At 72.4% G+C, this 54,389-nt stretch carries 55 protein-coding genes and 1 pseudogene (1 of these 56 running past the window's edge); 25 read left to right on the forward strand and 31 right to left on the reverse strand.

What is annotated here, in order from left to right; all coding sequences use genetic code 11:
* Positions 1-96 precede the first annotated feature (96 nt).
* Together MKW14_RS22385 and MKW14_RS22390 are read left to right on the forward strand one after the other, a co-directional pair.
* The gene (locus MKW14_RS22385) at positions 97-750 is read left to right on the forward strand and encodes an NADPH-dependent F420 reductase (RefSeq protein ID WP_240864868.1); all 654 of its coding nucleotides are present in this window, start codon (positions 97-99) and stop codon (positions 748-750) included.
* Positions 751-873: 123 nt separating this feature from the next.
* The gene (locus MKW14_RS22390; RefSeq protein WP_240864870.1) at positions 874-1,704 is read left to right on the forward strand and encodes an alpha/beta fold hydrolase; all 831 of its coding nucleotides are present in this window, start codon (positions 874-876) and stop codon (positions 1,702-1,704) included.
* On the opposite strand, the gene MKW14_RS22395 is transcribed toward MKW14_RS22390, so the two are convergent.
* Positions 1,601-2,587: a DMT family transporter gene (locus tag MKW14_RS22395; RefSeq protein ID WP_240864871.1), complete on the reverse strand. Its 987-nt coding sequence runs from the start codon at positions 2,585-2,587 to the stop codon at positions 1,601-1,603. The two genes, MKW14_RS22390 and MKW14_RS22395, sit on opposite strands and share 104 nt — an antisense overlap.
* A 47-nt stretch (positions 2,588-2,634) precedes the next feature.
* Here MKW14_RS22395 and pdxR point away from each other — a divergent pair, with 47 nt between their 5' ends.
* The 3 genes from pdxR (at position 2,635) to MKW14_RS22410 (ending at position 7,168) form a co-directional block, all read left to right on the forward strand.
* Positions 2,635-4,068 (forward strand): MocR-like pyridoxine biosynthesis transcription factor PdxR, encoded by a 1,434-nt coding sequence (pdxR, locus tag MKW14_RS22400; RefSeq protein WP_240864872.1) that lies wholly within the window; start codon positions 2,635-2,637, stop codon positions 4,066-4,068.
* 115 nt (positions 4,069-4,183) lie between these two features.
* Complete coding sequence (locus tag MKW14_RS22405; protein ID WP_240864873.1) at positions 4,184-5,767, forward strand: alkaline phosphatase D family protein; 1,584 nt, start codon at positions 4,184-4,186, stop codon at positions 5,765-5,767.
* A 156-nt stretch (positions 5,768-5,923) separates the two neighbouring features.
* A complete protein-coding gene (locus MKW14_RS22410; protein ID WP_240864874.1) occupies positions 5,924-7,168 on the forward strand; it encodes a GNAT family N-acetyltransferase in 1,245 nt (414 codons plus the stop codon).
* On the opposite strand, the gene MKW14_RS22415 is transcribed toward MKW14_RS22410, so the two are convergent.
* Complete coding sequence (locus MKW14_RS22415) at positions 7,146-8,387, reverse strand: trans-sulfuration enzyme family protein (RefSeq protein WP_240864875.1); 1,242 nt, start codon at positions 8,385-8,387, stop codon at positions 7,146-7,148. The two genes, MKW14_RS22410 and MKW14_RS22415, sit on opposite strands and share 23 nt — an antisense overlap.
* 60 nt (positions 8,388-8,447) lie before the next feature.
* Here MKW14_RS22415 and MKW14_RS22420 point away from each other — a divergent pair, with 60 nt between their 5' ends.
* Positions 8,448-8,939, forward strand: coding sequence for an Lrp/AsnC family transcriptional regulator (locus tag MKW14_RS22420; protein ID WP_240864876.1), 492 nt, complete (start codon positions 8,448-8,450; stop codon positions 8,937-8,939).
* 32 nt (positions 8,940-8,971) lie between these two features.
* Positions 8,972-10,663, forward strand: a complete 1,692-nt coding sequence (locus tag MKW14_RS22425; RefSeq protein WP_240864877.1) for a DUF885 domain-containing protein — start codon at positions 8,972-8,974, stop codon at positions 10,661-10,663.
* Here MKW14_RS22425 and MKW14_RS22430 read toward each other — a convergent pair whose 3' ends face one another.
* The 3 genes from MKW14_RS22430 to MKW14_RS22440 all read right to left on the reverse strand — a co-directional run bounded on the left by MKW14_RS22430 (position 10,664) and on the right by MKW14_RS22440 (position 12,880).
* Entirely contained in the window at positions 10,664-11,509 is an 846-nt protein-coding gene (locus MKW14_RS22430) for an SDR family oxidoreductase (RefSeq protein WP_240864879.1), read from the reverse strand.
* Between the two features lie 58 nt (positions 11,510-11,567).
* Positions 11,568-12,086: an immunity 21 family protein gene (locus tag MKW14_RS22435; protein WP_240864880.1), complete on the reverse strand. Its 519-nt coding sequence runs from the start codon at positions 12,084-12,086 to the stop codon at positions 11,568-11,570.
* A 266-nt stretch (positions 12,087-12,352) separates the two neighbouring features.
* A complete protein-coding gene (locus tag MKW14_RS22440) occupies positions 12,353-12,880 on the reverse strand; it encodes a rhodanese-like domain-containing protein (RefSeq protein WP_240864882.1) in 528 nt (175 codons plus the stop codon).
* Positions 12,881-12,973: 93 nt separating this feature from the next.
* On the opposite strand from MKW14_RS22440, the gene MKW14_RS22445 reads away from it, so the two are divergent.
* Positions 12,974-13,420, forward strand: coding sequence for an Lrp/AsnC family transcriptional regulator (locus MKW14_RS22445; protein ID WP_133047557.1), 447 nt, complete (start codon positions 12,974-12,976; stop codon positions 13,418-13,420).
* Here MKW14_RS22445 and MKW14_RS22450 read toward each other — a convergent pair.
* From MKW14_RS22450 to MKW14_RS22470, 5 genes are all read right to left on the reverse strand, one after another.
* Positions 13,414-16,425 (reverse strand): AAA family ATPase, encoded by a 3,012-nt coding sequence (locus tag MKW14_RS22450; RefSeq protein WP_240864884.1) that lies wholly within the window; start codon positions 16,423-16,425, stop codon positions 13,414-13,416. The two genes, MKW14_RS22445 and MKW14_RS22450, sit on opposite strands and share 7 nt — an antisense overlap.
* Complete coding sequence (locus MKW14_RS22455) at positions 16,422-17,585, reverse strand: exonuclease SbcCD subunit D (protein ID WP_240864885.1); 1,164 nt, start codon at positions 17,583-17,585, stop codon at positions 16,422-16,424. Before MKW14_RS22455 ends, MKW14_RS22450 begins: the two co-directional genes overlap by 4 nt.
* Before the next feature lie 107 nt (positions 17,586-17,692).
* Complete coding sequence (locus MKW14_RS22460; RefSeq protein WP_240864888.1) at positions 17,693-18,319, reverse strand: YigZ family protein; 627 nt, start codon at positions 18,317-18,319, stop codon at positions 17,693-17,695.
* Between the two features lie 317 nt (positions 18,320-18,636).
* Positions 18,637-19,182 (reverse strand): SixA phosphatase family protein, encoded by a 546-nt coding sequence (locus MKW14_RS22465; RefSeq protein WP_240864889.1) that lies wholly within the window; start codon positions 19,180-19,182, stop codon positions 18,637-18,639.
* A complete protein-coding gene (locus MKW14_RS22470) occupies positions 19,179-19,943 on the reverse strand; it encodes a hypothetical protein (RefSeq protein WP_240864891.1) in 765 nt (254 codons plus the stop codon). The genes MKW14_RS22465 and MKW14_RS22470 overlap by 4 nt, the downstream gene beginning before the upstream one ends.
* Positions 19,944-20,085: 142 nt before the next feature.
* On the opposite strand from MKW14_RS22470, the gene MKW14_RS22475 reads away from it, so the two are divergent.
* From MKW14_RS22475 to MKW14_RS22485, 3 genes are all read left to right on the forward strand, one after another.
* Positions 20,086-20,493 carry a CoA-binding protein gene (locus MKW14_RS22475; RefSeq protein ID WP_240864893.1) on the forward strand — a complete coding sequence of 136 codons (408 nt, stop codon included), beginning with the start codon at positions 20,086-20,088 and terminating at the stop codon, positions 20,491-20,493.
* Positions 20,494-20,706: 213 nt separating this feature from the next.
* On the forward strand, positions 20,707-22,344 hold the full coding sequence (locus tag MKW14_RS22480) for an APC family permease (protein ID WP_240864895.1): 1,638 nt from the start codon (positions 20,707-20,709) through the stop codon (positions 22,342-22,344).
* 92 nt (positions 22,345-22,436) lie between these two features.
* The gene (locus MKW14_RS22485) at positions 22,437-23,654 is read left to right on the forward strand and encodes a 4-hydroxybenzoate 3-monooxygenase (protein ID WP_240864897.1); all 1,218 of its coding nucleotides are present in this window, start codon (positions 22,437-22,439) and stop codon (positions 23,652-23,654) included.
* A gap of 6 nt (positions 23,655-23,660) precedes the next feature.
* On the opposite strand, the gene MKW14_RS22490 is transcribed toward MKW14_RS22485, so the two are convergent.
* Entirely contained in the window at positions 23,661-24,020 is a 360-nt protein-coding gene (locus MKW14_RS22490) for an ArsR/SmtB family transcription factor (protein ID WP_240864899.1), read from the reverse strand.
* Between the two features lie 62 nt (positions 24,021-24,082).
* Between MKW14_RS22490 and MKW14_RS22495 the strand changes: the two genes are divergently transcribed.
* Entirely contained in the window at positions 24,083-25,171 is a 1,089-nt protein-coding gene (locus tag MKW14_RS22495; protein ID WP_240864901.1) for a cation diffusion facilitator family transporter, read from the forward strand.
* Between the two features lie 2 nt (positions 25,172-25,173).
* On the opposite strand, the gene MKW14_RS22500 is transcribed toward MKW14_RS22495, so the two are convergent.
* Entirely contained in the window at positions 25,174-25,731 is a 558-nt protein-coding gene (locus tag MKW14_RS22500) for a YbaK/EbsC family protein (RefSeq protein WP_240864903.1), read from the reverse strand.
* Positions 25,732-25,763: 32 nt separating this feature from the next.
* Positions 25,764-26,336, reverse strand: coding sequence for a helix-turn-helix domain-containing protein (locus MKW14_RS22505; protein ID WP_240864904.1), 573 nt, complete (start codon positions 26,334-26,336; stop codon positions 25,764-25,766).
* Positions 26,337-26,475: 139 nt separating this feature from the next.
* On the opposite strand from MKW14_RS22505, the gene MKW14_RS22510 reads away from it, so the two are divergent.
* Positions 26,476-27,333 carry a DMT family transporter gene (locus tag MKW14_RS22510; RefSeq protein ID WP_240864906.1) on the forward strand — a complete coding sequence of 286 codons (858 nt, stop codon included), beginning with the start codon at positions 26,476-26,478 and terminating at the stop codon, positions 27,331-27,333.
* A 1-nt stretch (position 27,334) separates the two neighbouring features.
* Here the strand turns inward: MKW14_RS22510 and MKW14_RS22515 are convergent, their stop codons facing one another.
* The gene (locus MKW14_RS22515) at positions 27,335-28,102 is read right to left on the reverse strand and encodes an acyltransferase (protein WP_240864908.1); all 768 of its coding nucleotides are present in this window, start codon (positions 28,100-28,102) and stop codon (positions 27,335-27,337) included.
* A 107-nt stretch (positions 28,103-28,209) separates the two neighbouring features.
* Between MKW14_RS22515 and MKW14_RS22520 the strand changes: the two genes are divergently transcribed.
* A complete protein-coding gene (locus MKW14_RS22520) occupies positions 28,210-28,743 on the forward strand; it encodes a gamma carbonic anhydrase family protein (RefSeq protein WP_240864909.1) in 534 nt (177 codons plus the stop codon).
* A 45-nt stretch (positions 28,744-28,788) separates the two neighbouring features.
* Here the strand turns inward: MKW14_RS22520 and MKW14_RS22525 are convergent, their stop codons facing one another.
* The 3 genes and pseudogenes from MKW14_RS22525 to MKW14_RS22535 form a co-directional block, all read right to left on the reverse strand.
* The gene (locus MKW14_RS22525) at positions 28,789-29,439 is read right to left on the reverse strand and encodes a DedA family protein (RefSeq protein ID WP_240864910.1); all 651 of its coding nucleotides are present in this window, start codon (positions 29,437-29,439) and stop codon (positions 28,789-28,791) included.
* A 137-nt stretch (positions 29,440-29,576) separates the two neighbouring features.
* Positions 29,577-29,812 (reverse strand): annotated as a pseudogene (locus tag MKW14_RS22530) (hypothetical protein); the annotation flags it as partial.
* Positions 29,813-29,930: 118 nt separating this feature from the next.
* Entirely contained in the window at positions 29,931-31,718 is a 1,788-nt protein-coding gene (locus MKW14_RS22535; RefSeq protein WP_240864911.1) for an RICIN domain-containing protein, read from the reverse strand.
* 374 nt (positions 31,719-32,092) lie between these two features.
* Between MKW14_RS22535 and galU the strand changes: the two genes are divergently transcribed.
* Complete coding sequence (galU, locus tag MKW14_RS22540; RefSeq protein ID WP_240864912.1) at positions 32,093-33,064, forward strand: UTP--glucose-1-phosphate uridylyltransferase GalU; 972 nt, start codon at positions 32,093-32,095, stop codon at positions 33,062-33,064.
* Between the two features lie 57 nt (positions 33,065-33,121).
* Here galU and MKW14_RS22545 read toward each other — a convergent pair whose 3' ends face one another.
* Positions 33,122-33,574, reverse strand: a complete 453-nt coding sequence (locus MKW14_RS22545; RefSeq protein WP_240864913.1) for a DUF4442 domain-containing protein — start codon at positions 33,572-33,574, stop codon at positions 33,122-33,124.
* A gap of 130 nt (positions 33,575-33,704) precedes the next feature.
* Between MKW14_RS22545 and MKW14_RS22550 the strand changes: the two genes are divergently transcribed.
* Together MKW14_RS22550 and MKW14_RS22555 are read left to right on the forward strand one after the other, a co-directional pair.
* On the forward strand, positions 33,705-34,769 hold the full coding sequence (locus MKW14_RS22550) for a DUF8017 domain-containing protein (RefSeq protein WP_240864914.1): 1,065 nt from the start codon (positions 33,705-33,707) through the stop codon (positions 34,767-34,769).
* Between the two features lie 111 nt (positions 34,770-34,880).
* Positions 34,881-36,179, forward strand: coding sequence for an MFS transporter (locus MKW14_RS22555; protein WP_240864915.1), 1,299 nt, complete (start codon positions 34,881-34,883; stop codon positions 36,177-36,179).
* 221 nt (positions 36,180-36,400) lie between these two features.
* On the opposite strand, the gene MKW14_RS22560 is transcribed toward MKW14_RS22555, so the two are convergent.
* From MKW14_RS22560 to MKW14_RS22570, 3 genes are all read right to left on the reverse strand, one after another.
* The gene (locus MKW14_RS22560; RefSeq protein WP_240864917.1) at positions 36,401-37,246 is read right to left on the reverse strand and encodes a spermidine synthase; all 846 of its coding nucleotides are present in this window, start codon (positions 37,244-37,246) and stop codon (positions 36,401-36,403) included.
* A gap of 91 nt (positions 37,247-37,337) precedes the next feature.
* Positions 37,338-38,507, reverse strand: a complete 1,170-nt coding sequence (tuf, locus tag MKW14_RS22565; protein WP_240864919.1) for an elongation factor Tu — start codon at positions 38,505-38,507, stop codon at positions 37,338-37,340.
* 298 nt (positions 38,508-38,805) lie between these two features.
* The gene (locus tag MKW14_RS22570) at positions 38,806-39,528 is read right to left on the reverse strand and encodes a DNA alkylation repair protein (protein ID WP_240864920.1); all 723 of its coding nucleotides are present in this window, start codon (positions 39,526-39,528) and stop codon (positions 38,806-38,808) included.
* A gap of 49 nt (positions 39,529-39,577) precedes the next feature.
* Between MKW14_RS22570 and MKW14_RS22575 the strand changes: the two genes are divergently transcribed.
* Positions 39,578-40,399: a TVP38/TMEM64 family protein gene (locus MKW14_RS22575; RefSeq protein ID WP_240864922.1), complete on the forward strand. Its 822-nt coding sequence runs from the start codon at positions 39,578-39,580 to the stop codon at positions 40,397-40,399.
* Between the two features lie 178 nt (positions 40,400-40,577).
* Here the strand turns inward: MKW14_RS22575 and MKW14_RS22580 are convergent, their stop codons facing one another.
* Complete coding sequence (locus tag MKW14_RS22580; RefSeq protein ID WP_240864923.1) at positions 40,578-41,747, reverse strand: thiolase family protein; 1,170 nt, start codon at positions 41,745-41,747, stop codon at positions 40,578-40,580.
* A 110-nt stretch (positions 41,748-41,857) separates the two neighbouring features.
* On the opposite strand from MKW14_RS22580, the gene MKW14_RS22585 reads away from it, so the two are divergent.
* Positions 41,858-42,328 (forward strand): winged helix-turn-helix transcriptional regulator, encoded by a 471-nt coding sequence (locus MKW14_RS22585; RefSeq protein ID WP_240864924.1) that lies wholly within the window; start codon positions 41,858-41,860, stop codon positions 42,326-42,328.
* Positions 42,329-42,361: 33 nt separating this feature from the next.
* Here the strand turns inward: MKW14_RS22585 and MKW14_RS22590 are convergent, their stop codons facing one another.
* The 4 genes from MKW14_RS22590 to MKW14_RS22605 all read right to left on the reverse strand — a co-directional run bounded on the left by MKW14_RS22590 (position 42,362) and on the right by MKW14_RS22605 (position 45,509).
* Positions 42,362-42,637: a YciI family protein gene (locus tag MKW14_RS22590; RefSeq protein WP_240864925.1), complete on the reverse strand. Its 276-nt coding sequence runs from the start codon at positions 42,635-42,637 to the stop codon at positions 42,362-42,364.
* Positions 42,638-42,703: 66 nt separating this feature from the next.
* Complete coding sequence (locus MKW14_RS22595) at positions 42,704-43,423, reverse strand: cupin domain-containing protein (protein ID WP_240864926.1); 720 nt, start codon at positions 43,421-43,423, stop codon at positions 42,704-42,706.
* Complete coding sequence (locus MKW14_RS22600) at positions 43,417-44,343, reverse strand: DUF6807 domain-containing protein (RefSeq protein ID WP_240864927.1); 927 nt, start codon at positions 44,341-44,343, stop codon at positions 43,417-43,419. The genes MKW14_RS22595 and MKW14_RS22600 overlap by 7 nt, the downstream gene beginning before the upstream one ends.
* Positions 44,340-45,509 (reverse strand): Gfo/Idh/MocA family protein, encoded by a 1,170-nt coding sequence (locus tag MKW14_RS22605; RefSeq protein ID WP_240864928.1) that lies wholly within the window; start codon positions 45,507-45,509, stop codon positions 44,340-44,342. The genes MKW14_RS22600 and MKW14_RS22605 overlap by 4 nt, the downstream gene beginning before the upstream one ends.
* Positions 45,510-45,760: 251 nt before the next feature.
* On the opposite strand from MKW14_RS22605, the gene MKW14_RS22610 reads away from it, so the two are divergent.
* Positions 45,761-46,636, forward strand: coding sequence for an undecaprenyl-diphosphate phosphatase (locus tag MKW14_RS22610; RefSeq protein ID WP_240864929.1), 876 nt, complete (start codon positions 45,761-45,763; stop codon positions 46,634-46,636).
* A gap of 109 nt (positions 46,637-46,745) precedes the next feature.
* Positions 46,746-46,925: a hypothetical protein gene (locus MKW14_RS22615; protein WP_240864930.1), complete on the forward strand. Its 180-nt coding sequence runs from the start codon at positions 46,746-46,748 to the stop codon at positions 46,923-46,925.
* 57 nt (positions 46,926-46,982) lie between these two features.
* Here MKW14_RS22615 and MKW14_RS22620 read toward each other — a convergent pair whose 3' ends face one another.
* Positions 46,983-47,723, reverse strand: coding sequence for an SDR family NAD(P)-dependent oxidoreductase (locus MKW14_RS22620; protein ID WP_240864931.1), 741 nt, complete (start codon positions 47,721-47,723; stop codon positions 46,983-46,985).
* A gap of 207 nt (positions 47,724-47,930) precedes the next feature.
* On the opposite strand from MKW14_RS22620, the gene MKW14_RS22625 reads away from it, so the two are divergent.
* Positions 47,931-48,395 carry a nuclear transport factor 2 family protein gene (locus MKW14_RS22625; protein ID WP_240864932.1) on the forward strand — a complete coding sequence of 155 codons (465 nt, stop codon included), beginning with the start codon at positions 47,931-47,933 and terminating at the stop codon, positions 48,393-48,395.
* Between the two features lie 81 nt (positions 48,396-48,476).
* Positions 48,477-50,042, forward strand: coding sequence for an apolipoprotein N-acyltransferase (gene lnt, locus MKW14_RS22630; RefSeq protein ID WP_240864933.1), 1,566 nt, complete (start codon positions 48,477-48,479; stop codon positions 50,040-50,042).
* Here lnt and MKW14_RS22635 read toward each other — a convergent pair.
* Positions 49,966-50,871: a Gfo/Idh/MocA family protein gene (locus tag MKW14_RS22635; protein ID WP_240864934.1), complete on the reverse strand. Its 906-nt coding sequence runs from the start codon at positions 50,869-50,871 to the stop codon at positions 49,966-49,968. The genes lnt and MKW14_RS22635 overlap by 77 nt on opposite strands.
* A 158-nt stretch (positions 50,872-51,029) precedes the next feature.
* Between MKW14_RS22635 and MKW14_RS22640 the strand changes: the two genes are divergently transcribed.
* Both MKW14_RS22640 and MKW14_RS22645 read left to right on the forward strand, forming a co-directional pair.
* Positions 51,030-51,542, forward strand: a complete 513-nt coding sequence (locus tag MKW14_RS22640) for a DinB family protein (protein WP_240864935.1) — start codon at positions 51,030-51,032, stop codon at positions 51,540-51,542.
* Positions 51,543-51,654: 112 nt separating this feature from the next.
* Positions 51,655-52,128, forward strand: a complete 474-nt coding sequence (locus tag MKW14_RS22645) for a hypothetical protein (protein WP_240864936.1) — start codon at positions 51,655-51,657, stop codon at positions 52,126-52,128.
* Positions 52,129-52,144: 16 nt separating this feature from the next.
* Here MKW14_RS22645 and MKW14_RS22650 read toward each other — a convergent pair whose 3' ends face one another.
* From MKW14_RS22650 to MKW14_RS22660, 3 genes are all read right to left on the reverse strand, one after another.
* The gene (locus MKW14_RS22650) at positions 52,145-52,627 is read right to left on the reverse strand and encodes a hypothetical protein (protein ID WP_276621545.1); all 483 of its coding nucleotides are present in this window, start codon (positions 52,625-52,627) and stop codon (positions 52,145-52,147) included.
* Positions 52,628-52,776: 149 nt separating this feature from the next.
* Complete coding sequence (ung, locus tag MKW14_RS22655) at positions 52,777-53,460, reverse strand: uracil-DNA glycosylase (protein WP_240864938.1); 684 nt, start codon at positions 53,458-53,460, stop codon at positions 52,777-52,779.
* Between the two features lie 105 nt (positions 53,461-53,565).
* A protein-coding gene (locus tag MKW14_RS22660; protein WP_240864939.1) for an ABC transporter substrate-binding protein crosses the window boundary here: on the reverse strand, positions 53,566-54,389 show its 3' portion. Its footprint extends 760 nt past the window's final position; the window shows 824 of its 1,584 coding nt (coding positions 761-1,584); its start codon lies off the right edge, out of view; the stop codon is at positions 53,566-53,568.

Below are 54,389 nucleotides of genomic sequence, written 5' to 3' on the forward strand. Positions count from 1 at the left end.
GTCCAGGAGGATTGCGCGTGTCCCGAAGGGGATCCCGGAGCAGAATGGGCCGCGAGCCGCCGGGGCGGTCGGCGGTCCGGACGGACGGAGGTTGCCATGCGGTACGCGGTTCTGGGCACGGGCGACGTGGGCCGGACACTCGGCGGCAAGCTGGCGGAGCTCGGCCACGAGGTGACGCTGGGGTCCCGCACGAAGGACAATCCGGCCGCCCTGGAGTGGGCGCGGGGCGCCGGTGCGGGCGCGCGGGCCGGCACGTTCGCGGAGGCGGCCTCGTCGGCCGAGGTGGTCGTGGTCGCCGTGGGCGGACGGGTGGCGCCGGCCGCGCTGGAGGCGGCCGGGGCGGAGAACCTCGACGGCAAGGTCGTCGTCGACGTGACCAACCCGCTGGCGTTCGAGGACGGGCAGGTGCGCCTCGACCCCGTGGAGTCGGACAGCGTGGGCGAGCAGATCCAGCGTGCGTTCCCGCACGCGCGCGTGGTGAAGTCGCTGAACACGGTCAACTGCAAGGTGATGGTGGAGCCCTCGCTGGTGCCGGGCGAGCACCAGGTCTTCGTGTGCGGGGAGGACGCGGGCGCCAAGGAGCAGGTGACCGGCATGCTGGGCGAGTTCGGGTGGCCGGCGCACCGGGTGCTCGATCTGGGCGGCATCCGCTCGGCACGCGGCGTGGAGATGTTCCTGCCGCTGTGGCTCGACCTGTTCCGGCACACCGGGCACGCCGACTTCAATCTGGAGGTGCGCAGGGGGCATTGAGGCGGAAGCGTTCAAGTCCGGTGGACGACCCTCCGGGGGCTACCCGTCGGTAGCAATTGCTGACAAGCTGTCTACAGCGCGTCCGTCAGCGAGCACCGAGCGAGCCCCAGTCGAGGAGCACCCATGTCCGCCACCGTCTCCTTCAAGGTCCCTTCCCCACGCGGTCCGCAGCCCGTGACCGTCGCCTACACGCGCGTGGGCCGCGGTGAGCCGCTGCTCCTGCTGCACGGCATCGGCCACCACCGGCAGGCCTGGGACCCGGTGGTGGACATCCTGGCCACCGAGCGCGACGTGATCGCCGTCGACCTGCCCGGCTTCGGCGCCTCTCCGGGACTGCCGGAAGGGCTGGGCTACGACCTGCCCACCACCACGGCCGTGTTCGGCGCGTTCTGCGAGGCGCTGCAGCTGGACCGGCCGCATGTGGCGGGCAACTCGCTCGGCGGCCTGCTCGCCCTGGAACTCGGCCGCGAGCAGCTCGTACGGTCCGTCACCACGCTCTCCCCCGCCGGGTTCTGGTCGGAGGCCGAGCGGCGTTACGCCTTCGGGGTCCTGCTCGCGATGCGCCGCATAGCGCAACGTCTGCCGCTACCGTTGGTCGAGCGGCTGTCCCGGTCGGCGGCCGGCCGCACGATGCTGACCAGCACCATCTACGCCCGCCCGGGCCGCCGTTCACCGGAGGCCGTGGTCGCCGAGACCCTCGCGCTGGCCGGCGCCACCGGGTTCGACGCCACGCTGAAGTCCGGGGCCACCGTCCTGTTCCGGGACGACATCCCCACGATTCCCGTCACCGTGGCCTGGGGCACCCGGGACATGCTGCTCGTACGCCGTCAGGGCGTGCGCGCCAAGCAGATCATCCCCAGGGCGCGGCTGGTGCGGCTGCCCGGCTGCGGGCACTGCCCGATGAACGACGACCCGGCGCTGGTCGCCCGCGTCCTCCTCGACGGCAGCCGCTGACCCCGTCCGCCCCCCGGGTCAACGCCCCCGACCCGAGGGCGACTCCGGCGCCCACGAGGGCGCTGCCGACGGCCTGGGCGGGCCCGTAGGCGCCCGTTCCGACGAGCGGGGCGGTGCAGGCGGCGGCGACCGGGATCAGGCCGGAGAACAGCGTGGCGCGCTCGACGCCGATGCGCTGCATGCCCATGTACCAGCACACGAAGCCGACGACGGTGACGACCGCCGCCTGCCACACCAGCGCGGCGGCCTCGACGCCGTCGGGGCGGCGCAGCCACGCCGTACCGTCCAGCAGGAGTCCGACCACCGCCGACTCGGCCGCGGCGAGCCCGCACACGGTGGCCGACAGCAGCCGGGGTCCGAGCACCCGCAGCACGGGCACGGCCAGGACCGCGAATCCGACCTCGCCGGCGAGCGCGCAGCCCGAGAAGGCGAGCCCGGCCGCGTCCGTACGGCCCCATCCCTGGACGGTGAAGGCGCCGAGGGCGACCAGTGACGCCCCGTACAGCACCCGGCGCCGGGGCCGCCGTCCCGCCAGGAGCGGCACGAGGACGGCGACGATCACCGGTGCGCAGCCCACGAGCACGCCGGGGACCGCCGGTTCCGCGCTGCGTTCGGCGGCGATGACGGCCAGGTTGAAGCCGACCATGCCGCTGGCGGCCAGTGCCGCGAGCCGCACCCACTGGCGGGCGGTCAGCGCCCGAAGCCGACCCGCCGCGTCCGCGCCGGCCAGCGGGGCGAGGAGCAGACAGGCCGCTCCGTAGCGCAGGAACTGCCCGCCCGCGTACGGGTAGTGGCCGAGGACGCTGTTGGCGGTGAAGGAGCCGCCGACGAGCACACAGGCGAGGGCGGCGAGGAGGGCTCCGCGGGCGGTGGTGGCGTTCATGGCGGTGACGCTAGGGAGCCGGGCGGCCTGGTTTAAGGTCCACTTCCATGAGGCCATCGGGGACCAATCCGTGCGGCACGGCGGAGTCCGCCGTCTCCCCCGCCTGGGAGCTGCTGCTGCCGGCCGCCTCCGCTCCGGCACGCACGCGTGGCCGTTCCCTGCAGGCGGCGCTGCGGGAGGCCGTGCGGTCGGGACGGCTGCCGCCCGGGACACGGTTGCCGTCGAGCCGGGATCTCGCCGCCGACCTCGGGGTGTCACGGGGCCTGGTCACCGAGGCGTACGAGCAGTTGACGGCGGAGGGGTACCTGCGCAGCGGCCGGGGTGCCGGCACCTGGGTGAGCGGTGCCGTACGGGCGGCCCGGCCACGCGCGCGTGACCTCGCGCCCCGCTCGCCCGACGCTGCGGCCGACTTCGTGCCCGGCACACCGGACCTGTCGCTGTTCCCGCGCGCGGCCTGGGCGGCGGCGCAGCGGGGTGTGCTGGCCGAGCTGCCGCACCAGGATCTCGGCTACCCCGATCCGCGCGGGCTGCCCCGACTGCGTACGGCGCTGGCGGAACTGCTCGCGCGCCGGCGGGGTGTGGTGGCGGACCCGGAGCGGATCGTGGTGGTCTCCGGAGTGGCGCAGGCGACGACGCTGCTCGGATTCGCGCTCCACGCGCGGGGATTGCGCACGGTGGGCGTCGAGAACCCCGGGAGCCCCCAGCACGACGCCCTGTACGCCGCGGCCGGCGTTACTACCGTGCCCGTGCCCCTGGACGACGAAGGGCTCCGCGTCGGTGCGCTGCGCGAGTCGGGCGTACGGGCCGTGGTGACGACCCCCTCGCACCAGTTCCCCACCGGCATCGCCTACTCGGCGCGCCGCCGGGCCGAACTGCTCGACTGGGCGCGCTCGGTGGACGGACTCGTGCTGGAGGACGACTACGACGGGGACTTCCGCTACGACCGCGCCCCCGTCGGCGCCCTGCAGGGCCTCGACCCGGAGCGGGTGGCCTACACGGGGTCGGTCAGCAAGTCGCTCGCCCCGGGGCTGCGGCTCGGCTGGCTGCTCGTACCGGAGTCGCTGGCCGACGAGGTCGTCGAGCGCAAGCGCACCATGGACCTCGGCCATCCCACCCTGGACCAGGCGCTGTTCGCCCGCTTCGTGGAGCGCGGCGACTACGACCGCCAGCTGCGCCGCTGCCAGCGCGCCTACCGCGAGCGGCGGGACGCGCTCGTCGCCGCGCTGGCGGAGCACCTCCCGGGATCGGAGGTGTCGGGCATCGCCGCCGGACTGCACGTCATCGCGACGCTCCCGGCCCGGTACGGCCCCGAGGAACGCTTCCTCGCGCGCGTGGCCGAAGCCGGTGTCGCCGTTCGGCCGCTGACGGACTACACGCACGCGCGTGCCCGGCAGGACGACGGGGTCGTGCGACTCGTTCTGGGATACGCACATCTGTCCCCCGCACGGATCCGAGCGGGTGTGCGATTGATGGCCGAGTAAGCGATTTCAGCGCCCCGGCGGTCAGTTGTTCACTTGTGGTTTGCGTGTGCGCTGCGACGCCCCAGTAGGTGTGGGACCGCAACACTGGCCGGATCCCGTCCCTGGAGGCGCATTCATGTCGCACCGCCCGTTCCCCGCCCGCCGCAGCGTGCTGCGCGGCTCACTCGCCGCGTCGGCGGCCCTGACCCTGCCCACCGCCCTCGGCGCGGCGCCGGCGTTCGCCCTGTCGGGGCGGCCGAAGGCGAGCTGGGGGGTGCAGGCGGGAGACGTGAGCACCGACTCCGGGCTGGTGTGGGTGCGTTCCGACCGGCCCGCGCGGATGATCGTCGAGACGTCCGCGACCGAGTCGTTCCGCAACCCGCGCAGATGGCACGGTCCGCTGCTGGGCGAGAGCTCGGACTTCACCGGCACGACCCGGCTGCACGGGCTCCCCGCGGGCGAGCAGATCCACTACCGGGTACTGCTCGCCGACCCGGACGACCCGCGCCGCACCGGCGAACCGGTCACCGGCACCTTCCGGACGGCGCCCGTCAGGCGCCGCAAGGGCGTCAGGTTCGTGTGGTCCGGCGACCTCGCGGGCCAGGGCTGGGGCATCAACGAGTCCATCGGCGGCTACCGCATCTTCGACGCCATGGCCAAGGTCGACCCGGACTTCTTCCTGTGCAGCGGCGACAACATCTACGCCGACGGCCCGATCGCGGCCACCGCCACCCTGCCCGACGGCAGCGTCTACCGGAGCGTCACCACCGAGGAGAAGTCGCACGTCGCGACCACCCTCGCCGACTACCGGGGCAACTTCCGCTACAACCTGCTGGACGCGGCCCTGCGCCGGTTCAACGCCCAGGTGCCCAACATCATCCAGTGGGACGACCACGAGGTCCGCAACAACTGGTACCCGGGCGAGGTCATCGGCACCGGCACCCCCTATCCGGCCGGCACCAGGCTGGACGACCTGGCCGTGCGCTCGCGGCAGGCGTTCTCCGAGTACTTCCCCATCTCCACGATCAGCGGCCGCCCCGACGGCCGGATCTACCGCAAGGTCAGCCACGGTCCGCTGCTGGACGTGTTCGTGCTCGACATGCGCACCTACCGCAACGCCAACTCGCCCGACAACCAGACCACCGACCCGGTCGGCATCCTCGGCCGTGAGCAGTTGGAGTGGCTCAAGCGCGAGCTGGCGAAGTCCCGCGCCGTGTGGAAGGTCATCGCCAACGACATGCCGCTCGGCCTCGTCGTACCCGACCCGGTCGAGGGCAAGCCGAACCTCGAGGCGGTCGCACAGGGCGACCCGGGCGCGCCGCTCGGCCGCGAGCTGCAGATCGCCGAGCTGCTGCGGTACATCAAGCACCGGCGGATCACCGGCACGGTGTGGCTGACGGCGGACGTCCACCACACCTCGGCCCAGCACTACGCCCCCTCGCGGGCCGCGTTCAAGGACTTCGAGCCGTTCTGGGAGTTCGTCTCGGGCCCGCTGAACGCCGGCGCCTTCCCGGCCAACGCGCTGGACGGCACCTTCGGCCCCGACCGGGTGTTCGTCAAGGCGCCGGCCGCCTCGAACGTGTCACCCGCCGAGGGCTACCAGTTCTTCGGCGAGGTCGACATCGACGGTGACAGCGGGGAGTTGACGGTGCGTCTGCGCGAGTACGACGGCACGGTGTTGTTCACGCGGACGCTGCAGCCGGGCCGGGTCGGACAGTAACTCCCGTACGCTTGTTCCAGGGCCGCGTACCGGCGTCATCCCTCGGCGCGCGGCCCTGAGCAGGAAAAGACTCCACCAAAAGGTACATAAGTACGCTTTACCCATCAGTCACAGTGCGTTCGTGATCACGCAACACGTTTCCTTCACAGTGGCTGTATGAGTCGAGAAATATCTGATGTGCCGCGTGCGCAGCGCAGGAACCTCGCCGGCCTCGCCACGGTGTTCCACAGTTGGTGGTCACGCCGCCACGGTCACGCACCCCCGGCACCCGATACCGACGCCCGGTCGCTGCCTGCCGAGCAGCAGGCCGGGCCCCGCGCCGGCGTGCTGTGGCGGATGCGGACGACCGTGAAGGACGAACCCGGATCGCTGGCCGCGCTGTGCACGGCGCTGGCCGCACGGCAGGTGGACATCCTGAGCCTGCAGACGCATCCGCTGGCCGAGGGCACGGTGGACGAGTTCCTGCTGCGGGCTCCGGGCGAGCTGGAGGCGTCCGAGCTCACCCGGGTGGTCTCGGCGGCCGGCGGCACGGACACATGGATCGAGCGGGCCGACGCCCATGACCTGGTGGACGCTCCGACCCGGGTGCTGGGCCTCGCCGCCCGGACCGCACTCGACGCGGCCGAACTCCCGCTGACGTTGCGGCAGTTGGTAGGACGGTGCACCATCCGGCAGACGCCCGCCGCGCCGGCCGGCGGCGGCCGGGCAGCGGAGGACGTGCCGGTGGAGGGCGTGCTGGAGGACACCGTGATGCGGCTGCGGGCGCCGGAGGGTGGAGTGATCACCGTGGAGCGGCCGTATCTGCCGTTCACCCCGACCGAGTTCGCGCGGGCGCGGGCGCTGGTGGAACTGGACGCCCGGCTCGGTCCCCGCCTGCCGCACGGCCACGACGTGCTGACGCTGCCCGAAGGCAACGACATCACCGTACGGCGGGCGGACACGCGGGATCTGGAGGCCGCGAAGGAGATGCACGAGCGGTGCTCGGCGCGGACGCTCGGGCTGCGGTACCACGGGCCGGTCGGGGACGCGGACCGCTATCTGAACCACCTGCTGAACCCGCGGTTCGGCCGGACGCTGGCCGTGCAGACCGCGTCCGGGCGCATCGTCGGGCTCGGGCACCTGTTGTGGGACGGCGACGAGACCGAGGTCGCGTTGCTGGTGGAGGACAAGTGGCAGCGGCGGGGGGTCGGAGCGGAGTTGCTGCGCAGGCTGGTGGGGATGGCGGTGTCCACCGGGTGCGAGAGTGTCTATGCCGTGACGCAGGCGTCCAATACGGGGATGGTCGCTGCCATGCGGGGGTTGGGGGTTCCTCTCGACTATCAGGTCGAGGAGGGGACGCTGGTGATCACGGCTCGGCTGGATGTGGATGCGCGGGTGATCACTGGGGCCGAAGCGCCGTAGGGGGCGCGGTGTGAGTGGCCTGTGCGGGTGCGTTGTGGCTGGTCCCGCCCCGCGGCGGAGCCGCACATTGACACAGCCCCGCGCCCCTGGAGGGGCGCTGGCCCAGCGCCTGATTCAGATCCGCCCAGAGATCTTCCACATCCTCCAGGCCCACCGATATGCGCAGTAGGTGGTCGGTTACGCCTGCGTGCCTTCTGTCCTGCCCGTCCACTATGCGGTGGCTGATGGAGGCGGGGTGTTGGATCAGGGTGTCCACGCTGCCGAGGCTTACCGCGGGGGTGATCAGGCGGACCGCGGCTATGACCTCGTGGGGGGCGGTCGTGGTTTCGAAGGCGATCATGGCGCCGCCGATGCGGGGGTAGTGGACGCGGGTGACGCGGGGGTCGGCGGTGAGGCGGCGGGTCAGTTCGGCGGCGGTGGCGGAGGCCGCGTGGACGCGGACCGTCAGGGTGGCGAGGCCGCGGAGGAGGAGGTAGCCCGCGAGGGGGTGGAGGATACCGCCGGTGGCGAATCGGATCTGGCGGAGGCGGCCGGCGAACTCCTCGTCGCAGGCCACCACGCCCGCCATCACGTCGCCGTGGCCGCCGAGGTACTTGGTGGCGCTGTGCAGGACCAGGCGCGCGCCCTGTCCGGCGGGGCGCTGCAGGACCGGGGTGGCGAAGGTGTTGTCGGCCAGGAGGGGGACCGAGCCGCAGGCGTGGGCCACGGCCCGCAGGTCGACCTCGGCGAGGGTCGGGTTGGCCGGTGACTCGACCATGACCAGGCCGGTGTCGGGGCGCAGGGCGTCCGTGATGCCGGCCGGGTCGGTCCAGGTGACCTCGGTACCGAGCAGACCGGCGGTCAGCAGATGGTCACTGCAGCCGTACAGGGGGCGTACGGCGACCACGTGCCGCAGGCCCATGGACGCCCGTACGAGCAGGACGGCGCTGAGCGCGGCCATGCCGCTGGCGAAGGCGACCGCGGACTCGGTGCCCTCGAGACGGGCCAGGGCGGTCTCGAAGCGGGCCACGGTGGGGTTGCCGAGGCGGCCGTAGACGGGCGGGCCCTCCGGCTCGGCGCCGGTGGTGGCGAAGGCGTCGATGCGCGCGGCCTCACCACGGCTGTCGTACGACGGGTAGGTGGTCGACAGGTCGATGGGCGGGGTGTGCAGGCCCTGCCGGGCGAGGTCGTCGCGGCCGGCGTGGACGGCCTCGGTGGCCAGTGCTCTCGTGGAGTCCATGCGGGGAAGAATGAACATCAGGCGGGTGGTGGGGGGTGAGTCCCGTGCTACGTTCGGGCGATGGGTGAATCCGTCGTACTGGATCCGGTGGACCTGCATCTGCTGCGGTTGTTGCAGAACGACGCCCGGACGACGTACCGCGATCTCGCCGCGCAGGTCGGGGTGGCGCCGTCGACGTGTCTGGACCGGGTGACGCGGCTGCGGCGGGCGGGTGTGATCCTCGGACATCAGCTGCGGCTCGATCCGGCCAAGCTGGGGCGGGGGCTGGAGGCCCTGCTGTCGGTGCAGGTCAGGCCGCACCGGCGGGAGTTGGTGGGGCCGTTCGTGGAGCGGATCAGGGCGCTGCCGGAGTCCCGTACCGTCTTCCATCTGACCGGGCCGGACGACTATCTGGTGCATGTCGCCGTCGCCGACATGGCGGATCTGCAGCGGCTGGTGCTGGACGAGTTCACATCACGGCGTGAAGTGGCGCGCGTGGAGACGCGGTTGATCTTCCAGCAGTGGGACTGCGGGCCCCTGCTCCCGCCTTCGCCGTCGGCTCAATCGGGGTGACGTGCGGCGGGCCGTCGTACGAGGATGGGCCCATGTCTGAGATCAAGAGCCCGCTGCCCCGTGAGGTCGCCGACGCCTACGTCGACGACCTCGTCGCCCTCGATCCGATCACCGGCACCTTCCTCGGCGTGAAGGAGAGTTCGAGCAGGCTGCCCGACCTGTCACCCGCGGGCGAGGAGGCCCAGGCGGAGCTGTCGCGCACGACCCTGCTCCGGCTGGCCGAGGCGGAGCGGCTGCCCGGCGCGGACAGTGACATCGAGCGCCGGTGCGCGCGGCTGCTGCGCGAGCGGCTGACCGCCGGGCTCGCCGTGCACGAGGCCGAGGAGGGCCTGCGCGCCGTCAGCAACCTCAGCTCCCCCGCGCACGCGGTCCGGCAGGTGTTCACCGTGACGCCGGCGCAGTCGGAGGAGGACTGGGCGGCGATCGCCGAGCGGCTGCGCGCGGTGCCTGCCGCGCTGGCGGGCTACCGGGAGTCCCTGGCCCTCGGGCTGGAGAAGAAGCTGTACGGCGGACCCCGGGCCACCGCCACCTTCGTCCAGCAGCTAGGCCAGTGGGCCGACGCGGACGGCGCGGGGCACGGCTGGTTCGAGCAGTACGCGGCCGCGGGGCCCGGGGCGCTCCGGTCCGAGCTGGACGCGGCGGCCCGCTCGGCCGGCGAGGCCGTCGTCGCCCTCCGCGACTGGGTACGGGACGTGTACGCCCCGGCCGTCGAGGGCGCGCCGGACGTCGTGGGCCGCGAGCGGTACGGCCGCTGGGTCCGCTACTTCAACGGCACCGACCTCGACCTCGACGAGGCGTACGCGTACGGCTGGTCCGAGTACCACCGGCTGCTGGGCGAGATGCGGACCGAGGCCGAGAAGATCCTGCCCGGCGCCGAGACCCCGTGGGTGGCCCTCGCCCACCTCGACCGGCACGGCACGCACATCGAGGGCGTCGACGAGGTCCAGCGCTGGCTGCAGTCCCTGATGGACGAGGCGATCGAGAAGCTGGACGGCACCCACTTCGACCTGGCCGAGCGGGTACGGCGCGTCGAGTCCCGGATCGCCCCGCCCGGCAGCGCGGCGGCGCCGTACTACACGCCCCCGTCGGACGACTTCACGCGGCCCGGGTGCACCTGGCTGCCCACCATGGGCCAGACCCGCTTCCCCGTCTACGACCTGGTGTCCACCTGGTACCACGAGGGCGTGCCCGGTCACCATCTGCAGCTGGCGCAGTGGAAGCACGTCGCCGCGGACCTCTCCCGCTACCAGGCCGGCGTGGGCATGGTCAGCGCCAACGCCGAGGGCTGGGCGCTGTACGCGGAGCGGCTGATGGACGAGCTGGGCTTCCTGACCGACCCGGAGCGCCGGCTCGGGTACCTGGACGCGCAGATGATGCGGGCCGCGCGCGTGATCATCGACATCGGCATGCACCTGGAGCTGACGATCCCGGGCGACTCCCCCTTCCATCCCGGGGAGCGCTGGACGCCCGCGCTGGCGCAGGAGTTCTTCGCCTCTCACAGCAGCCGTCCCGCGGACTTCGTGGAGAGCGAGCTGACCCGCTACCTGTCCATGCCGGGCCAGGCCATCGGCTACAAGCTGGGCGAACGGGCCTGGCTGCTGGGCCGGGAGAAGGCGCGCGAGCGCAAGGGCGACGCCTTCGACCTCAAGACCTGGCACATGGCAGCCCTCTCGCAGGGCTCGCTGGGCCTCGACGACCTGGTGGACGAGCTGGCCGGTCTGTGATCAACGCCGCCACCCCCCTTCCGAGTTGACGACCTCGCCGGTGATCCAGTCCGCCTCGTCCGTGGCCAGCCACGCGATGAGGCGGGCCGGGTCGTCGGGCATGCCCCAGCGGCCGGCGGGGAAGCGGGCGGCGACGGCCTCGTGGACCTCACCTGACGCGTAACCGGTGTCCACGGGGCCGGGGTTGACCGTGTTCACGGTGATCGCGTGCTCGGCGAGCGTCGTCGACAGGGAGCGGGTGATGGAGGCGAGGGCGCCCTTCTGGAGGGCGTAGGCGATCTCGCCCGGCATACCGCCTGCCAGGTCCTGCCCGGAAGTCATCATCACGACGCGTCCGCCGGGTGTGCGCGGCGGGAGTCGGGTGCGCAGACGGGCGTACGCCTGGACGAGGAGCAGCACGGAGCGGGTGTCGACGGCCCAGTGCGCGTCCAGCATCGCGGCGTCGATCGTGTCGAGGGTGCCGTCGCTGCCGCTGAGGGCGTGGTTGGCGACGAGAATGTCGAGCCGGCCGCCGAGCGCGGACGCGGCCGTCGCGATCAACTCGGCGGGCGCGGACGGGTCGCTGAGGTCGCCGGGGCCGGCGAGGACGCGCGCCCCGGGATCGCCGAGCGCCGCGCGCACGGAGGCGATGACGTCCTCGGGGCGGTCGGCGCCCCAGGGCATGGCGGCGTCGTGCGGTACGTGGTGGTGCAGGTAGACGCTCGCGCCGAACGCCGCCAGCCGCCGGGCGACGGCGTGTCCGATGCCGTCACGTCTGCTGGCGCCGGTCACCAGGGCGGTACGTCCGCGCAGCGGCAGGGGGTCACGGCGCAGGTCTTCGGGGGCGGGGTGCGGAAGTGGGGGCATGGGCCACCATGATCCGGACGTCACCCGCGGACCGCACGTGGTTTTCCGGCGCCGGCTGTCAGCCCTGCTCGATCCGCCGCAGCTGTACGAGGCCCAGCCAGGTCTCCGGTCCCGGCTGGACGTTGGCCGCGCGGACCGCGTAACGCCCCGGTACGAGTGCGACCTTCAGGCTCTCCGTCCGCTCGGTCCCGCTGCCCGGCCAGGCGGAGTCGAACAGGACGACGGTGCCCGGCACGTCCCAGCTGAGTTCGTGCTTCCAGTCCGCCGTGGCGAGGGCGGCCGGGACGCCGGCGAGCAGTTCGTCCTCGGAGTTGGCGGCGCACCAGCGCACGAAGGCCGCGTGCTCGGGCAGATAGGCGGTCGAGGCCGGTTCGTCACCGAGGACCAGGGCCGCCGAGTCACCGACCGGGAGCAGTCCCACCACGCCGTCGACCTCGCAGGCGCGGTCGTAGTCGGAGGCGGCCTCCTCACCATCGGCACCCGCCCAGAACGGCAGCACCGTCTCCGGCACGGCGATGAGCGGACCGCCGCCCGACTCGACCCACTCCAGCGTTCCGGGATCCGCGTATCGCACCATGGCGCAGAACCGTACACGGACGGGGCGTGAGCGGAGATCATGTGTGCTCGCCATCCGCAAAGCCTCCGCAACGACCACGCTCGGCGGCCACGCTCGGGGGCACGCGGACCGGTGTCGCTCCGGGGTCACTCGCCATGGCCACGCCGAGGCACTCGCGACGGCCACGCTCTGGGTCACTCGCCGCTGGCGGGTGTGCCGGTCACGGCGGTGACGCGCTGCTGGGGCACTCGCGGCGTGCGTCACGGTGTCTCGGGAGCGTCGGGGGATCAGCAGCCGCAGTCGGTCGGGGGCGGTGCCGTGGAGAGTGGTATGTGACATAGCACCGGGTCCTCGCCGCCCCGCACCGGCGCCGTCAGCGGGTCCGGTGCCCGGCGCTCCGGGCCGCCCCCGGTCTCGTACGCGAAGCCCTCCCGCGCCCAGTACTCGAAGCCGCCGAGCATCTCCTTGACCTGGTAGCCGAGTTCGGCGAGGGCGAGCGCGGCGCGGGTGGCGCCGTTGCAGCCGGGGCCCCAGCAGTACGTGACGACCGGCACGGACCGGTCGAGCAGCCGCTCGGCCCGTTCGGGGATGAGCGCGGTGGGCAGGTGGAGCGCGCCGGGGATGTGGCCCTGGGACCAGGACTCGGTCGAGCGGGAGTCCACGAGGACGAAACCGGGGTCGCCGTCGGCGGCGAGCGCGGCGGCCACGTCGGAGACGTCGGCGTGGAAGGCGAGGCTCGCGCGGAAGTGTGCGGCGGCCTGCGCCGGGGCCGCGGGGGCGACGCGGAGGACGGGGTTCACGGTGTCGGTGGTCATGCCTGAAATCTACGAGCGGACGTCCGCCCTCTGAAGTGCGGTTCCCCGGCGCATAGCTTGATCTGCCGAGGATTCCCCTGCTATCCATCCGGGATGACCGCGTATTCCCCGGACGCCACCGACTGGCGCATCCTTGACGTTCTGCAGCGGGAGGGACGGGCCAGCTACGCCGAGTTGGCGCGGGCCGTCTCCATGTCGCCGAGCGCCGTCACCGAGCGGGTGCGGCGGCTGGAGGAGGCGGGCGTCATCCAGGGGTACGCGGCCGTGGTGGACCCGGAGCGGCTGGGGCTGCCGATCCTGGCGTTCGTGCGGCTGAGGTACCCGAACGGCAACTACAAGCCGTTCCACGATCTGGTCGCCGTGACGCCCGAGATCCTCGAGGCGCACCACGTCACCGGCGACGACTGCTTCGTCATCAAGGTCGCCGCCCGCTCGATGCGCCATCTGGAAGAGGTGTCGGGGAAGATCGGCACCCTCGGCTCGGTGACGACGAGCGTCGTGTACTCCTCGCCGCTGCCGCGCCGCGCGCTCGGTCAGTGACCGCGCTGCCGCAGCGTCGACCCCGATCTGCCCTTCACCACCTCCAACTGGGCGTGCACGCGCCGCCGCAGGTCGGCGACATGGCTGACGATGCCGACGCTGCGGTCCCGTTCGCGCAGTGAGTCGAGCACGTCCAGGACCTCGTCCAGGGTCTGGTCGTCCAGGCTGCCGAAGCCCTCGTCGATGAAGAGGGTGTCCAGGCGGACCCCGCCGGCCTCGTCCGTGACGACGTCCGCGAGGCCGAGGGCGAGGGCGAGCGAGGCGAAGAACGTCTCCCCGCCGGACAGCGTGGAGGTGTCCCGCTCCCGGCCGGTCCACGAATCGACGACGTGCAGCCCGAGACCGCTGCGGCCGCGCCCGGTGCGGTCGTCGGAGTGGACGAGGGTGTAGCGGCCGGACGACATGCGCTGCAGCCGCATGGTCGCCGCGGCGGCGACCTGCTCCAGGCGGGCCGCCAGCACGTACGACTCCAGGCGCATCTTGCGGTCGTTCTCCGCGGAGGTGCCGGCGGTGAGGGAGGCGAGACGGGCCACCCGGTCGTACTCCTCCCGCAGCGGGGCGAGCCGGCGCAGCCCCGCGGCCGAGCGCGCGGAGAGTCGGTCGAGCTCGGTACAGCGGCGGGCCGCCGCGTCGCGCGCGGAGGCGGCCTCGCGGACCCGGCGGCCAGCGTCGGCGGCGGCCCGTTCCGCCGAGGTGAGGTCGGTGGGCGGCTGCTGGGCGGCGGCCGCGGTGTCGGCCTCGGCGAGGACGGCGCGCACGGCGGCCTCCTCGGACTGCCAGGCGTCCAGGCGGCGTTGCAGCTCGCGGTGGGCGTGGTCGTCGAGGAGTGCGGCGGCCGCCGCCTGCGGGGTCTCGAAGCCGGCCCGGAAGGCGGCGTCGGCGAGCCGGGCGTCCGCGTCCTTGAGCCGCTGGGCGGTGTCCTCGGCGGCGCGGGCGGTATCGGCGGCCTCGGTGAGCAGGGCGGCCCGGCGTTCGAGCTGGGCGGCGCGGGCGGCGACGCTCTCGGCGGCGCCGCGGGCCTGTGTCAACTCCGCTTCCAGAGCGGCCCGTTCCTGGTCCAGGGCGTCCCGGCGGGCGACCCGGGAGGCGGCGCGCACGGCGGCCTCCTGCTGGGCGGAGACCCGCCGGTCGCGTTCCTGCTCGGCCTGCCGCAGCTGTTCGTGGGCGCTGGACAGCGCGGAGGCTCCGGCGCGGGACTCCGCGTACTGCCGCTCCAACTCATCGACCTGGAGCGCCAGTTGTTCGGTGGGTGTGTCGCCGGCCTCGCCCTGGGCGGCGGCCAGGGCGCGCTGGACGACGCCCAGGCGCCGCTCGGCCTCGGTGCGCTGTTCGTCGGCGTGCTGGTAGGCGGCCAGGGCGCGCTCCTCGGTCTCCCGGCCGACGTGCCCGGCGTCCTTGCGGGCCGGCGCGGGATGTTCGACGGCGCCGCAGACCGCGCAGGGTTCGCCCTCCGTGAGCTGGGCGGCAAGCTCGGCTGCGATGCCGTTCAGCCGCTGTTCCTTCACGTCGAGCCATTCGGCGCGCGCCTTCTGCGCGGACTCCGTGGCGGCCAGGACCTGGCGCTGGGCGTCGTCGACGTCCCGGCCGAGCTGGTCGCGCTGCCGGGCGGCGGCGAGGCGCCTGCGGGCGGGGTCCCGCTGCACCGCCAGCTGTTCGGCCCGGGTGGCGGCCTCCTGCGCGGACTCGACACTCCCCTGGAGTGCCGTGCGCGTCTCGTCCCACCCGGCGAGCCACGCCTCGGCCTCCTGGAGGACGTCCTCGTCGGCCCGTTCCTGCCGCTCCAGTCCCTCCCGCTCCCGCAGCAGCTCGGCGAGCCGCTGTTCGGCCCGTCGCGCGGACTCCAGACCACCCAGCTCCTCGGCGGCACGGCGAGCGGCGGCGGCGAGTCCGACGGCACCGGCGTCGGTGAGTCCTTCCGCCGGCTCGAGGACGCTCCGCAGCAGCGCACGCGCGCGTGCCTCCGCCTCCGCCGCCCTGCGGTGCTCGGTGTCCGTGGCCTCCCGGAGGTCCAGCGCCGGTGCCACCGCCTCGGCCTTGCGGGAGCGTTCCATGCGCGCCTGGGCCTCCCGGTGCGCGTCGGCGTGCTCCTCCAGCCGCGCGGCACGCTCGCGTGCCTCGGTGAAGCGCCGCTGCAGCCGGTCCAGTTCGCGTACGTCGTCCAGTACCCGCTCGGCTGCCGCGTGGGCGGACTCCGCGGAGGTGAGGCGGAGGTGGGCGATGGTGAGCTGTTCGCGGGCGGTGCTGCGGGCGACGGCGGCGGCCGCGACGACGGCTTCCGCCAGCCCCGGCTCCCCCGGCGTCAGCTCGGGCAGGTCCATCGCCCCGCCGGCGGCCTGCTGCATGCGGTGCGCGTCGGCCAGCAGTTCGGCGTCGCCCTCGCGCACCCGGGCCTCGGCGGCACGCCGGCGCTCGGCGAGGCGCTTCTCCACCTCGGCGAAGCGGTGGGTGTCGAAGAGGCGGCCGAGCAGCTTGCCGCGCGCCTCGGCGTCGGCGCGCAGGAAGCGGGCGAAGTCGCCCTGGGGCAACAGCACGACCTGGCAGAACTGCTCGCGGCTCATGCCGAGCAGCTGGGTGATCTCCTCGCCGATCTCCTGGTGGGAACGGCTGAGGTCCTTCCAGGCGGCGGTCGTGGTGTCGTACTCGCGCAGCCGGCTCTGCGCCTTGTCGACAGTGGTTCCTGGCCGCCCCTTCTTCTTCGGGCGTTCCCAGGGCGGCTGCCTGGTGACCTCCAATCGGCGCCCTGCGACGGTCAGTTCAAGCGTCACTTCCGTGCGCACACTCGCTGCCGCGTGGTCGCTGCGCAGGGTGAGCCCCTGACCGCTCTGGCGGGCGCCGGGTACGGTCCCGTACAGCGCGTAGCAAACGGCGTCCAGGACCGATGTCTTGCCGGCCCCGGTCGGGCCGTGCAGCAGGAACAGGCCGGCGGCCGACAGTTCGTCGAAGTCGACGGACTGGGCGGCCCCGAAGGGTCCGAAGGCCGTGATGTCCAGCCGGTGCAGCCTCACCGTGCCACCTCCCGTACGGCCTCGTCGGCGCGCACCGCGTCGAACGCGTCCCGCAGCACGGCCTGTTCGCGCTCGTCGGGTCCGGCGCCGCGCACATGGGCGACGAAGTCCTCGGCGATCTCCTGGTCGCTGCGGCCCGCGAGGCGCCGGGCGTAGGACACGTCGGGGTCGTCCGGCGCCCGCTCGGGCTCGAAGACGAGGCTCAGGGTGTGCGGGAAGCGCTCGGTGAGGCGGGCCATGGGATCGGCGGGGCGGACCGCGTCGGTCAGGGTGGCCTCGACCCAGGCGTCCTCGTGCCGGGTGAGGTCCGGGTCGGCGAGCAGGTCCTCCAGCAGGCCGCGGACGCGGGCCAGCGGGCGTGGCACCGGGCAGTCGACGCGCTCGGCGGTGACGGCGCCGTGGGCGTCGAGGTCGACGAGCCACATCGTCTTGCGGTGGTCGGTCTCCGAGAAGGAGTACGCCAGCGGGGAGCCGGAGTAACGGACCCGCTCGGTGATGGTCTGGCAGCCGTGCAGATGGCCGAGGGCCGCGTAGTCGACGCCGTCGAAGACACCGGCGGGTACGGCGGCGACCCCGCCGACGGTGATGTCCCGCTCGCTGTCGCTGGCCTCGCCGCCGGTGACGAAGGCGTGGGCGAGGACGACGGAGCGCGTGCCGGGCGCGCGGGTGGCCAGGTCGGCGCGGACGCGCTCCATGGCGGCGGCGAGCACCGGCTCGCGCCCCGCCTTCTCGACGCCGAAGTCCTCCTTCACCAGGGCCGGTTCGAGGTAGGGCAGTCCGTAGAACGCCACGTCCCCGTGCTCGTCCGCCAGGACCACGGGCGTTCCGCAGGCCGCGGGCTCGGTACGCAGATGGATGCCCGCGCGTCCGATGAGTCCGGCGCCGACGCCGAGGCGGCGGGCGGAGTCGTGGTTGCCGGAGATCATCAACGTCGGCACGCCGAGGTCGGCGAGGCGGTGCAGGACGTCGTCGAACAGCTCGACCGCGGCGAGCGGCGGCACCGCGCGGTCGTACACGTCTCCCGACACGACCACCGCGTCCACGGCGTGCTCGCGCACGGCCGTGACGAGGTGACCGATGAACTCGGCCTGGTCACCGAGCATGTTCACCCGGTGGAACGCCCGGCCGAGGTGCCAGTCGGAAGTGTGCAGCAGTCTCATGATCCCCGAGACTAACGGCCGGGTCCGACATCACGGGTGGTTACTCCCGTATCGGCCCGTCATGAGCCGTACTGAGCCTGTCCGTTACGACCGTTTCATCCGGTACGTCAGGCGTCTCCGTAGGCCTCCCCGCCCAGTTCGAAGCCGGCCGTCCCGGCCGTCGCGTCGGCCAGCCATGCGCGGAAGGCGTCCACGTCGGCGTCCGGGAGGCCGATCTCGATGGTGACCGCCTCGCCGTAGCGCACGTCCCGCACCTCGCGTCCCGTGGACCGCAGGTCGTTCTGGACCTTGCCGGCGCGCTGGTGGTCGACGGTCACCGTGGCGAGCCGGAAGCGGCGGCGGGTGAGGGTGCCGAGCGTGTCCAGGGCCTCGCCGACCGCGCCGCCGTACGCCCTGATCAGACCGCCCGCGCCGAGTTTGACGCCGCCGTAGTAGCGGGTGACCACGGCGACGACGTAGCGCATCTCCCGGCGCAGCAGCATCTGCAGCATGGGGACGCCGGCGGTGCCGCCCGGTTCGCCGTCGTCGCTCGCCTTCTGGACGGAGGCGTCGGCACCGATGACGTAGGCCCAGCAGTTGTGGGTGGCGTCCGCGTGCTCCTTGCGGACGGCGGCGATGAAGTCCTGCGCCTCCTGCTCGCTGCCCGCCGGAGCGAGCGCGCACAGGAAGCGGGAGCGGTTGACCTCGGTCTCGTGCACACCCACGCGCGCGACGGTGCGGTACTCGTCCTGCATCCGGTCAGCCTATGCGCACGTCCGACTGGCCCCCGCCGTGGGCGCCGGTGAGGAGGTCAGGGACACTCGCTCCTCGTTGCCGGCGGACCCGGGACTCGACGTACGCGGGGAGAGAGAACAGCATGACGGGCACCGAGGTGGCGGGTCCGGAGTCCGCGGGGCCGGTGGGGCACGAGGGCCTTTCTGTTGCTGGTGCGGATGTCGCAATCCACACCAGGCCAGACGGCCCTCACCCATTTCAAGATCGATCAGCCGTGAGCCCTGTCACTGTCCACGACCTCGCGGGACAGAACAGCTGACGCGGCGGTGTCCCGCGGTCAGCGGTTCTTCCTCCCGCGCGCCACGATCACCCCGGTCAGCAGCGCGGTGCCGGGGGCGAGCGCCTGCCAGCTGGTGCCGTGCCAGGCCAGTACGGCGATCGCCGAGGTGGGGAACTTCGTCCGTACCTCCTCCAGCGCGTCGTCCAGGCTGTCCCCGGCGAGTTCCAGGACCAGGTCCTCCAGGCCGGGGTTGTGCCCGATCAGTAGCAGCGTCTCCACCTCGGGCGACACCTCGCGCACGGCCCCCAGCAGGTCGGTGACGTCGGCGGCGTACAGCCGGGGATCACGCCGTACGGGCGGCGGTGTGCCCCACTGGGCCGAGGCCAGCTCCCAGGTCTGGCGGGCGCGTACGGCGGTGGAGCACAGCGCGAGGTCGGGCAGGCAGTCGGCCTCGACCAGCGCGCGGCCGGCCGCGGGCGCGTCACGTCGGCCGCGCGGCGCGAGCGGGCGCTCGTGGTCCGGGACCCCGTCCGGCCACGCGGACTTGGCGTGCCGCAGCACCACGAGGCGGCGCAGCGGACCGGCTCCGGCGCGCGCGATCACGACGGGGACCCCAGGTCGCGGGTGAGTTCGAGGCCGAGGAGCCGGTCGGCGTAGGCGTACGTCTCGAAGCGGGCGCCCTCCGGCAGGTCGGCGGAGGTCTCCACCCAGGTCAGTGCCTGGAGCACGGCGGGGATGTCCAGATCGTCCTCCCAGGCGGTACGGAGGCGGGTGCGCGCCTCGTCGGGGACGGGCCGTGACGGCTGCCGCGCCCAGGCGGCGACCGCCTGCCGCCAGCGTACGAGGGTGGCGTGGGCGTCGGCGAGGGCTGCGCGGTCGAGCCGCACGGGTTCGCCGTGGCGCCGGGAGATCAGGGCGAGGCGCAGGGCCGTCGGATCGGCGCCCTCGGTCACTGCGGGCTCCTCCGGCTCGACCGGGGCGACGACGACCCTGAGCCCGTCGGGGGCGGCGCCGCCCTCCGCGACGACGTGGACGACCTGCCCCTCGCCGAGCCCGGAACCGACGTCCCGGCGGTCCTCGAAGGGCCGCACGCCGAGCGCGGCGGACCCGGCCCGCAGCTCCGACTGCTCCCGTTCGCCGGTCAGCACCCCCCAGGCCGGGGTGCCGCCCAGTTCCAGGGCGCGGACGAGCAGATCGGCGACGAGCAGCACCCGCAGGGCGCCGATGCCGAAGCTCGGTACATGGGCCTCGATCCGGGTCAGCCCCCTGCGGGCGGGGGCGGCGTCGACGGACTGGCGGGTTCGGGCGTCGGTGATGCGCAGCACGAGGTGAGCGTAGGCGGGCACACGCGCGTGCGCGGGCATCCGGCGCGGATTCCGGACACGCGCGGGGGATTCACACCTCGTGGTCGCCGCCGTGGATGGGCGGGCCGCGTTGAGGAATGCCCGCGCGGGGCCTTCGGTTGTCGCCTCCGACAGCACTTCACGACGGCTCTGGGAGGCCCCGGTGTACGGCGACGAGGCAACGGTTCGCAGGATCCTCACCGAACTCGGCGACACCTGGGCGGTGGTGGGCCTTTCGTCGAACCAGCGGCGCGCGGCGTACGGCGTCGCCCAGGTGTTGCAGCGCTACGGCAAGCGGGTCGTCCCGGTCCACCCCAAGGCGGAGACGGTCCACGGCGAACAGGGCTACGCCTCCCTCGCCGACATCCCCTTCGACGTGGACGTCGTCGACGTCTTCGTCAACAGCGACCTCGCCGCAGCGGTCGCGGACGAGGCCGTGGCCAAGGGTGCCAAGGCGGTCTGGTTCCAGCTCGACGTCGTCGACGAGGCCGCGTACGAGCGCACCCGCGCCGCCGGACTGGACATGGTCATGGACCGCTGCCCCGCGATCGAGATACCCCGCCTCGGCTAGCCTGCCCGGCGTTCCGACCTCGCCCCTGTGAACAGTTCCACTGGTCACAGGGGTTTCGTGTGCGTACAGGGGGGCTGAAGGACTGTCCAGGAACCTCCCGAGCGTTGGTCAAAACTTCACCATGGGTCTTCTGCTCGACCCCAGGTGTTTCATAATCTGCGGCGTCGCACGTACTGAAAACTTCTATTCAAATCGTGAGAGGTCGCTGAGAATATGGTGAGCGTCGAGCAGACCTCGGCAGAGGGCACCAGGGGTCCGACCAGCCTGCGGCGGGACGTGGGACTGATCGGTCTGATGTGGGCGTCCGTCGGTTCGATCATCGGTTCCGGCTGGCTGTACGGCGCCGAGAAGGCCGTTGTCGCGGCCGGACCCGCGGCGATCATCTCGTGGCTGATCGGCGCGGTGGCCATCGTCCTGCTGGCCCTCGTGCACGCCGAACTCGGCGGCATGTTCCCCGTGGCCGGCGGCACGGCGCGCTATCCGCACTACGCCTTCGGCGGCCTGGCCGGCCTGTCCTTCGGCTGGTTCTCCTGGCTGCAGGCGGCCACGGTCGCGCCGATCGAGGTCGAGGCGATGATCGGCTACGCCGGTCACTGGAGCTGGGCGCAGGGCCTGCAGCACAAGGACCAGACCCTCACGCCCTCCGGTCTCGTGGTCGCCGTCGTCCTCATGGCCGTGTTCGTCGCGGTCAACTTCTTCGGCGTACGGGCCCTGGCGCACACCAACAGCGCCGCCACCTGGTGGAAGATCGCCGTGCCGCTGGCCGCGATCTTCATCGTCGCGGTGGGCAACTTCCACCCGGGCAACTTCACCTCCGAGGGCTTCGCCCCGTTCGGCGCCAAGGGCGTGCTCAGTGCGATCAGCGGGAGCGGCATCATCTTCGCGCTGCTCGGCTTCGAACAGGCCATCCAGCTGGCCGGCGAGAGCCGCAACCCGCAGCGCGACCTGCCCCGGGCGACCCTCGGCTCGGTCGCGATCGGCGCCGTGATCTACGTCGCCCTGCAGGTCGTGTTCATCGCCGCGCTGCCGCACCACACCTTCGCGCACGGCTGGGCCCACCTCTACTTCAAGGGCATCAACGGTCCCTGGGCCGGCCTCGCCACCCTGGTGGGTCTCGGCTGGCTCGCGTTCATCCTGTACGCGGACGCCGTGATCTCCCCCGGCGGCACCGGCCTGATCTACACGACCGCCACATCCCGTGTCTCCTACGGCCTGGCCAAGAACGGCTACGCGCCGAAGGTCTTCGCCCAGACCGACAAGCGGGGCGTGCCCTGGTTCGGTCTGATCATCTCGTTCGTGACCGGCGTGGTCTGCTTCCTGCCGTTCCCGAGCTGGCAGGAACTGGTCGGCTTCATCACCTCGGCGAGCGTCCTGATGTACGCGGGCGCGCCGCTCGCGTACGGCGTCTTCAGCGACCGGCTGCCGCACCACCAGCGCCCGTACCGGCTGCCCGCCGGCAAGGTGATCTCGCCGCTGTCCTTCATCGTGGCCAACCTGATCATCTACTGGGCCGGCTGGGACACCCTGTGGCGGCTCGGCATCGCCGTCATCCTGGGCTATCTGCTGCTGGGCGGCTACGCCTGGTGGGCCAACGCCACCAACCAGCCGGACGCGCCGCGGATGGACTTCAAAGCCGCCCAGTGGCTGCCCGTCTATCTGATCGGCCTGGGCGTCATCTCCGCCGAGGGCGGCTTCGGCGGCAGCGGCACCATCGGTCTGTGGTGGGACATCCTGATCATCGCCGTGTTCTCCCTCGGCATCTACTACTGGGCCCGGGCGACCGCCTCCCGCCCGGAGGAGATCGAGCGCAGCATCGACGAGGTCGTGGTCACGGACGCGCCCGCGCACTGACCCGCCCCTCCCGATCCACCCCTCCCGATCCGACCGGCCCGTCGGCCGCGGCTCCCCTGCCGTGGCCGGCGGGCCGTCGTCATAATGCTCCGGTGACTCTCCCCGCCCAGGACGCAAACTCGCCCTCCCCACAGCGCTTTCCGGTCGTGATCGTGGGCGCCGGGCCCGCCGGTCTCACCGTCGGGAACATCCTGCGGGCCGCCTCGGTCGACTGTCTGGTCCTGGAGACCGAGACCCGGGAGTTCATCGAACGGCGGCCCCGGGCCGGGGTGATCGAGGAGTGGGCGGTACGGGGGCTGGAGCAACGGGGCCTCGCGGAGAACCTGTTGGAGCGCGCGCAGCTGCACACCGAGTGCGAGTTCCGCTTCGAGGGGCAGCGGTACCGTTTCCCGTACCGCGAACTGACGGGACATCACCACTTCGTCTATCCGCAGCCGTTGCTGGTGACCGACCTCGTGCGCGAGTACGCCGACGTGCGCGGCGGAGCCATACGGTTCGGCGTGCGCGACGTCCAGCTGCACGGCCTGGACTCGGACCGGCCGACCGTGTCCTATCTCGACCCGGAGACCGGACAACGGGCGCTGGTGCACTGCGAGTTCGTCGCCGGCTGCGACGGGGCGCGCGGGGTGACACGGACCGTGCTGCCGCAGCGGGCCCGGATCGCCCGGCACGACTACGGCGTCGGCTGGCTGGCGCTGCTCGCCGAGGCGCCGCCGTCCAGCGACTGCGTGGTCTTCGGCGTCCATCCGTCCGGCTTCGCCGGGCACATGGCCCGCAGCCCGGAGGTCACCCGCTACTACCTGGAGTGCCCACCCGGCGACGACCCGGACAACTGGCCTCACGAGCGGGTCTGGGCCGAGCTGCAGGAGCGTCTCGGCGCGGCCGACCGGCCCCCGCTGACCGAGGGCCGGCTGATCGAGAAACGCGTCCTCGACATGCACAACCACGTCGTCGAACCCATGGTGTTCGGCCGTCTCCTCCTCGCCGGGGACGCCGCCCACCTCACCGCCCCCATCGCGGCGAAGGGCATGAACCTCGCCCTGCACGACGCCTTCCTGCTCGGCGACGGTCTCGTGGAATACCTCACCAGGGGCGAACCGGGCGGTCTGAACGGCTACTCCGACGCCTGTCTGGGCCGGGTGTGGGACTACCAGGAGTTCTCGCAGTGGCTGTCGGAGGTCTACCACGGCACGTCGTCCGGCGACGCCTACCGTGCGGGCACCACGCTGGCCCGGCTGCGCCGCCTCTTCGAGTCCCCCGCCGCGGCGGCGGCGTTCGCCGAGCAGTACCTCGGCACGGCCCCCCGGTGACCCGCCTCAGTCGTGCAGGGGCCGGTCGCTGAGCCGGTGGTCGGCCACGTTCAGGGCCTCGTCCACCAGCCGCCGCAGATGCCCGTCGGGCAGTGAGTAGATCACCCGGCGCCCTTCCTTCCGCGTGTTCACCAGGCCCGCGAGGCGCAGCCGCGCCAGATGCTGGCTGACGGCGGGCCGGGCCGCGCCGCAGGCCTCGGTGAGAGTCGTGACATCGGCCTCGCCCGAGGTCAGGGCATGCAGCAGAGTGAGGCGGGTGCGGTCGCCGAGGAGGGCGAGGAGCTCCGCGGCGAGCGCGAACTGCTCCTCGCCCGGGGTACGCGGATGCGCATCGTCCGCAGTTGATAGGTGCATGCGTGCGCTCATACGCACATAATGGCGTCGTGGGCGTCCCACGTCCACTCCCGCGACACCGGAAGGGGACCGACGTGAGCGACCGGCACGACCACGCGCATGACCATGACCACGCACACCACCATGGCCACGAGTCCGCTCACGAACACCGCCACGGCCATGACCACCCCCACCGGCGGGCGAACCCGCGCCACCGACTGGGCCATCTGCTCACCCCCCACTCCCACGAGACCGCCGACAAGCTGGACTCCGCCCTGGAGTCCTCGGCTCGCGGTATGCGCGCCCTGTGGGTCTCCCTCGCCGTCCTCGGCGCGACCGCGCTCGTCCAGGCGGTCGTGGTCGTCCTGTCCGGATCGGTGGCGCTGCTCGGCGACACGGTGCACAACGCCGCCGACGCGCTGACCGCCGTACCCCTCGGGATCGCCTTCGTGCTGGGGCGCCGGGTGGCGACGCGGCGCTTCACCTACGGCTACGGGCGCGCAGAGGATCTCGCCGGGATCGTGATCGTGCTGACGATCGCCGCGTCGGCCGCCTTCGCGGCGTGGACGGCCGTCGGGCGGCTGCTCGATCCGCGGCCCGTGGAGCATGTCCCGGCGGTGGCGGTGGCGGCGCTGGCCGGGTTCGCGGGCAACGAGTGGGTGGCGCGGTACCGGATCCGGGTCGGCCGTTCGATCGGCTCCGCCGCGCTGGTCGCCGACGGACTGCACGCCCGTACGGACGGATTCACCTCGCTGGCCGTGCTGGTGGGCGCGGGCGGCTCGGCGCTGGGGTGGCAACTGGCCGACCCCGCCGTCGGGTTGGCGATCACGGCGGCCATCCTGCTGGTGCTGCGGGACGCGGCGCGCGAGGTGTTCCGGCGGGTGATGGACTCCGTCGACCCCGCCCTGGTGGACCGGGCGGAGCAGGCGCTGCGGGACGTGCCGGGCGTGCGCGGGGTCGGCGAGCTGCGCCTGCGCTGGATCGGGCACCGGCTGCGCGCCGAGGTGGCGGTCGTGGTGGACGGCGAGGCGACGGTACGGCAGGCCCACGGCATCGCCGTCGACGCGGAACACGCGCTGCTGCACGCCGTACCGCGTCTGACGGCGGCCCTGGTCCACGCGGACCCGGCACCGGTCCCGGGCGAGGAGGACCCCCACCGGGCGCTGGCCCACCACACCGCCTGAGGTCAGGCCGCCCCGAGTCCCTCCAGCACCACGGCTCCCGGCAACTCCGCGAAGGCCTTGCCCGGGACCAGCAGTTTGCCCCTGCGGCGGCCGCTGCCCACCAGGACGTACGGCAGGTCCACGACGGCCGAGTCGATCAACAGGGGCCAGCCGGTGGGGAGTCCGATCGGGGTGATGCCGCCGTACTCCATGCCGCTCTCCCCCGTGGCCGTGTCCATCGACGCGAACGACGCCTTGCGGGCCCCGAGTTGGCGGCGCACCACGCCGTTGACGTCGACCCGGGTCGTGGACAGCACCACGCACGCGGCCAGCGTCGTCCCGCCGCCCCGTTTTCCCGCGACGACGACGCAGTTCGCGGACTTCTCCAGCAGTTCCTGCCCGTAGTGCTGGACGAAGACCGCGGTGTCCGCCCACTGCGGGTCGGTGTCGACGTACACGATCTGATCGGCCGGGACGCTGCCGCCCCAGTCGCGTACGGCGGCGGCGACCGGGGCGGTCAGTTCGCCGAGGGCGTCGGGGGCGGGGAGGGCGGTGTCGAAGTGTCCGATGGGTGCGTCCATGACGGCACGCTAACAGGGCGGCCGGCGCCCGATCAGGGGACGGGCGGGACGGAGACCGCCAGCACGAACCGCGTGGGGACCTCGCCCTGGTTGCCGTAGGCGTGCGGGGCGTTGGCCTCGAAGGTGACGCTCGCACCGGCCGGGACGCGGTGCTCGGCGCCCTCCACGGTGAGGGTCAGCTCGCCCTCGGTGACATGGGCGATCTCCACCGTGCCGGCGGGGTGCGGATCCGAGCTGCTGCCCTCCCCCGGCATCAGCCGCCACTCCCACATCTCCAGCGGCCCGGGCGCCTCGGTGCCGGCGAGGAGCCGGCTGTAGCTGCCGGCGTCGGTGTGCCAGAGCCGGACCACCTGGTCGGCCGGGACGACACGGACCTTCGGCCCCTGCTCGTAGTCGAGCAGGGTGGTGATGCTGACGCCGAGCGCGTCGCCGATCTTCACGACCGTGCCGATGCTCGGGTTGGTGCGGGCCTGCTCGATCTGGATCAGCATGCCCCGGCTGACGCCGGCGCGGGCGGCGAGCGTGTCCAGCGTGAAGCCGCGCTCGTTGCGCCAGCGCTTGACGTTGCGCGCCAGGGACTGGTTCAGCAGGTCGAGGTCCGACACGTTCGTCCAACGTCCAATTCTCGGAAGGTCACTTGTCCTGGATGACCGGGAGACCAATATCTTGGATGACAGGGTTCACTCAACTGGACTACGGTGAGATGCGCCCGATCGTTCACCGAACTGTACTGCGAGGCACGCCGTGACAGCATTCTTCGCCCTGGCCACGAGCCTGCTCTGGGGCCTGGCCGACTTCGGCGGCGGACTGCTCACCCGGCGCACCCCGGCCCTGACGGTGGTCGTCGTCTCGCAGACGATCGCGGCGGCCGTGCTCGGCGCGATCGTCGTGGCCACGGGCGGCTGGAGTGAGGCCGGGCCGCGGCTGTGGTTCGCCTTCGCGGCGGGGCTCGCCGGGCCGGTGGCGATGATCTCCTTCTACAAGGCGCTCGCGCTGGGTCCGATGGGGGTCGTCTCGCCGCTCGCGACCCTGAGCGTGGCCGTCCCGGTCGGCGTGGGCCTGTTCCTCGGCGAGCGCCCCGGTCTGATCCAGGTGGCCGGGATCGCCGTCGCCGTCACGGGTGTGGTGCTGGCGGGCGGTCCGCAGCTCGGGGGCGCCGCCGTGCAGCGCCGGGCGATCACGCTGACGCTGATCGCGGCGCTCGGTTTCGGCACGGTGTTCGCCCTGATCGCGGAGGCGTCGACGACCGTCACCGGCTTGTTCCTCGCCCTGTTCGTGCAGCGCGTGACGAACGTGCTCGGGGGCGGTGTCGCCCTGTACGTCTCCGTGAAGCGGGGCGGCGAGGCTCTCCCCGGTGGCCGCTTCCCCTGGGCCGCGCTGCCGGCCCTCGCCTTCGTCGGGCTCGCGGACGTCGCGGCCAACGGCACCTACTCGGTGGCCGCCCAGCACGGTCCCGTCACGGTGGCCGCCGTGCTCGCCTCGCTCTACCCGGTGGTGACCGCCCTCGCCGCCCGCGGCATCCTCCGCGAACGGCTCCGCGCGATCCAGGCGGCGGGCGCGGGCCTCGCCCTGGTGGGCACGCTGCTCCTGGCCACGGGCTGAGTCAGGAGGGCTCTGCGTCCAGTTCGGCGAGCCTCGCCACCGCCTCGTCGTCCAGTTCCGAGAGGGCGCACAACTGCTCCGGCGTCACACCGTCGGGGATCGGCACCGGCGCGGGCGTCCTCAGCGGCGGCTGCCAGCCGTCGGCGGCCGTCCAGCGCCGTACGACCTTGGCGGGCGCGCCCGCGACCACGGCATGGTCGGGCACGACACCGCGGACCACCGCGCCGGCGGCCACGACCACGTTCCGGCCGATCTTCGCGCCGGGCAGGATCACGGCGTTCGTGCCGACCCAGCAGCCCGGACCGATCTCCACCGGCTCCATGCGCGGCCACTGCTTGCCTATCGGCTGGTGCGGATCGTCGTAGGAATGGTTGGTCGACGTGATGTAGACGTACGGCCCGAAGTAGCAGTCGCTGCCGATGGTCACCGTGGTGTCGGCGATGACGTGGCTGCCGCGGCCCAGGACCACGCCGTCGCCGATGCGCAGGATCGGTTCGGGGCCGAGGTCGAGGTCGGGCATCAGACCCGCCGTCAGGGTGACCTGCTCGCCGACGATGCAGTGGGAACCGAGGTGGATCCAGGGTTCGCCGAAGACGGTGCCGAGCGGGAAGGCCAGACGGGTGTGCGCGCCGAGGGCGCCGAAGCGGAAGCGGCCGGGACTCTCGGCCGTCACCGAGCCCGTGCGCTGCACCCAGGCCCAGCCCGCGTGGACGGCGCGCTGCGTCAGGTTCCGCCGCCAGGATGAGAACGTGTTCTTGCTCTTCGGCACCCAGTCACCGTACTGAGCGTTGGCCGGCCTGATGAGGTCGAGGGGCTGTGATCTTCACCCCAACAGGTGGCGTACCGTGCCTCTGTCACGACGACGAGGAGAGGGCGATGACGCACAAGGCGTTGATCACGGGCATCGGCGGCAAGGAACCGAAGATCGACGAGGAGGCTTTCGTCGCGCCGACGGCGTCGGTGATCGGGGACGTGACGCTGCAGGCGGGGGCGAGTGTCTGGTACGGCGCCGTGCTGCGGGGTGACGTCGACCGGATCTTCGTCGGGGCCCAGGCCAACGTCCAGGACAACTGCACCCTGCACGCGGACCCGGGGTTCCCGGTCCATGTCGGGGAGCGGGTCTCCGTCGGTCACAACGCGGTGGTGCACGGGGCGACCGTGGGAGACGACTGCCTCGTCGGGATGGGCGCGACCGTGCTGAACGGCGCCGTGATCGGCGCGGGGTCGCTGGTCGCCGCGCAGGCACTGGTGCCGCAGGGGATGCAGGTGCCGCCGGGGTCACTGGTGGCGGGGGTGCCGGCCAGGGTCAAGAGGCCCCTCACGGACGAGGAGCGCCAGGGGATCACGCTGAACGGAACGCTTTACGCCGAACTCGCCAACGCGCACCACGAATTGCACGAGAAGCCGTAGCCCGTCGGGGCGTCAGTCGGCGGCAGCTGTCGCCGGTCCTGGACGTCAGTCGGCGGCGGGGACCGGCTCCGACTCGGCCGCTTCCCGCTCCGCCGTCGCCTTCCTGGCCTTGCGCCGTACGACCAGCATCGACGCCACACCGACCAGCACCGCCGCCGCCAGGCCCACGTACGAGAAGCGCTTCAGCCAGTCCTCGGCGACGACGCCGACGTAGTAGACGACCGCCGTGGTGCCGCCCGCCCAGCAGATGCCGCCGAGGACGTTGGCGATCAGGAACTTCCAGTACGGCATGTGGAGGACGCCGGCGAGGGGGCCGGCGAAGATGCGCAGGAGGGCGATGAAGCGGCCGAAGAAGACGGCCCACATGCCCCACTTCTCGAAGGAGCGCTCGGCGGTGGCGACATGGCCCTCGCTGAAGTGTCTGGGGAACTTCCTGCCGAGCCAGGCGAGCAGTGGCCGGCCGCCCTTGCGGCCGATGGCGTACCCGATGGAGTCGCCGATGACCGCGCCGAGGGTGGCGCAGGCACCGAGGACCACCGGGTTGATGCCGGAGTGCTGGGAGGACAGCAGGGCCGCCGAGACCAGGACGATCTCGCCCGGCAGCGGGACGCCCAGGCTCTCCAGGCCGATGACCAGCGCCACCACGGCGTATACGGCGGCCGCGGGCACCGTGTCAAGCCACTCCTGGACGTGCAACGCCGGTTCCTCCCCGATCGTGAACCCTGACAGCCGTCTTCCTGGTATGCGCCGCACGGGGGCGCATACCGGGAAGCCTACCGGGTCGGCCCACCAGGGCGCCGTCCCGGAGAGCGCACATCACGACGCTCGGGGTGTCACCAGGCCGGCTCACCGTCACGGTCACGGAAGGTCCCGGTCGGCCCGTCGGCCCCGATGGTGGCGAGTTCGACGATGGCGTCGGTGCCTCGGTCACCGTCTGCGGGCCGCTGTGCCCGTTGAAGTCGGTCGCGGTGCAGCCCGGGTCGGCCGCGTTCACCCTCACGTCCGGCCAGGACATCGCGTACTGCGTGGTCAGGGGTGGGGACGACGTGGGAGCTGCCGCCGCCGCTGACGAAGGGCAGGCTGCGGGTCGGGCCGATCACCGCGACCGTGCCGCCTGGGGCCGGCGGGAAGGTGCCGCGGTTGTCGCCGGGGTCGCCCCGGCCTGGGGCGGCCCCGGCAGGGCTCGTTCAGTCGAGGCCGAGGGGGCCTGTTGGGCTCAGGTCTGCAGGGCCCGTGCGGTTCAGGACGGAGCCGAGGGTGGTCGTGACCGTGTTCAAGGTGTCGGCGGTCAGCGCGCGAACCTGGTGGAGCGGCGGGGCGGGCGGCTCGGCGGGCCGGGGCTCGCTGTGGGCGGGGGCGAACTTCGGTCGGTACTGCTCGTCCCGGGGCGCCGGTCGTGGGTCGCGGCCGGGCGGCGGCGCGGACGGGCTCGTGCCGGGCGCGGGCTGCTCCTCCGAGGGCCGCTTCCCCGGGTCCTCCGGGGCGCGCACATCGCCGCCGGCGGTCTCCAGCTCCCAGCGCTGCCCGGCCGAGCCGTTCCGCTCGGCGACCTCCAGGCGCGTGCCCCGTCCGGCCGCGACGAGCAGTCCGTCGCCGCCGCGCAGCAGCAACTCCCCGCGCACCGTGAGGTCGTAGCGCACCTCCCCCGCGTGCACGACACAACCGGCGAGGACCAGCGAGCGCTTGTCGGCGTCCAGACAGAGGGCCGGATCGGCGTCGCTGCGCAGCAGGCCGTCGTCCTGGTACGACCACTGCTGGGACGCGGCGGCGGAACAGTCCGCCAGCACCGCCGCCACCCCTGCCTCCATCCGGCCGCCCGCGGCGTCGAGGCACAGGCCCCGGTCGGTGTTGCGGAGCCGGCCGCGGCCGACCTCGACGGAGTGCCCGGCCGAGGCGGGCATGGGTGATCCGGCGGACGAGGTGTCGCCGGCGGACCGGGCCGGACCGAGGGACCTGCTGCTCACCGCGCTCCAGGTGGCCCGTACGTTCGGGACACCGTTGTCGTCGGACCAGCCCTTGGTGACCAGAACGGTGAGGAGCAGGGCGAGGGCGGTCAGGCCGACCCCGGCGACCACGGCCTTGGTGTGCCTGCGGGGCGTGGCGGGCCGGTGCCGTCCGCCGCTGCCCGGACGGCCGGGCCGTGTTGAGCGGTCCCCGCCGCGGCCGGGGCGGGAGTCGAGGTAGCGCTGGGCGCCCCAGCCGAGGACGGTCTCGGCGAGTAGCACCTCGAGCCCGCTCTCGAAATGGCTGAGCTGCTCGGCGGCGTGCCGGCAGTAGCGGCACTCCGCCAGATGCTGCTGGACGTCCGGGAGCAGGGCGCCGCCCCGGCGTATGGGGACGTCGAGGAGGCGGTTGTAGAAGCGGCATTCCCTGCCGGGCGCCAGTTCCCGGTGGGCGCGCACGCAGCCGGTGCGGAATTGCTCGCGCGCCTGCTCCAGCGCGGCCGAGGCGGTGGGCGCGTCCACGCCCAACAGACCGGCTGGTATGGTTATCGATTCCGCCTCCACCTCGGTGTGCCACAACAGGCATTGAGAGGCTCCCGGAAGGGCACGGAATGCCCGTTCGGCGAGCTGTCGCCTTTCGGGCGTCACGGAGCGTGCGGCACGCAGCCCGCGCCCTCCTGTCGGTTTGCGGAGTTCCGGCAGCAGAAGAGAAATCCGCTCGTCCGCGGCCCACTCCTTGACCGTGTCCCGGACGGCTCCCAGCAGTTGCGGCCGCAGTGCGCCGGGAGCGGGCCGGCCGAGCACCCGGTGGAACGCGGCGGCCGCGACCATGGACGCCGGACCGTCCGCCGCGACCAGACATATGGCAGCGTAGTCATACGCCGCCTGCCAGTGCCTGGCCAGCAGCAACGCACCCGCGCGCGTACCGTCGACGCCCTGGCCCAGCTGCGCGACGAGGTTGCGGTCGGACTCCTCCGGCCCGGAGCCGGGGCGCGGCGGGAACGGAGGTCGTGGGGGGTAGGGGGATTGCACTGAACCAATTCCTTCCAAGCCGCAGGACGGCAGGCGGAATACGCGCGTCCGTCGGAAAGCAGGTACCTGATTGGTGCATACCTATGCGGCGTCGGATACTCACCGCCATAAGGCCGCTCACTTTCGCACAATTGATGTACAGGAAACAAGAAGTTCGGATGACCGAAGTTCAAAGACGGGCGACTTCAGATAAGTTACCGGCGGTATCCGCACCCGCATTCGAAATGGGCGTTCACCTGTCCGCCGAGTTGTGTACACCTGGGGGCCATTGACACACGAAACCTTCAACTCCGTGAGCCCGTCCGGCCGGACGCACAGCGGGTTCCGACGTTTCTCTCGGCGGACTCTCATCCCCGTGGGCCAGCATGAGCCGCATGATCGCCCCCCACTCTTCGAGCGCCCCCGTCCCCGCCCCCGCCCCCGCCCGCGGCGTCCGCAGCGTCCGCAAGGCCGTCGTACCGGCCGCCGGACTCGGCACCCGCTTCCTGCCCGCCACCAAGGCCACCCCGAAGGAGATGCTGCCCGTCGTCGACAAGCCGGCCATCCAGTACGTCGTCGAGGAGGCCGCCGCGGCCGGGCTCGACGACGTCCTGATGGTCACCGGGCGGCACAAGCGGGCCATCGAGGACCACTTCGACAACGCCTTCGAGCTGGAGCAGGCCCTGGCGGCCAAGGGAGACGCCGTGCGACTGGACGCCGTGCGCGACCCGGCCCGGCTGGCCGGCATCCACCACATCCGGCAGGGCGAGCCGCTCGGCCTCGGGCACGCCGTCCTGTGCGCCCGCCGCCATGTCGGCGACCAGCCGTTCGCCGTCCTGCTCGGCGACGACCTCATCGACCCGCGCGAGACGCTGCTGAGCCGGATGCTGGACGTGCGCGACCACTACTCGGGCAGCGTGGTGGCCCTGATGGAGGTGCCGCCGGAGCAGATCCATCTCTACGGCTGCGCGGCCGTGGAGGCGACCGGCGAGGACGACGTCGTCCGGGTCACCGGCCTGGTGGAGAAGCCGTCCCGCCAGGACGCGCCCAGCACATACGCGGTCATCGGCCGCTACGTCCTCGACCCGGCCGTCTTCGACACCCTCGAGCGCACCGCGCCCGGCCGCGGCGGCGAGATCCAACTGACCGACGCCCTGCAGGAGTTGGCCGAGGGCGGCACGGTGCACGGGGTGGTCTTCGACGGACTGCGCTACGACACGGGCGACAAGGCCGACTATCTGCGCACGGTCGTCCGGCTGGCCTGCGACCGGGACGACCTGGGCCCCGAATTCGTCGCCTGGCTCAAGGAGTTCGTGGCGGACCTGGAGTCCGGCACCGCCGGCGGACGCCGCCGGGTCGCGGCCTGACGACACGACAAGGACCCGGGGACGACGTACTCCCCGGGCCCATTCCCGCGACGGCGCTCAGCCGTTGGGGCGCAGGGTCCACACGACGGTCATCTCGCCGGTGACGGCACCGTCTCCGCGCCGGATCTCGATCGACACCGGGAACTCCGGGCGCTGTCCCGCGTCCAGTTCGGCCACGACGTCGGTGGCCGGGCGGCCGAGGGTCGCGGTCGCGGTGACCGCCCCCATCGCCAGCTTCCGGTACCCGATCTCCGCGCTCACGGCCAGCGGCACGGCCCGCGCGAGCTGGTCCCCGAAGGCGGCCAGCACGATCGCGCCGCTCGCGGTCTCACCGAGCGTGAACATCGCGCCGGCGTGCGGTCCGCCCACGTGGTTGTGGTACTCGCCCTGGTCCGGCAGGGTCACCACCGCCTTCTCGGGCGTGGTCTCGAGGAACTCGAGGTTCAGGGTCCGGGCCATGGGCACCGTCGCGGCCAGCAGCTCGCCGACGGACATCTGATCTGCGCTCATGACCGGATGTTACCCACGGGTAGCGTCGGCTGGCCAGAGTGGTGTGACGAGCGCCGCTCCGCCCTTTGCCACGGCGTCGACGAGCCACAGTGACCGAATCGTGTCCCGGACGGCACTAGGGTTGCTGCCCATGTGGCCAGGACAGCAGCCGCCAGGGGGCGAGCAGAACCCGCAGGGACACACTCCCCAGGGACCCGTCCCGCCGGTTCCGCAGGAGCAGCACAATCCGTACCAGCAGCCCGGGTACCAACAGCCGAATCCGTACCAGCAGCCCGGATACCAGCAACCCAACCCCTATGCGCAGCAGCCGCAGTGGGGCCCGCCGGGCCCTGTGGGGGCGCCGCAGCCGCCCAGCGGCGGCGGGGGCGGGGGCAACAGGACGAAGCTGGTCGCGATCGTGGCCGCCGCGGCCGTGGTCGTGGCGGCCGGCGTCACCGGCGCCCTGGTCCTGGGCGGCGGCAACGACGACAAGGCGGACGGCGGTTCGGGCGGCGACAAGCAGGCGAGCCAGTCGCCCACCTCGTCGGAGGAACCGAGCCAGTCCGCCTCCGACGACGATCCGCGCGGCGGCACCACCGAGAAGGCGACCATCGCGGGCTGGAAGGCCGTGGTCAACCCCAAGTGGGGCACCGTCTTCGACGTGCCGGCCGACTGGGAGGTCGACTCGCCGACCATGCTGATCGGCTTCGAGGACAAGAAGGACGCCAACAGCAAGCCGCTGATCACGATGTCCGCGCCGGCGTACTACAAGTCCAAGTGGTGCACCTCCGACGACGACAAGGACGGCAGGACGGAGGACACGGCGCTCGCCGCCGTGGGCACCAAGGGAGCGGACGGCGCCAAGAGCACCGACCAGGTCGCCGTGAACCAGGTGCCCTGGTGGGTCTACGGCGGCTACACCCAGCCGGACAAAAAGAGCATCACCTACGACAAGACGGCCAAGAAGTTCACCACGGCCTCCGGCATCGAGGGCAGTTACGCCTGGGCCCGGTCCAAGAACAGCCCGCAGATCGGCAAGTCCAAGTGCGACAGTGACGGCAAGGCCATCACCTTCGGCTTCAAGAACTCCGCCGGGGACTTCGTCGCCTGGAGTCTCTACGGCGCGACGGGCGTCAAGGGAGAGGTGCCGGACGCGACCGTCATGAAGATCATGAGCACGGTACGGCTGGCCAAGGAACCGCCGACCGGCGGCTGACCCCACGGCTCCTGCGGTGGCCGAGGAGGCTTCCGACCGTGGCCGAGGAGGCCTGCGGTATGGCGCGGAAACGGTTTGGCAAGCGGGGGTCACTGCGGCGATAGTCGGCCGGTGACCTCCGCCGACGCCTCCGACAGCCCTCGCAGACCCGCCGGGGCCGGCCGCAACTACCGCCTGCTGACCGCCGCGGCGGTCGTCACCAACCTCGGCAGCAACGGTGCGCTGATCGCCTCCGCGTTCGCCGTGCTGGAGGCCGGCGGCGACGGCGGCGACGTGGGCCTGGTGGCGGCCGCGCGCACGCTGCCGCTGGTGGTGTTCCTGCTGATCGGCGGCGCGGTGGCGGACCGGCTGCCCCGGCATCGCGTGATGGTCACGGCCAACGCCCTCAACTGCCTCTCCCAGGGCGTCTTCGCGGCACTCGTCCTGGCCGGACACCCCCGGCTGTGGCAGATGATGCTGCTCAGCGCCCTCGGCGGCACCGGCCAGGCCTTCTTCAGCCCCGCCGCCGAGGGCATGCTGATGTCGTCGGTGACGGGCGAGCAGGCCAGCCGCGCGTTCGCGCTGTTCCGGATGGCGATGCAGGGGGCGGGGCTGGGCGGGGCCGCGCTCGGGGGCGCGATGGTCGCCGCGGTCGGGCCGGGCTGGGTGCTCGCGGCGGACGCGGCGGCCTTCGCCGTGGCCGGGTCGCTGCGGTCCTTCCTCGACGTCAGCCACATCCCGCCGCGGGAGCCGGGCGGCGGGGTGATCGCCGATGTGCGGGAGGGCTGGCGGGAGTTCAGCGGGCGGCCGTGGCTGTGGGGCATCGTCGTGCAGTTCTCGATCGCCAACGCGGTGCTCGGCGCCGCCGACTCGGTCTACGGCCCGCTCGTCGCCCGCGACGCCCTCGGCGGGGCGGGCCCGTGGGGCCTGGCCCTGGGCTTCTTCGGCGCGGGCACGGTCGCCGGAGCGCTGTTGATGACCCGTTGGAGACCCCGCCGACTGCTGCTGGCCGGCACCCTGTGCGTCTTCCCGATGGCCCTGCCGTCGGCGGCCCTCGCGATACCGACGCCGGTGGGGGTGCTCTGCGCGGTGATGTTCCTGTCGGGCTCGCTGGTGGAGGTGTTCGGGGTGAGCTGGATGACCGCGCTGCACCAGGAGATATCCGAGGAGAAGCTCTCCCGGGTCTCCGCCTACGACTGGTTCGGCTCCATCGCGCTGATGCCGCTCGCCGCGGCCCTGGCCGGCCCGGCCGAGGACGCGCTCGGGCGCAGTGCCGCGCTGTGGTGCTGCTCGGCCCTGATCGTGGTCGTCACTGCCGCCGTGCTGGCGGTACCGGACGTACGCAACCTACGCCGCGCCGACCACCCACAACTCCCCGAAACCCCGAACACCTCCTCCGACACCGAACGCCCCGTCGGGGGACACGGCTGACGACAAGGCGTCCTTCGCCCCGCCCAGGACGCGCACCGGCGACGAAGTCCCTTAGGCCCAGCTCGAGTCGGGGGCACCGGTGACGGCAGGGCCTCCTTCGCCCCGCACGGGACGCGCACCGGCGTGAAGTGCCGCAAACCCCGGCCAAGTTGCCACCCGGCCGCGAAGTCCTCCGGAAGGGCGCGGACAGGCGAGCTGCTGCTCGTCGAAACCCCGATGGCTCAGCCGATGCCGAACGCTCCGTCGGGGGGCTCGGGGGAGGGTACGGCGTTCTCGTCCCGGACGGGTCTGGCGTCGGCGATGAACTTCCGTAGCCCCGGGCCGTGTTCGACGCGGGCGGGGAAGGCGTCGGAGGCGGTGCGGCGGGACAGGGTGGCGGTGTCCAGGGGGTGGTGCGCGGCGACGAGGACCGTGTTGCCGAAGCGGCGGCCCCGCAGCACGGCCGGTTCGGCGATCAGCACGAGGTGCTCGAAGGCCGCGGCGAACGTGGCGAGTTGGGAGCGCAGGAAGGCGAAGGGCGTGGAGTCGGCGAGGTTGGCCAGGTAGACGCCGGTGCCGCGCAGCACCCGCTCAGCCTCGCGGGCGTAGGTGAGGGAGGTGAGGTGGGCCGGGACGCGGGAGCCGCCGAAGACGTCGGCGACGATGACGTCCGCCGAGTCCGCGGGGGCCGTTTCCAGCCAGGCCCGGGCGTCGGCGCCGTGCAGGGCGACGGAGGCGCCGGCCGGCAGCGGCAGATGCTCCACCACCAGCTCCAGCAGCCCCCGGTCCGCCTCGACGACGTCCTGCCGCGAACCGGGGCGGGTGACGGCGAGGTACCGGGGCAGCGTGAGCGCTCCCCCGCCGAGATGCAGCACGTCCAGCGGACGCCCCGGTTCCGCGACGAGGTCCAGCACATGCCCGAGCCGCCGCGCGTACTCGAACTCCAGATGCTCCGGCTCGTCCAGGTCCACGTACGACTGCGGCGCCCCGTCGACGGTCAGCAGCCAGGCCCGCTCGCGATCGACGTCGGGCATGAGCTTGACGACACCGAAGTCGGTGGTCCGGCTGACGGGGATGGATTCGGTCACCTCCTCATTGTGGGGCCCGACGGCGTCGCGAAGGGGCGCGGGGGCTGTGCACCGGCCTCAGCGGCCCCGCAGTCCCCCACGCCCCTCGTCCTCACTCCACGGTGGTCACGGTCCCGGCCCCCACGGTCCGCCCGCCCTCACGGATGGCGAACCCGAGCCCGGCCTCCAAGGGCACGTCGCGCCCGAGCTCGACCGTCATCGTGACCGTGTCACCGGGCCGCGCGACGGCGGCCTCGCCGAGGTCGACGTCGCCCACCACATCCGCCGTACGGATGTAGAACTGCGGCCGGTACCCCGTGGACACAGGCGTCGTACGACCGCCCTCGCGCGCGGACAGCACGTACACCCGCGCCGAGAACCGCCGGCCCGGCACCACACTGCCCGGCGCCGCCACGACATGCCCCCGGCGGACCGCGTCCCGGGGCACGCCCCGCAGCAGCAGCGCCACGTTGTCCCCGGCCTGCGCCTCCTCCATCGGCTTGCCGAAGGTCTCCAGGCCGGTGACGACGGTCTCGACACCGGCGCCGAGCACCTCGACCCGGTCGCCCACCCGGACGACGCCCCGCTCGACCGCGCCGGTCACCACCGTGCCGCGGCCGGTGATGGTGAGCACGTTCTCCACGGGCAGCAGGAACGGCGCGTCCAGATACCGCTCGGGCATGGGCACGTACGTGTCCACGGCGTCGAGCAGCGCCTCCACGGACGCCGTCCAGCGCGGGTCGCCCTCCAGGGCCTTCAGCCCGGAGACCCGTACGACGGGCACCGCGTCGCCGCCGTACCCCTGCGCGGTGAGCAGTTCGCGGACCTCCAGCTCGACGAGGTCGATGAGCTCCTCGTCGCCCGCGTCGGCCTTGTTGAGGGCGACGACGATGTGGTCGACGCCCACCTGCCGGGCCAGCAGGACGTGTTCGGCGGTCTGCGGCATGATCCCGTCGACCGCGGAGACGACGAGGATCGCCCCGTCGAGCTGCGCGGCCCCGGTGACCATGTTCTTGACGTAGTCGGCGTGCCCCGGCATGTCCACGTGCGCGTAGTGCCGGGTGTCGGTCTCGTACTCGACGTGCGCGATGTTGATGGTGATGCCTCGGTCGATCTCCTCCGGGGCCCGGTCGATGCGGTCGAACGGCACGAAGGTGCCGGTGCCGCGCTCGGCCAGCACCTTGGTGATGGCGGCGGTCAGGGTGGTCTTGCCATGGTCGACGTGACCCATGGTCCCGATGTTCAGATGCGGTTTGGTGCGCACGTACGCCGTCTTGGGCATGGCTGTACCTCGAAGCCTCTCAGCGGTGAAGGAAAGCGGGACCCCAGGGAGTGGCCGACCCTCCCCTTGCGGGGTCCGCCGGACGATCCGGAGAGGGTCAGCTTCGGGCGCCGTCGACTGCGGCCAGGAGGATCAGGACGGCAGCCTTCGGCGCATCCGCGACTGCGGATGCTGCGAGGAGGAAGGCGTGCCGGAACATGGGATCGATCATCGCCGACGCCCTGTCCGGCGTCGAATGGTTTTCCGTGCGCCTGTCTGTGAAGGGCGTTCAGGTGAGGGGCGTCCAGGTGAGGGGCGTTCAGGCCCCGATGTTCTTCAGCGCCTCCCGCACCGACAGCGGGGCGAACCGCCCACGCTCGCGTGCCAGGAAGGCCCGTACTGCCTCCGGGTCGGTCTTGGCGTACTCGCGCAGGCACCAGCCGATGGCCTTGCGGACGAAGAAGTCGGAGTGGCCGGACTGGCGCAGGCAGTAGGTGAAGAGGCGTTCGGTGTCGGTGCGTTCCTTGTAGCGGAGCTGGTGGAGCAGGGCGGTGCGGGCGATCCACAGGTCGTCGTCGACGATCCAGGTGTCCATGTCCGCCTTCAGCGCCGGGTCGGCCGCGACGAGGGCGCCCACGACGTGCGCGGCGAGCAGGTCGACGGTGTCCCACCAGGAGGTGGTGGCGATCAGGTGCCGGGCCACCGGGAGGAAGCCCGAGGAGCACACGCGCGCGTGGCGGCGCAGATAGTCGACCGCGAAGTAGTGGTACTCGCGTTCGGGCAACCGCCAGCAGCGCAGGGCGATCGCGGTGCAGTCCCGCTCGTCGGGGCGGGGCAGACCGGCGACGACGGTGCGGGACAGGGCGCGGCGCACGGGCGTGGCAAGCCCCAGGAAGGGGGCCACGTCCTTCATGTACGCGCGCATGGGCGCCGCCCGTTCCGGGTCGGCGGCGGGCGCGTAGGTGGCGGTGAGCCGCTCCAGCACGGTGTCGGCGAGTGTGCTGAACGGCACACCCGTGGCGACCGCATCTGTGACGCTCATAAGACGAACCATACGGCGATCACACACATCCGTCGGTTAGTGTCGCCGGATGCTCGATGCCCACACCCGCTCTGGGGGCACCGCCACGGCCTCTCCCCGGGCCGCCGCCACGGAGTTCACCGTTCCCGCGCCCGTGGTCGCCGCCGGCGCGGAGCTCGCCGTTCCGGTCCCCGTAGCCGCCGTCGCCGCGCCCGTCCCGCCGCTCGTACGCCTCGGCAGAGTGCTGCTGTCGCCCTGGGCGCGGTTCTCGTTGCTGGTCGCGCTGCTGACCGCGGCCGGGGCGAGCGTGCTGCTGTTCGAGCCGCAGAAGCTGCTCGCGGACGGCTGGCCACCGCAGTTGGGAGGCATGACGGCGGCCCTCGTGTTCGCGGTGGCGTACGGGGTGTGCACGGTGGCGTTCGTGCCGCGCCCGCTGCTCAACCTGGCCGCCGGGGCGCTGTTCGGCTCCGCGCTCGGGCTGGCCACGTCGATGGCGGGCACCGTGCTGGGGGCCGGGATCGCCTTCGGGCTGGGCCGACTGCTCGGCCAGGACGCCCTGCGGCCGCTGCTGCGCGGGCGGTTGCTGAAGGCGGCGGACGGCCAGTTGAGCCGGCACGGGATGCGTTCGATGCTCGCGGCGCGGCTGTTCCCCGGTCTTCCCTTCTGGGGTGTCAACTACTGCGCGTCCGTCTCCCGGATGCGCTGGACGCCCTTCCTGGTGGCGACCGCGCTGGGCTCGATCCCGAACACGGCCGCCTATGTCGTCGCCGGGGCCCGTGCCTCGGCCCCGACCTCGCCGCTCTTCCTGATCGCGCTGGCCGCCATCGCCCTGCCGACGGTGGCGGGAGCGGTGGTGGCCTGGCGCAAGCGCCACCATCTGCGCGGAGCCTGACTCCAACCCACCGGCCCCGTCTGCGCGGAGCCTGACTCCAACCCACCGGCCCCGTCTGCGCGGAGCCTGACAGCGACACGCCGGCACCACCTGCGCGGAGCCTGCCCCCAACAGGCGAGCCCCATCTGCGCAGGGTCTGACCCCAACAGCCCGGCACCACCTGCGCGGACCGTGCCCCCTACAGGCCTTCCAGAACCATCGCGTTGGCCAGTCCGCCCGCCTCGCACATGGTCTGCAGGGCATATCGGGCGCCACGCGCGCGCATGGCGTGCACGAGGGTGGTCGTCAGACGGGTGCCGCTCGCGCCCAGCGGGTGGCCGAGGGCGATGGCGCCGCCGTGCACGTTGACCTTGGCGAGATCGGCCCCGGTCTCCTGCTGCCAGGCCAGGACGACGCTGGAGAACGCCTCGTTGACCTCGAACAGGTCGATGTCGTCGAGAGTGAGGTCCGCCCTGCGCAGCACCTTCTCGGTCGCCGGGATCACGCCGGTGAGCATCAGCAGCGGGTCGGAGCCGGTGACGGCGAAGCTGTGCAGTCGGGCGAGCGGGCGCAGGCCGAGGCGGGCCGCGGTCTCGCTGGAGGTGATGAGGACGGCGGAGGCGCCGTCGTTGACGGGGCTGGCGTTGCCCGCGGTGACGTTCCACTCGATCTGCGGGAAGCGCTCGGCGAAACCGGGGTCGTAGTAGGCCGACCTCAGGCCGGCGAGGATCTCGGGCGTGCTGCCGGGGCGCACGCACTCGTCGCGCGTGACGCCCTCCAAGGTGGCGACCTCGGCGTCGAAGAGGCCGTCGTTCCAAGCGTCGGCGGCCTTGTGGTGGGAGGCGACGGCGAAGGCGTCCATCTGCTCCCGGGTGATCGACCACTTGGCGGCGATCAGCTCGGCGCTGATGCCCTGCGGGACGAGGCCCTCCGGGTAGCGCTCGGCGACACCGGGACCGAAGGGGTCCTTGCCCGCGGGCACGTTCGACCACATCGGCACGCGGCTCATGGACTCCACCCCGCAGGCCACGACGAGGTCGTAGGCGCCGGAGATGACGCCCTGGGCCGCGAAGTGCACGGCCTGCTGGGAGGAGCCGCACTGGCGGTCCACGGTGGTCGCCGGGACCGTGTCCGGGAAGCCCGCCGACAGCACGGCGTACCGGGTGGTGTTCATGGCCTGTTCGCCGACCTGGTCGACGGTGCCGCCGATGACGTCGTCGATCAGCTCCGGGTCGACGCCGGCGCGGTCGACGAGCGTGCGCAGGGTGTGGGCGAGGAGTTCGACGGGGTGCACGTGCGCGAGGGCGCCGCCCGGCTTGCCCTTGCCCATCGGGGTGCGTACGGCTTCGACGATGACTGTGTCACGCATGATGCGGCCTCCACGGCGGGGTCGGCAGGTGGACTACCAGCGAGTAGGAAATCCAAACTCACCATAGCTCCGTGAGTTGGAAAATCAAACCCTCCCCTAGACTGGGTTCCATGGCCGCACCCAAAGACCCGCGCCCCTGCTCGATCGCCGACGCGCTCGCGATCGTCGGCGAGAAGTACTCCCTGCTCGTCCTGCGGGAGGTGTGCCTGGGCAACGGCCGTTTCGACCAACTGGTACGCAACATCGGCGCCCCGCGCGACGTCCTCGCCACCCGCCTGCGCCGCCTGGTCGACGCCGGGGTCCTGACCAAGCGCGCCTACAGCGAGCGCCCGCAGCGCTTCGAGTACCGGCCGACACAGGCGGGCCTGGAGCTGGAGCCGGTTCTGATGACCCTGAAGGAGTGGGGCGACCGCCACCTCCGCGACGGCACCGACCTCCCGATGGTGGTCGAGCACACCTGCGGCAACGAGCTGATCCCGGTCGTCACCTGCCGGTCCTGCGGCGCCCCGGTCCACCACGAGGACCTGACGGCCCACCCCCAGGCCGAGGGCTGGACGGTCTCGGGCCCCACGGCGGCCTAGGACCGGGACCCTGAGACCGGAGCCGCGCGGGGATCAGGACGGGAGGAGGGCCTCGTTCCACTCCCGGATGTGCCAGGACCTGACCACGCCGTGCAGGACGAAGGGATCGCCGGCCACGAAGTCCTCGGCCGCCGCGCGCGTCGTGAAGACGGCCATCGAACCCTCTTCCTGGGGATTCCCGAACGGCCCGATCATCAGCAGCTCACCGCGCTCGACGAACTCCTGGTAGCGGGCCGCGTGCGCGGCGAAGTGAGCGGGAGCCTTCGCGGCCAGGTCGTCGGCCGACTCGTAGAACACGACGTACTTCATCGGGCCTCCCGACGCTGGCCCCAGAGGACGCCTCCAGGCTACCCGCCGGGTGATCGGGGCGCCCGGTCACGGCCCGGGGTAGACGTTCAGTCGACCGCACATCCCGAACCTGCCGTACTCCGAAGGGAGTTCGGCCCGGACGGCGGCCTCGCCGAGGTGGGTGACGTCGCCCTGCTCCAGGCGGGCCAGTTGCTCGCCCGTGGCGGCCGCTGCCGCCTGAGCGCCGGCCTGCCAGCGTTCTCGCCACTCGGACAGCCGCGGGCGGACCAGCGCCGCGGCGGCGCGGTGGAAGGCGGCCAGGGGCTCCGGCCCGCTCGCCTCGCGCAGCCTGCGGTAGCCCTCCAGGGCCAGGTCGCGGCGGGCCCGGGCGATCCGCTCGCGTTCCTCCTCCGGCGCGTCCGCCGGGATGCGCGTCACCTCGGCGTACGTCTCCGGGTCGGTCAGGTACTTCGGGGGCAGGGTGAGGACCGCGTCCCCCGCCTCCGGCAGGCCGCTGTTCTGCATCAGGACCGTGATGCGCAGCTCGTCCTCGTTGACCAGGCGGTGGATGGTGCCCGGCGTGAACCAGGCGACCGTCCCGGGCACGAGGGGTGTGACCTCGTACCCGGACGTCGTGAGCGTCTGCACCGCGCCCCGGCCGCCGGTGACGACGTACGCCTCCGAACAGGCAAGGTGCATATGGGGAGTTCCGCCGCAGACCCCGTCGTCGGCGGGCCAGTCGTAGACGGACAGGTGCGAGACCGCGACCCCGCCGGGCAGTCCGGTGAATGCGCCGGCGTTCACCACGGGTGCGCCTCCAGGTACTTGGCGATCTCCTCCCGCTCCCAGGCCCCGTCCGCCACGACGACGCGGTAGCGGCGGGCGAGGGTGTCGCCGGGGGCGAGTTCCAGTTCGTCGTAGAAGGCCCAGGAGGGGGCCACGGCGGCGAACGGGTCGTTGCGGACGAACCAGTGGGCGGGGTGGGCGCCCCCGCTGCCGAGGTGGTCGTTCTCGGGGGCGTGCGCGAAGACGAGGGTCGCGTGGCCGTCGGTGCCGTCGTGCTCGCCGGAGTACGCGAGCCAGGGCGCCTGCCGGCCCATCAGACCGGGTCCCTCGCTGTCCGGGCCGATGATCCGCCCGTCCCGGAAGGCACGCGGGCCGCGCCAGAACAGGCCGGTGTAGCCCGCGAGTTCGCGTCCCGCGGTGGTCGGGCTGCCGAACCGCAGCGGCTCGTCACGGCGGTTGGTGATGGCGCTGGACCAGGTCAGCGCCCAGGAACCGGACTCCCGGTCGACGTCGTGGATCTCGACGCGGCGCTGCTCGTCGGCCCACAGCTCGCCGTCGTGCGGGTGCCAGGTGAGCCGTTCGGCGATGACCACCCGGTCGTCGTGGACGGCCACCTCGTCGAAGGCCACGTGCGCCATCGAGCCGACACGCTCGGGGAGTTCGAGATAGCCCTGGCCGTGGACGTAGGAGTTGCCGCCCCACAGATTGGCGCCCGAGAGGTGCGAGGCGGTCAGCTGCAGGCCCTTGTGCCAGCGGTGGTCGTTGGGCCGGTAGTCGGTGACGACGTCACCGGCGAGGGTGCGGATCGGGTGGAGGTACGGCTTCGGGGCCTCCCACGCGGCCTCCGGGGCGTAGACGTAGCTCAACAGCTCGACACCGGTGGCCGGTTCGCTGACCGTGATGCGGTCGCCGTGGGCGTGGACCAGGCGCAGGGCGCTCATGCGGACACCTCCTGGGAGACGGCGGCGACGGGAGCCCAGCCGGGCACGCCCCCGTGCATCGCCGCGTGGAACGGGTCACCGGGGCCGATCTCGCCGGCCCTCACGGTCGTGTCGGTGAACGCCGACTTGTAGAGCGCGGCGATCAGCTCCAGGCTCGTCCGCCCGTCGGCGCCACTGCTGCGCGGCCGCTCGCCGGCCCGCATGCTCGCGACGAGTTCGCGCAGCTGCTCCAGGTGCGAGCTGGGCACGTCCGCGCCGAAGTCCTGCCAGGCGGCGGCCTCCTCGCCCGGCACGTCAGGGGCCGGGGTGATGCGCCAGTTCGCGTTGGAGTGGCCGTACAGATGGGTCAGCTCGACGGTGGCGCGCTCGCAGTCGACGCGGATACGGCTGACCTCGTCGGGGCTCAGCACGCTGTTGACGACGGTCGCCATGGCGCCGTTCTCGAAGCGGACCAGGGCGGTGGAGACGTCCTCGGTCTCCACGTCGTGCACCAGGCGCCCGGCCATGGCGCGCACCTCGCTCCACGGCCCGAGGAGGTCCAGCAGGAGGTCCATCTGGTGGATGCCGTGGCCCATCGCCGGACCGCCGCCCTCGGTGTCCCAGCGGCCGCGCCAGGGCACGGCGTAGTAGGCGGCGTTCCGGTACCAGGTCGTCTGACAGTGCGCGACCAGCGGCCGGCCGACCGCCCCCTCGGCGAGCAGCCGCCGTACGTGCCTGGTGCCGGAGCCGAAGCGGTGCTGGAAGACGATCGAGGCGTACGGGCCGCCGTCCCTGCCCTCTGCGGCCTCCACGGCGTCGTAGTCGGCGAGCGTGGGCACCGGCGGCTTCTCGCACCACACCCACGCCCCGGCGCGCAGCGCCGCGATGCTCTGGTCGCGGTGCAGGGTCGGCGGGGTGCAGATGCTCACCAGGTCGGGGCGCTGCTCGCGCAGCATCCGTTCCAGGTCGGTGTAGGCGTGCGGGATCCCGTTGGCCCGGCTGAACTCCTCGACGGCTGTGGCATCGATGTCAACGGCCGCCACCACCTCCGTCTCGCCCTCCTCGGCGAGCCTGGCGAGGGCGGGCAGGTGGGAGCCCCGTCCGATGGCGCCGATGCCGACGAGGGCGGCCCGGATGCGGCGGCCGGCGAAGGGCGCCGAGCGGGGATGGGTGTCGGGCGTGGGCATGGACGCGATCAGCACTCCTCCGGGAACGGCGGCCTTACCGGGAGATGTCGCAGCAAGCGCTTTCTCCCCTCCGGAAACGTAAGCTCCGCCCCCGCACCGGGTCAACCACCCGCAGCCGAGGGCGTGCGGCACCCGTCGCACAGCGCGGCGGGCCGCCCCGATAGGCTTCCCCGCACACCCGTGATCAGCACGCCCTGCGGCGTGACGTTCCGTCGCGCCTGCCACGACGAGCACTTGGACGCCGTACCTTCATGTCTTGGTTTGAATCCCTCATCCTCGGGCTCGTCCAGGGGCTGACCGAGTTCCTTCCCGTCTCCTCCAGCGCGCATCTGCGACTGACCGCGGCCTTCTCCGGCTGGAAGGACCCCGGCGCGGCCTTCACGGCGATCACCCAGATCGGCACCGAGACGGCCGTGCTGATCTACTTCCGCCGGGACATCGGCCGGATCGTCTCCGCGTGGGCGCGCTCACTGGTCAGCAAGAAGTGGCGGGGCGACCACGACGCGCAGACGGGCTGGCTGGTGATCGTCGGCTCGATCCCGATCGGCGTGCTCGGCCTGCTGTTCAAGGACCAGATCGAGGGGCCGTTCCGGGACCTGCGGATCACCGCGACCATGCTGATCGCCATCGGCGTGGTCATCGGCGTCGCCGACCGGCTGGCGGCACGCGACGAGACCGGGGGCAAACACCGGGCGCCCAAGCAGCGCAAGACGCTGGAGAACCTGGGCGTGAAGGACGGGCTGATCTACGGCATCTGCCAGTCCATGGCCCTCGTCCCCGGCGTCTCCCGCTCCGGAGCGACGATCAGCGGCGGACTGTTCATGGGGTACAGGCGCGAGGCCGCGGCACGCTACTCCTTCCTCCTCGCGATCCCCGCGGTACTGGCCTCCGGGCTGTTCGAGGTCAAGGACGCGATGGGGAGCGACCATGTGTCGTGGGGGCCGACGCTGTTCGCGACGGTGATCGCGTTCGCCTCGGGGTACGCGGTGATCGCCTGGTTCATGAAGTTCATCTCGACCAAGAGCTTCATGCCGTTCGTCTGGTACCGGATCGCACTCGGCATGGTCATCATCGCCCTGGTCGCCATGGGCGTGCTCAGCCCGCACGCCGCGGAGTCGACTGACTGACCGCCCGGTCAGTAAAGCACGACGTGATCATGGAACCGTGACCGAGAACATATGGGATGTGTAGCCGTCCGGTAGCGCACTGTCAGTGCTTGCCCCTAGGCTTGTCGGCATGTCCCCCGAATCCATGGCCCCTGGTTCCGTGCGGTCCGCCGCCGAGGTGAACGAGCAGATCCGGGCGCTCTGGCTGCGTGCGGGCGGTTCCCTGTCGGCCCAGGAGCGCGCGGAGTACGAGCTGCTGGTGGTCGAGTGGGCGGAGGCCATCCGGGCCGACGTCATCGAGGCCGCCTGAAGCGGGGCGGTCCGCGTCGGGGGTGGGCGGTTTCCGACTGAGGCCGGACGGTTTGCTTCAACGGCCGCCCGCCACGCGCAACACCGCGCCCGTCGTGTACGACGCCTCCGGTGACAGCAACCACGCGATGGCCGCGGCGATCTCCTCGGCCCGTCCCGGCCGCCGCAGCGGAATCGACGCCGCCATGCGCCGCGCCCGGTCGGGATCGCCCATCGCCGCGTGCATCTCGGTGTCGATCGCGCCGGGTGCGACGGCGTTGACGCGGATGCCGTCCGGCCCGAGCTCCTTCGCCAGTCCCAGGGTCAGCGCGTCGACGCCGGCCTTGGCCGCCGCGTAGTGCACGTACTCGCCGGGGCTGCCGAGCGTGGCGGCGCCCGAGGACACGTTCACGATGGCGCCGCTCCCCCGTGCCGTCATCAGCTGTGCGGCCCGGCGTGAACACAGCAGGGTGCCGAGGAGGTTGACGTCGAGGACCCGTCGCAGCGTCGCCGTGTCCGTGTCGGCGAGACGACCCAGCAGCCCGGTCACACCGGCGTTGTTCACCAGCCCCGTCACCGGCCCCAGTTCGCCTTCCGCCGTCTCGAAGAGGCGCTCGACGTCCGCCTCGACGGACACGTCGACCCGCACCGCGACGGCACGTCCGCCGGCCTCGCGCACGCCCGCGGCCACCTCCCCGGCCGCGTCGGCATCGCGGACGTAGCCGATCACCACGTCGTGGCCGTCCGCCGCGAGCCGCAAGCAGGTCGCGGCGCCGATTCCCCTGCTGCCTCCGGTGACCACCGTGACGGGACGTGCCATGAGTCCTCCTCGCCCGTGAAATGATCGATCATCGATCACTCTAGCTCCCAGGGGAGTGTGCGGTCAGGACGACCGGCGGGAAGGATGCCCTGCGCGGTAACGGAGTTCCGGCGACCGGCCAACGAGGCGCGGGGCGGCGGGAGTTCGACGCCCGATTGTCACCTCGCGCCCCTTGGCCCGGCATCCTCGATGCCCAACACTGAACCGATGACGCAGCGCGTGGAGCTCGCGACCGTGATGGACCGACTGGCCGTCGACGAGGTGGTCACCGACTACGCGGCGGCCGTGGACGACGGTGACTGGCAGGCGTACCGGGCGCTGTTCACGCCCGACGGACGCGCCGACTACCGCTCGGCCGGCGGTGTCGAGGGCGAGGCGGAGAAGGTCGCCGCGTGGCTCGCCGAGAGCATGCGGCTGTTTCCGATGCGCCAGCATCTGATCGTCAACCGTCGTGTGCGGTTCGGGACGTTGGACCAGGACCCCGGGGACACCGCGCGGGTGCGGGCCGACTACGTCAACCCCATGCGGTTCGACGCCCAGGGGGCCGCTCCCGACTTCGTGTGCGGCGGGCGCTACGCCTTCGGGCTGCTGCGGACCTCCGACGGCTGGCGGTTGCGTGAGGTCGTCGTACAGGAGAAGTGGCGGCGCATGCCCGAGCGGACCACCGGCTGATCACGCCTGTGTTCCGGATCATCTGTTCCGGATCACCGAAAGGACGCACACTGGAGCCACCAGCGGGTAGGGAGGCCTTTCATGAGGAACTTCGGTGAATGGCTCGCCTCCCCCTGGCGGCGCTCCGCCCTCGCCGCGCTGGCCGGCGCCCTGCCCGTGTTCGCGTTCCCCGCGCCCTCTTTGTGGTGGTTCGCTTACGTCGCTCTCGTCCCCTGGATCGTGCTGATCCGCTCCGCGCCGACGGGAAGGCGGGCCGCCTACGACGGCTGGGCCGGCGGGTTCGGCTACATGGTGGCGGTGCACCACTGGCTGTTTCCCAGTCTGAACGTGTTCATCTTCGTCATCGGCGCCCTCCTGGGCGCGCTGTGGGCGCCGTGGGGCTGGCTGGTGCGGCGGTTCCTGAGCGGGGTGCCCGGTCCGGGGCGGGGCCTGGCCGCCCTGGTCGTGCTGCCGTCGGGCTGGCTGATGGTGGAGTTGGTGCGGTCCTGGCAGGGGCTCGGCGGGCCGTGGGGCATGCTCGGCTCCAGTCAGTGGCAGGTGCAGCCGGCGCTGCGGCTGGCCTCCGTCGGCGGGGTGTGGCTGCTGAGCTTCCTCGTGGTGGCCGTCAACGTCTCCCTCGCCGTGCTGGTGTCGGTGCGCGAGTCCCGGGTGCCGGCGGTCGCCGGGATCGTCGCGACGGCCGCCGCCACCTCCGCGGCCTGGGTGTGGTCACCGCGCCCCGACACCGACGGCCGGGTGCGGATGGCCGTCGTGCAGCCCGGTGTCATGGAGGGCGCCGACCAGCGGTTCGCCCGCGAGGAACAGCTGACCCGGCAACTCGTCGGACGACACCTCGACCTCATCGTCTGGGGTGAGAGCAGCGTCGGCCACGACCTCGGCGACCGGCCCGACCTGGCGCGGCGGATCGCGGCGCTGTCCCGCGCGACCGGGGCCGACATCCTCGTCAACGTCGACGCGCGCCGCTCCGACAAGCCCGGCATCTACAAGAGTTCGGTGCTCGTCGGCCCGAACGGCCTGACCGGTGACCGCTACGACAAGATGCGGCTCGTGCCGTTCGGCGAGTACATACCGGCCCGCAGGTTCCTCGGCTGGGCGACCTCCGTGGGCAAGGCGGCCGGTGAGGACCGCAGGCGGGGCACCGAGCAGGTCGTCATGAACGTGGGTCACGGTCTGCGGATCGGCCCGATGGTCTGCTTCGAGTCGGCGTTCCCCGACATGAGCCGTCATCTCGCCGAGGACGGCGCCGACGTCCTGGTGGCGCAGTCCTCGACGTCGACCTTCCAGCACAGTTGGGCCCCCGAGCAGCACGCCTCGCTGGCCGCCCTGCGGGCCGCGGAGACCGGCCGCCCGATGGTGCACGCGACCCTGACGGGCGTGTCGGCGGTGTACGGGCCGAGCGGGCAGCGGATCGGCTCGTGGGTGGGGACCAGCGACAGCGCGGCAGCGGTGTACGACATCCCACTGGCGCACGGCGTCACCCCGTACGTCCGCTACGGCGACTGGCCCGTGCACGGCTCCCTCGTCGTCCTCGCGCTGTGGTGCGCGGCCGAGGGCGTCCGGGCCGTACGGCTCAGGCGGCCCGCTCCAGAACCGCACGTACCACCCGCTCGCACAGTTCATGAGTCGCCAGCGCGTCCCGGGCGCTGAGCACCTTGCCGGCGCGCACCGCGTCCAGGAAGGCCAGCGCGGCCTGTTCGATGCCGCGCTGCCGGGCCACCGGCACCCAGTCGCCGCGCCGGCGCACGGTGGGCTGGCCCTTGTGGTCGACGACCTCGGCGAGGTTGAGCACCTGACGCTTGGTGTCCTGCCCGGACACCTCCAGGATCTCCTCCGCGGAACCGCTGAGCCGGTTCATCACACCGAGCGCGGTGAAGCCGTCGCCGGACAGCTGCAGGACGACGTGATGGAGCAGGCCGTCCTCGACGCGGGCCCGCACGGTCATGTCGTCGACCGGGCCGGGCACCAGGAAGCGCAGGGTGTCGACGACGTGGATGAAGTCGTCGAGGATCATCGAGCGCGGTTCCTCCGGCAGCCCGATGCGGTTCTTCTGCATCAGGATCAACTCGCGCGGATGGTCGGCGCACTGGACGTACCCGGGCGCGAACCGCCGGTTGAACCCGACGGCCAGGCTGACGTCGCGCTGCTCGGCGAGCGCCACCAGCCGCTCGGAGTCGGCGAGTTGGTGGGCGAGCGGCTTGTCGACGTATGTCGGCACGCCCGCCTCCAGCAGCCGCGTGACGATCTCCGGGTGCGCCACGGTCGGCGCGTGCACGAAGGCGGCGTCGAGGTCCTGGGCGAGCAGCGCGTCCAGGGTGGCGTGCCGGTGGTCCCGCGGCAGGTGCAGACTGTCGCCGACCCGGTCGAGCGTCGCGGGTGTCCGGGTCTGCAGATGCAGTTCGACCCCGGCCAGCCCGGCGAGGACCGGGAGATAGGCCTTCTGCGCGATGTCACCGAGTCCGATGCAGCCGACCTTCACGGGGTGCTCTCCTTAACCGTGGTCCTTCCGGAAGCATACGGCGGGCCGGGGCGCCGCTCCGGGCCCGGTGTCTCGGCGCTGACCATGCCGGCCGACCGCGCCGGGAGCCGTACAGGAATTCGGTGGTGGGTCCACGGGCGTTGGGAAAGGATGCGGCCATGTCGACCGAACGCCATGATCCCGCGGCCACCGCCGACGAGCGCACCATGCTGGAGGGCTGGCTGGACTACCACCGGCAGACCCTGGCCTGGAAGTGCGAGGGGCTGACCGACGCCCAGCTCAGGACAGCCGCGGTGGAGCCCTCCGAGCTGTCTCTGATGGGGCTGGTGCGGCACATGGCGGAGGTGGAGCGCAGCTGGTTCCGCTCGGTCCTCGCGGGCGAGGACACCGGGCCGATCTATTTCAGCGACGAGGACCCGGACGGGGAGTTCCACCTGACCGAGGCGGACACGTGGGCGGAGGCGCACGCCACCTGGCAGGCCGAGATCGAGGCCGCCCGGCGCAACGTGGCGGGCTTCGGCCTGGACGACCTCTCCAAGAGCCTGCACCGGCGTACCGGGGAGCAGTTCAACCTGCGCTGGATCTACACCCACATGATCGAGGAGTACGCCCGGCACAACGGCCACGCCGACCTGATCCGCGAGCGCCTCGACGGCGCCACCGGCGAGTGACGTCAGCCGGGAGGCCCCCGCGCCCGCCATAAGGGGCGGGAGATCACCCGTGCGGGGCATCCTGCGCTCATCCGCTGTCCGCCGGGCCGCTTCGGACGCCATTGTTGCGCGGGTGCATCGAACGACGACCACCGCAACGCTCCTGGTCACCGTGGCCGTCACGGCCCTGTCCGGCTGTGTGACCGTCCAGCGCCCGCCCCTGCCCGTGGCACCGGCGGCGGCCCCGTCCCGGCCGCCGGCCCCGCGCCCGGACGGTGAGGGGGAGCCGCAGATCGTGCGGGCGCCGGCCCGGGAGGCCCTGGAGATGATCGGCCCGTCCCGGAGCGCGGAGCCCAGGACACCGGAACGGCACCGGAATCCGGCACGCGAGCCCGCCCCGGTCGACCGGCCGGCGGCGCCCCGCTCGCAGCCGCGGCCGGCGCATCCGGGGCCGCGGCACCGGCAACAGCCCGGCATCGAGATCCCCGATGTGACCAGGTCGGTTCCGACGGGCCAGGCCGACGTGTGTGCCCTGGGCAAGCGGTACGGCGGCTGGCGGGCGGACAGCCCGGAGTCGGTGATCTGCCGGCAGACGTACGGGCGGTGACCCCGGGACGGTGCGCTCACGGCCGCTGCCGGGGCGGCCCCCACCAGCCCGTGTCACCGGGACCGTCCTCGGCGAGGCGCAGTTCCAGCCGGGTGATGGCCGCCCGTACCCCGTCGCCGTAGCTGTCGTGGGCGAGGGTCTCGGCGGCCGTGCGGGCCCGGTGGAGGTGGCTGCGGGCGGCGCCGCCGCGGCCGAGCTTGACGTAGTCGGCCGCCAGGTTGAGGTGCAGCGAGGGGTAGAGGGCGCGTACCGCGAGCGCGCTCTCGTGCTCGGCGGACCGTTCGTCGGTCAGTTCCTCCGCCGCCGTCAACGCCCGCAGGTCCCACGCCAGTTCGTCGGCCGGGTCGTCCTGGGCGTCGGCCAGGTAGTGGGCCAGGGTGCAGCGGTGCAGGGGGTCGCCGTCCTCGCCGATCTCCGCCCACAGGGCGAGGAAGCGGTCCCGGGCCTCCTCGCGGTCGCCCGCGTGCTGCAGGATCACGACCTGCCCGATCCGTGACATCACGGCGTCCGACGCCGTCTGCTCCGGTCCCTTGGCCACCGCGCACTCCGCCCACTCGTCGGCTGTCCCGGTCGACGCTAACCCCGGGCCCGGGTGATCACGGGCAGGCGGCACCGGGCCGGCTCGACGCGGAACCGGCCCGGCGGTGCTCAGCCCAGGTTCGGGACGGTCCAGTCGATCGGCTCGTGGCCCTGCGCCGCGACCGCCTCGTTGATCTGCGTGAACGGGCGCGAGCCGAAGAACTTCTTCGCGGACAGCGGGGAGGGGTGCGCTCCCTTGACCACCGCGTGCCGCCTCTCGTCGATCAGCGGCAGCTTCTTCTGCGCGTAGTTGCCCCACAGGACGAAGACCGCCGGGTCGGGCCGCTCGGCCACCGCGCGGATCACCGCGTCGGTGAACTTCTCCCAGCCCTTGCCCTTGTGCGAGTTGGCCTCGCCGGAGCGGACCGTGAGCACCGCGTTCAGCAGCAGGACGCCCTGTTCGGCCCACGGCATCAGATAGCCGTTGTCGGGGACGGGGCTGCCCAGCTCCTCGTGCATCTCCTTGTAGATGTTGCGCAGCGACGGCGGGATCCTGACGCCCGGGCGGACCGAGAAGCACAGCCCGTGGCCCTGGCCCTCGCCGTGGTACGGGTCCTGGCCGAGGACGAGGACCTTCACCTTGTCGTAGGGCGTGGCGTCCAGCGCGGCGAAGACCTCCTCACGCGGCGGGTAGACGGGACCGCGCGCCCGCTCCTCCTCGACGAACTCCGTCAGCTCCTTGAAGTAGGGCTGCTGCAGTTCGTCGCCCAGAACCCCGCGCCAGGACTCGGGCAGCATGGCGATGTCGGTCACGTCAACGTCCTTACGATGTGCGGAAAACGGCGTGCGGTCACTTCCAGGACTCAGAACCTACAGGCGACCACTGACATTGACCCGCCGCCGCCCGAAGTACCCCGTCTACCAGCTGGTCTTGCGGTACAGCTGCCACATCATCATGATCGTCGACGGGTCCAGCGCCTGCTCCGCGCCGGAGATGTCGTCGCTGGCGGCGACGTACTGCTTGCCCTGCCACAGCGGCAGCAGCCGGGCGTCGCGGACGAGCACCTGCTGGGCCCTCTCGAACTCCTGGACGACGTCGGCGCGGTCGCTCTGCCGCCGGGACTCGGGCAGCAGCCGCCCGGTGATCTCGGGCGCCGGGTAGGGCGTGCCGAGCGCGTTCTGGTCGCCGACGAAGGGGGCGATGAAGTTGTCCGGGTCGGGGAAGTCGGGGAACCAGCCGCGCCCGAACACCGGGTACTCGCCCTGCTGGTAGCCGGTCACATACGTCTTCCAGGGCCGGCTCCTGAGGGTGACCGTGAACAGGCCCGAGGCCTCCAGCTGGCGCTTGAGCTCGGCGAACTCCAGCCCCGTGGAGGAGCCGTAGCGGTCGGTGGTGTACCAGAGGGTGAGCGGGACGCGCTGCCCGATGCCCGCGTCGGTGAGGATCCTGCGGGCCTTGCTGACGCTGGGGCTGCCGAAGTCGTCGAAGAAGTCGGTCGTGTGGCCGGTCAGCCCCTTCGGGACCATGGAGTACAGCGGCTCGACGGTGTCCTTGTAGACCTTGTGCGCGATCGCGCCCCGGTCGACGATCTGGGCGACGGCCTTGCGGACCGCGAGATTGCCGGCCCAGGGGTCCTTGGGGTTGAACACCAGGTAGTTGATCTCGATGCCGGCGCCCTCGTTGATGTTGAGCTTGCCGTTCGCGTCGTGCTTCTGCAGATCGACGACGTCGTCGGCGTCCA

Origin of the sequence: Streptomyces gilvus, from assembly GCF_022513565.1 — a bacterium.
Classification (GTDB): Bacteria; Actinomycetota; Actinomycetes; order Streptomycetales; family Streptomycetaceae; genus Streptomyces; species Streptomyces gilvus.

What these genes read in the sequence shown, in the direction of transcription:
- MKW14_RS22385 (WP_240864868.1), top strand. Translation starts at nt 97, where the DNA reads ATGCGGTACGCGGTTCTGGGCACGGGCGACGTGGGCCGGACACTCGGC.
- MKW14_RS22390 (WP_240864870.1), top strand. Translation starts at nt 874, where the DNA reads ATGTCCGCCACCGTCTCCTTCAAGGTCCCTTCCCCACGCGGTCCGCAG.
- MKW14_RS22395 (WP_240864871.1), bottom strand. Translation starts at nt 2,587, where the DNA reads ATGAACGCCACCACCGCCCGCGGAGCCCTCCTCGCCGCCCTCGCCTGT.
- pdxR (WP_240864872.1), top strand. Translation starts at nt 2,635, where the DNA reads ATGAGGCCATCGGGGACCAATCCGTGCGGCACGGCGGAGTCCGCCGTC.
- MKW14_RS22405 (WP_240864873.1), top strand. Translation starts at nt 4,184, where the DNA reads ATGTCGCACCGCCCGTTCCCCGCCCGCCGCAGCGTGCTGCGCGGCTCA.
- MKW14_RS22410 (WP_240864874.1), top strand. Translation starts at nt 5,924, where the DNA reads ATGAGTCGAGAAATATCTGATGTGCCGCGTGCGCAGCGCAGGAACCTC.
- MKW14_RS22415 (WP_240864875.1), bottom strand. Translation starts at nt 8,387, where the DNA reads ATGGACTCCACGAGAGCACTGGCCACCGAGGCCGTCCACGCCGGCCGC.
- MKW14_RS22420 (WP_240864876.1), top strand. Translation starts at nt 8,448, where the DNA reads ATGGGTGAATCCGTCGTACTGGATCCGGTGGACCTGCATCTGCTGCGG.
- MKW14_RS22425 (WP_240864877.1), top strand. Translation starts at nt 8,972, where the DNA reads ATGTCTGAGATCAAGAGCCCGCTGCCCCGTGAGGTCGCCGACGCCTAC.
- MKW14_RS22430 (WP_240864879.1), bottom strand. Translation starts at nt 11,509, where the DNA reads ATGCCCCCACTTCCGCACCCCGCCCCCGAAGACCTGCGCCGTGACCCC.
- MKW14_RS22435 (WP_240864880.1), bottom strand. Translation starts at nt 12,086, where the DNA reads ATGGTGCGATACGCGGATCCCGGAACGCTGGAGTGGGTCGAGTCGGGC.
- MKW14_RS22440 (WP_240864882.1), bottom strand. Translation starts at nt 12,880, where the DNA reads ATGACCACCGACACCGTGAACCCCGTCCTCCGCGTCGCCCCCGCGGCC.
- MKW14_RS22445 (WP_133047557.1), top strand. Translation starts at nt 12,974, where the DNA reads ATGACCGCGTATTCCCCGGACGCCACCGACTGGCGCATCCTTGACGTT.
- MKW14_RS22455 (WP_240864885.1), bottom strand. Translation starts at nt 17,585, where the DNA reads ATGAGACTGCTGCACACTTCCGACTGGCACCTCGGCCGGGCGTTCCAC.
- MKW14_RS22460 (WP_240864888.1), bottom strand. Translation starts at nt 18,319, where the DNA reads ATGCAGGACGAGTACCGCACCGTCGCGCGCGTGGGTGTGCACGAGACC.
- MKW14_RS22470 (WP_240864891.1), bottom strand. Translation starts at nt 19,943, where the DNA reads ATGCCCGCGCACGCGCGTGTGCCCGCCTACGCTCACCTCGTGCTGCGC.
- MKW14_RS22480 (WP_240864895.1), top strand. Translation starts at nt 20,707, where the DNA reads ATGGTGAGCGTCGAGCAGACCTCGGCAGAGGGCACCAGGGGTCCGACC.
- MKW14_RS22490 (WP_240864899.1), bottom strand. Translation starts at nt 24,020, where the DNA reads ATGAGCGCACGCATGCACCTATCAACTGCGGACGATGCGCATCCGCGT.
- MKW14_RS22500 (WP_240864903.1), bottom strand. Translation starts at nt 25,731, where the DNA reads ATGGACGCACCCATCGGACACTTCGACACCGCCCTCCCCGCCCCCGAC.
- MKW14_RS22520 (WP_240864909.1), top strand. Translation starts at nt 28,210, where the DNA reads ATGACGCACAAGGCGTTGATCACGGGCATCGGCGGCAAGGAACCGAAG.
- galU (WP_240864912.1), top strand. Translation starts at nt 32,093, where the DNA reads ATGATCGCCCCCCACTCTTCGAGCGCCCCCGTCCCCGCCCCCGCCCCC.
- MKW14_RS22545 (WP_240864913.1), bottom strand. Translation starts at nt 33,574, where the DNA reads ATGAGCGCAGATCAGATGTCCGTCGGCGAGCTGCTGGCCGCGACGGTG.
- MKW14_RS22550 (WP_240864914.1), top strand. Translation starts at nt 33,705, where the DNA reads ATGTGGCCAGGACAGCAGCCGCCAGGGGGCGAGCAGAACCCGCAGGGA.
- tuf (WP_240864919.1), bottom strand. Translation starts at nt 38,507, where the DNA reads ATGCCCAAGACGGCGTACGTGCGCACCAAACCGCATCTGAACATCGGG.
- MKW14_RS22570 (WP_240864920.1), bottom strand. Translation starts at nt 39,528, where the DNA reads ATGAGCGTCACAGATGCGGTCGCCACGGGTGTGCCGTTCAGCACACTC.
- MKW14_RS22575 (WP_240864922.1), top strand. Translation starts at nt 39,578, where the DNA reads ATGCTCGATGCCCACACCCGCTCTGGGGGCACCGCCACGGCCTCTCCC.
- MKW14_RS22580 (WP_240864923.1), bottom strand. Translation starts at nt 41,747, where the DNA reads ATGCGTGACACAGTCATCGTCGAAGCCGTACGCACCCCGATGGGCAAG.
- MKW14_RS22585 (WP_240864924.1), top strand. Translation starts at nt 41,858, where the DNA reads ATGGCCGCACCCAAAGACCCGCGCCCCTGCTCGATCGCCGACGCGCTC.
- MKW14_RS22590 (WP_240864925.1), bottom strand. Translation starts at nt 42,637, where the DNA reads ATGAAGTACGTCGTGTTCTACGAGTCGGCCGACGACCTGGCCGCGAAG.
- MKW14_RS22600 (WP_240864927.1), bottom strand. Translation starts at nt 44,343, where the DNA reads ATGAGCGCCCTGCGCCTGGTCCACGCCCACGGCGACCGCATCACGGTC.
- MKW14_RS22605 (WP_240864928.1), bottom strand. Translation starts at nt 45,509, where the DNA reads ATGCCCACGCCCGACACCCATCCCCGCTCGGCGCCCTTCGCCGGCCGC.
- MKW14_RS22610 (WP_240864929.1), top strand. Translation starts at nt 45,761, where the DNA reads ATGTCTTGGTTTGAATCCCTCATCCTCGGGCTCGTCCAGGGGCTGACC.
- MKW14_RS22615 (WP_240864930.1), top strand. Translation starts at nt 46,746, where the DNA reads ATGTCCCCCGAATCCATGGCCCCTGGTTCCGTGCGGTCCGCCGCCGAG.
- MKW14_RS22620 (WP_240864931.1), bottom strand. Translation starts at nt 47,723, where the DNA reads ATGGCACGTCCCGTCACGGTGGTCACCGGAGGCAGCAGGGGAATCGGC.
- MKW14_RS22625 (WP_240864932.1), top strand. Translation starts at nt 47,931, where the DNA reads ATGACGCAGCGCGTGGAGCTCGCGACCGTGATGGACCGACTGGCCGTC.
- lnt (WP_240864933.1), top strand. Translation starts at nt 48,477, where the DNA reads ATGAGGAACTTCGGTGAATGGCTCGCCTCCCCCTGGCGGCGCTCCGCC.
- MKW14_RS22640 (WP_240864935.1), top strand. Translation starts at nt 51,030, where the DNA reads ATGTCGACCGAACGCCATGATCCCGCGGCCACCGCCGACGAGCGCACC.
- MKW14_RS22650 (WP_276621545.1), bottom strand. Translation starts at nt 52,627, where the DNA reads ATGTCACGGATCGGGCAGGTCGTGATCCTGCAGCACGCGGGCGACCGC.